Origin of the sequence: Shewanella sp. KJ2020, from assembly GCF_024197625.1 — a bacterium.
Classification (GTDB): Bacteria; Pseudomonadota; Gammaproteobacteria; order Enterobacterales; family Shewanellaceae; genus Shewanella.
In genome coordinates this window covers 57,672-103,212 of sequence record NZ_JAKUKD010000019.1, presented here as the reverse complement: position 1 = coordinate 103,212, position 45,541 = coordinate 57,672, and the positions used below count along the sequence as shown (strand labels likewise).

The 45,541-nt window shown below is 48.3% G+C and carries 43 protein-coding genes (1 of these 43 running past the window's edge); 15 read left to right on the top strand and 28 right to left on the bottom strand.

Annotated features, from left to right (window positions below):
* Nucleotides 1-115: 115 nt before the first annotated feature.
* From MJO46_RS12285 to MJO46_RS12275, 3 genes are all read left to right on the top strand, one after another.
* Nucleotides 116-1,069: a hypothetical protein gene (locus MJO46_RS12285; RefSeq protein ID WP_253989537.1), complete on the top strand. Its 954-nt coding sequence runs from the start codon at nt 116-118 to the stop codon at nt 1,067-1,069.
* A gap of 423 nt (nt 1,070-1,492) precedes the next feature.
* Entirely contained in the window at nt 1,493-1,867 is a 375-nt protein-coding gene (locus MJO46_RS12280) for a hypothetical protein (protein WP_253989536.1), read from the top strand.
* A gap of 92 nt (nt 1,868-1,959) precedes the next feature.
* Nucleotides 1,960-2,412: a hypothetical protein gene (locus tag MJO46_RS12275; protein ID WP_253989535.1), complete on the top strand. Its 453-nt coding sequence runs from the start codon at nt 1,960-1,962 to the stop codon at nt 2,410-2,412.
* A gap of 349 nt (nt 2,413-2,761) precedes the next feature.
* Here the strand turns inward: MJO46_RS12275 and cyoE (MJO46_RS12270) are convergent, their stop codons facing one another.
* The 6 genes from cyoE (MJO46_RS12270) to MJO46_RS12245 form a co-directional block, all read right to left on the bottom strand.
* The gene (gene cyoE, locus MJO46_RS12270; RefSeq protein WP_253989534.1) at nt 2,762-3,694 is read right to left on the bottom strand and encodes a heme o synthase; all 933 of its coding nucleotides are present in this window, start codon (nt 3,692-3,694) and stop codon (nt 2,762-2,764) included.
* A 13-nt stretch (nt 3,695-3,707) separates the two neighbouring features.
* Nucleotides 3,708-4,061, bottom strand: coding sequence for a cytochrome o ubiquinol oxidase subunit IV (gene cyoD / locus MJO46_RS12265; RefSeq protein ID WP_253989533.1), 354 nt, complete (start codon nt 4,059-4,061; stop codon nt 3,708-3,710).
* Nucleotides 4,061-4,681: a cytochrome o ubiquinol oxidase subunit III gene (gene cyoC, locus MJO46_RS12260; protein WP_047535571.1), complete on the bottom strand. Its 621-nt coding sequence runs from the start codon at nt 4,679-4,681 to the stop codon at nt 4,061-4,063. The genes cyoD and cyoC overlap by 1 nt, the downstream gene beginning before the upstream one ends.
* Nucleotide 4,682: 1 nt before the next feature.
* Complete coding sequence (gene cyoB, locus MJO46_RS12255) at nt 4,683-6,662, bottom strand: cytochrome o ubiquinol oxidase subunit I (protein WP_253989532.1); 1,980 nt, start codon at nt 6,660-6,662, stop codon at nt 4,683-4,685.
* Nucleotides 6,663-6,664: 2 nt separating this feature from the next.
* Nucleotides 6,665-7,693 carry a ubiquinol oxidase subunit II gene (gene cyoA, locus MJO46_RS12250; protein WP_253989531.1) on the bottom strand — a complete coding sequence of 343 codons (1,029 nt, stop codon included), beginning with the start codon at nt 7,691-7,693 and terminating at the stop codon, nt 6,665-6,667.
* Nucleotides 7,694-7,880: 187 nt separating this feature from the next.
* The gene (locus MJO46_RS12245) at nt 7,881-8,201 is read right to left on the bottom strand and encodes a hypothetical protein (RefSeq protein WP_366941637.1); all 321 of its coding nucleotides are present in this window, start codon (nt 8,199-8,201) and stop codon (nt 7,881-7,883) included.
* Between the two features lie 437 nt (nt 8,202-8,638).
* On the opposite strand from MJO46_RS12245, the gene MJO46_RS12240 reads away from it, so the two are divergent.
* Complete coding sequence (locus MJO46_RS12240) at nt 8,639-12,307, top strand: EAL domain-containing protein (RefSeq protein ID WP_253989529.1); 3,669 nt, start codon at nt 8,639-8,641, stop codon at nt 12,305-12,307.
* Nucleotides 12,308-12,446: 139 nt separating this feature from the next.
* Nucleotides 12,447-12,923, top strand: a complete 477-nt coding sequence (locus tag MJO46_RS12235) for a cytoplasmic protein (RefSeq protein ID WP_253989528.1) — start codon at nt 12,447-12,449, stop codon at nt 12,921-12,923.
* A gap of 55 nt (nt 12,924-12,978) precedes the next feature.
* Here MJO46_RS12235 and MJO46_RS12230 read toward each other — a convergent pair whose 3' ends face one another.
* From MJO46_RS12230 to MJO46_RS12215, 4 genes are all read right to left on the bottom strand, one after another.
* On the bottom strand, nt 12,979-14,496 hold the full coding sequence (locus MJO46_RS12230) for a DUF3300 domain-containing protein (RefSeq protein ID WP_253989527.1): 1,518 nt from the start codon (nt 14,494-14,496) through the stop codon (nt 12,979-12,981).
* Between the two features lie 137 nt (nt 14,497-14,633).
* Entirely contained in the window at nt 14,634-15,998 is a 1,365-nt protein-coding gene (locus MJO46_RS12225) for an ATP-binding protein (protein WP_253989526.1), read from the bottom strand.
* Nucleotides 15,991-16,686 carry a response regulator transcription factor gene (locus MJO46_RS12220; RefSeq protein WP_253989525.1) on the bottom strand — a complete coding sequence of 232 codons (696 nt, stop codon included), beginning with the start codon at nt 16,684-16,686 and terminating at the stop codon, nt 15,991-15,993. Before MJO46_RS12220 ends, MJO46_RS12225 begins: the two co-directional genes overlap by 8 nt.
* A gap of 2 nt (nt 16,687-16,688) precedes the next feature.
* The gene (locus tag MJO46_RS12215) at nt 16,689-16,991 is read right to left on the bottom strand and encodes a PepSY domain-containing protein (protein WP_253989524.1); all 303 of its coding nucleotides are present in this window, start codon (nt 16,989-16,991) and stop codon (nt 16,689-16,691) included.
* Nucleotides 16,992-17,359: 368 nt separating this feature from the next.
* Between MJO46_RS12215 and MJO46_RS12210 the strand changes: the two genes are divergently transcribed.
* Nucleotides 17,360-18,292 carry a choice-of-anchor H family protein gene (locus MJO46_RS12210; protein WP_253989523.1) on the top strand — a complete coding sequence of 311 codons (933 nt, stop codon included), beginning with the start codon at nt 17,360-17,362 and terminating at the stop codon, nt 18,290-18,292.
* A gap of 80 nt (nt 18,293-18,372) precedes the next feature.
* A complete protein-coding gene (locus tag MJO46_RS12205) occupies nt 18,373-19,182 on the top strand; it encodes a GIY-YIG nuclease family protein (RefSeq protein ID WP_253989522.1) in 810 nt (269 codons plus the stop codon).
* 87 nt (nt 19,183-19,269) lie between these two features.
* Here MJO46_RS12205 and MJO46_RS12200 read toward each other — a convergent pair whose 3' ends face one another.
* Nucleotides 19,270-19,548 carry a type II toxin-antitoxin system RelE/ParE family toxin gene (locus tag MJO46_RS12200; RefSeq protein WP_253989521.1) on the bottom strand — a complete coding sequence of 93 codons (279 nt, stop codon included), beginning with the start codon at nt 19,546-19,548 and terminating at the stop codon, nt 19,270-19,272.
* The gene (locus MJO46_RS12195) at nt 19,545-19,829 is read right to left on the bottom strand and encodes a type II toxin-antitoxin system RelB/DinJ family antitoxin (RefSeq protein WP_253989520.1); all 285 of its coding nucleotides are present in this window, start codon (nt 19,827-19,829) and stop codon (nt 19,545-19,547) included. Before MJO46_RS12195 ends, MJO46_RS12200 begins: the two co-directional genes overlap by 4 nt.
* 188 nt (nt 19,830-20,017) lie before the next feature.
* On the opposite strand from MJO46_RS12195, the gene MJO46_RS12190 reads away from it, so the two are divergent.
* Nucleotides 20,018-20,491, top strand: a complete 474-nt coding sequence (locus MJO46_RS12190; protein ID WP_253989541.1) for a peroxiredoxin — start codon at nt 20,018-20,020, stop codon at nt 20,489-20,491.
* 65 nt (nt 20,492-20,556) lie between these two features.
* Here the strand turns inward: MJO46_RS12190 and MJO46_RS12185 are convergent, their stop codons facing one another.
* The 3 genes from MJO46_RS12185 to ompR form a co-directional block, all read right to left on the bottom strand.
* A complete protein-coding gene (locus MJO46_RS12185; protein ID WP_253989519.1) occupies nt 20,557-22,536 on the bottom strand; it encodes a methyl-accepting chemotaxis protein in 1,980 nt (659 codons plus the stop codon).
* A 128-nt stretch (nt 22,537-22,664) separates the two neighbouring features.
* Nucleotides 22,665-23,981, bottom strand: coding sequence for a two-component system sensor histidine kinase EnvZ (gene envZ, locus MJO46_RS12180; protein WP_253989518.1), 1,317 nt, complete (start codon nt 23,979-23,981; stop codon nt 22,665-22,667).
* A gap of 42 nt (nt 23,982-24,023) precedes the next feature.
* Complete coding sequence (gene ompR, locus MJO46_RS12175; RefSeq protein ID WP_007652054.1) at nt 24,024-24,749, bottom strand: two-component system response regulator OmpR; 726 nt, start codon at nt 24,747-24,749, stop codon at nt 24,024-24,026.
* Nucleotides 24,750-25,125: 376 nt separating this feature from the next.
* On the opposite strand from ompR, the gene greB reads away from it, so the two are divergent.
* From greB to MJO46_RS12160, 3 genes are all read left to right on the top strand, one after another.
* Complete coding sequence (gene greB / locus MJO46_RS12170) at nt 25,126-25,629, top strand: transcription elongation factor GreB (RefSeq protein WP_253989517.1); 504 nt, start codon at nt 25,126-25,128, stop codon at nt 25,627-25,629.
* Nucleotides 25,630-25,793: 164 nt separating this feature from the next.
* Nucleotides 25,794-28,169, top strand: coding sequence for a Tex family protein (locus MJO46_RS12165; protein WP_253989516.1), 2,376 nt, complete (start codon nt 25,794-25,796; stop codon nt 28,167-28,169).
* Nucleotides 28,170-28,385: 216 nt separating this feature from the next.
* Entirely contained in the window at nt 28,386-30,350 is a 1,965-nt protein-coding gene (locus tag MJO46_RS12160; RefSeq protein WP_253989515.1) for an LTA synthase family protein, read from the top strand.
* 55 nt (nt 30,351-30,405) lie between these two features.
* On the opposite strand, the gene MJO46_RS12155 is transcribed toward MJO46_RS12160, so the two are convergent.
* Together MJO46_RS12155 and bioH are read right to left on the bottom strand one after the other, a co-directional pair.
* Complete coding sequence (locus MJO46_RS12155; RefSeq protein WP_253989514.1) at nt 30,406-30,960, bottom strand: hypothetical protein; 555 nt, start codon at nt 30,958-30,960, stop codon at nt 30,406-30,408.
* Between the two features lie 61 nt (nt 30,961-31,021).
* Entirely contained in the window at nt 31,022-31,816 is a 795-nt protein-coding gene (gene bioH, locus MJO46_RS12150) for a pimeloyl-ACP methyl ester esterase BioH (RefSeq protein WP_253989513.1), read from the bottom strand.
* Nucleotides 31,817-31,848: 32 nt separating this feature from the next.
* Between bioH and MJO46_RS12145 the strand changes: the two genes are divergently transcribed.
* The gene (locus MJO46_RS12145) at nt 31,849-32,643 is read left to right on the top strand and encodes a ComF family protein (RefSeq protein ID WP_253989512.1); all 795 of its coding nucleotides are present in this window, start codon (nt 31,849-31,851) and stop codon (nt 32,641-32,643) included.
* A gap of 238 nt (nt 32,644-32,881) precedes the next feature.
* Entirely contained in the window at nt 32,882-33,460 is a 579-nt protein-coding gene (nfuA, locus tag MJO46_RS12140) for a Fe-S biogenesis protein NfuA (protein WP_253989511.1), read from the top strand.
* Between the two features lie 99 nt (nt 33,461-33,559).
* On the opposite strand, the gene MJO46_RS12135 is transcribed toward nfuA, so the two are convergent.
* Together MJO46_RS12135 and MJO46_RS12130 are read right to left on the bottom strand one after the other, a co-directional pair.
* On the bottom strand, nt 33,560-35,497 hold the full coding sequence (locus MJO46_RS12135) for a S9 family peptidase (RefSeq protein WP_253989510.1): 1,938 nt from the start codon (nt 35,495-35,497) through the stop codon (nt 33,560-33,562).
* A gap of 80 nt (nt 35,498-35,577) precedes the next feature.
* Entirely contained in the window at nt 35,578-36,945 is a 1,368-nt protein-coding gene (locus tag MJO46_RS12130) for an MATE family efflux transporter (protein ID WP_253989509.1), read from the bottom strand.
* A 22-nt stretch (nt 36,946-36,967) separates the two neighbouring features.
* Between MJO46_RS12130 and MJO46_RS12125 the strand changes: the two genes are divergently transcribed.
* A complete protein-coding gene (locus MJO46_RS12125; protein WP_253989508.1) occupies nt 36,968-38,014 on the top strand; it encodes a polysaccharide deacetylase family protein in 1,047 nt (348 codons plus the stop codon).
* A gap of 7 nt (nt 38,015-38,021) precedes the next feature.
* Here MJO46_RS12125 and MJO46_RS12120 read toward each other — a convergent pair whose 3' ends face one another.
* From MJO46_RS12120 to MJO46_RS12100, 5 genes are all read right to left on the bottom strand, one after another.
* Nucleotides 38,022-38,645, bottom strand: a complete 624-nt coding sequence (locus MJO46_RS12120; RefSeq protein ID WP_253989507.1) for an SCO family protein — start codon at nt 38,643-38,645, stop codon at nt 38,022-38,024.
* A gap of 47 nt (nt 38,646-38,692) precedes the next feature.
* Nucleotides 38,693-39,598 (bottom strand): heme o synthase, encoded by a 906-nt coding sequence (gene cyoE, locus MJO46_RS12115; RefSeq protein WP_198781491.1) that lies wholly within the window; start codon nt 39,596-39,598, stop codon nt 38,693-38,695.
* A gap of 14 nt (nt 39,599-39,612) precedes the next feature.
* The gene (locus tag MJO46_RS12110; RefSeq protein ID WP_253989506.1) at nt 39,613-40,590 is read right to left on the bottom strand and encodes a heme A synthase; all 978 of its coding nucleotides are present in this window, start codon (nt 40,588-40,590) and stop codon (nt 39,613-39,615) included.
* Entirely contained in the window at nt 40,590-41,135 is a 546-nt protein-coding gene (locus MJO46_RS12105) for a hypothetical protein (RefSeq protein WP_253989505.1), read from the bottom strand. The genes MJO46_RS12110 and MJO46_RS12105 overlap by 1 nt, the downstream gene beginning before the upstream one ends.
* A 91-nt stretch (nt 41,136-41,226) precedes the next feature.
* Nucleotides 41,227-41,991 (bottom strand): SURF1 family protein, encoded by a 765-nt coding sequence (locus tag MJO46_RS12100; RefSeq protein WP_253989504.1) that lies wholly within the window; start codon nt 41,989-41,991, stop codon nt 41,227-41,229.
* Here MJO46_RS12100 and MJO46_RS12095 point away from each other — a divergent pair.
* The gene (locus MJO46_RS12095; RefSeq protein WP_253989503.1) at nt 41,990-42,208 is read left to right on the top strand and encodes a DUF2909 family protein; all 219 of its coding nucleotides are present in this window, start codon (nt 41,990-41,992) and stop codon (nt 42,206-42,208) included. The genes MJO46_RS12100 and MJO46_RS12095 overlap by 2 nt on opposite strands.
* Nucleotides 42,209-42,212: 4 nt before the next feature.
* Here MJO46_RS12095 and MJO46_RS12090 read toward each other — a convergent pair whose 3' ends face one another.
* The 4 genes in view from MJO46_RS12090 to coxB are tightly spaced (at most 9 nt apart) and all read right to left on the bottom strand, a layout consistent with a single transcriptional unit that may run on beyond the window.
* Nucleotides 42,213-43,088: a cytochrome c oxidase subunit 3 gene (locus MJO46_RS12090; RefSeq protein WP_253989502.1), complete on the bottom strand. Its 876-nt coding sequence runs from the start codon at nt 43,086-43,088 to the stop codon at nt 42,213-42,215.
* The gene (locus tag MJO46_RS12085) at nt 43,085-43,666 is read right to left on the bottom strand and encodes a cytochrome c oxidase assembly protein (protein WP_253989501.1); all 582 of its coding nucleotides are present in this window, start codon (nt 43,664-43,666) and stop codon (nt 43,085-43,087) included. Before MJO46_RS12085 ends, MJO46_RS12090 begins: the two co-directional genes overlap by 4 nt.
* Before the next feature lies 1 nt (nt 43,667).
* Entirely contained in the window at nt 43,668-45,260 is a 1,593-nt protein-coding gene (ctaD, locus tag MJO46_RS12080) for a cytochrome c oxidase subunit I (RefSeq protein WP_198781484.1), read from the bottom strand.
* A 9-nt stretch (nt 45,261-45,269) separates the two neighbouring features.
* A protein-coding gene (coxB, locus tag MJO46_RS12075) for a cytochrome c oxidase subunit II (RefSeq protein WP_253989500.1) crosses the window boundary here: on the bottom strand, nt 45,270-45,541 show its end. 1,267 nt of this gene lie beyond the right edge of the window; the window shows 272 of its 1,539 coding nt (coding positions 1,268-1,539); its start codon lies beyond the right edge, outside the window — the gene reads right to left on this strand; the stop codon is at nt 45,270-45,272.

Here is a 45,541-nt window from a genome sequence, read left to right as displayed (position 1 = left end):
ATTACATCATTGGTTATTACTGTGAAGTCAGGCCACATCATTACAATGCAGGATTGAGCCCAAATGAATCAGAACGACGATTTTGGGAAGATTCTAAAGTTGTGGCCAAATTTAGTTGACCACTACAATCTTCAACAATCAAAGACAGTTGTACAATTCGATTGACGATGTTCCAAATATCCACGTTAAAACGCCGTTGCAGAGGGCCATTCAGCTATTAAAGAGACACCGTGACGTAAGGTTTTCACAATCAGATATTGAAACCTTCAAACCAATCTCAATGATCATTACTGTATTAGCTGCCAATAGTTATAACAATGAAGCAACTATCTATGACACGTTGAGAAATCTAATATCATCTTTAAACCAGCACTCTCATCAATTAAGCAATAGCTTTGTTTTTAATGATTACTACGCAAGAAATACCTACACATTGATAACTCGTACATCTGATGGGAAGTGGCTTATCCCCAACCCTGCTAATCCGGGAGAAAACTTCGCTGACCGATGGCATGAGGATGATAACGCAAGAGCAAATGCTTTTTTCCGATGGGTGGATTGGCTCAGAGATGATTTCATCAATATTGAAACCTTTATCGAGGAAGATAAGTTTACTAAATCACTTGTTGATGTATACAAACCAACAAATCTACCTGCACTAAGCTTTAATGTGCCCCATAAGGAACAACTTCGATACCCTATTGTTGCAAACATATATTCAGCGAATATAAAAGCAAGTTATAAATCCAACATATATTGGAAAGAGTTTCAGTCTGGGCAGCCTTTACTCGAAGGAAAGGAGTTAAAGTTCAAACTTAAGACTAATGTTCCTGCACCGTTCGACGTTTATTGGCAGGTAGTAAACACAGGTCAAGAGGCGGCAAATGTAGGGCAGCTTAGAGGGGAAATATCTACTCAATCGAACACGTCTGCAGACGAAATTTATCGAACAGAATCCACCTCCTACACCGGTGATCATTGGGTTGAGGGATTCGTCATCAAAGATCGTGTATGTGTTGCGAGAACTGGTGAATTTGTCGTAAGCGTCAGAGATAGGTTCGCTGTATGAATAACGTGAACTTCCAAGAAGAATGAATCGCCACTACTATACTTACGCTGCTAACTAATCTAGGCGTTGTAACATTACAACAATTTGGTCAATTGACGAAATTCTGTAAGGACGGCATAAAGTTTCTCTGGCACGCTTTGGGGCAATTGTCAGTTTGCAAAGGTTTAATAGTCATTAGTAGTAAAATTACATTTTCTCACTTGAGTTATTTTGTATTTGTTCCTATTTGTCAGACTATGAGTACATTTTATGTCAATGTATGGTTACATAATTTAGCTAAGTAATTGTTTCTGGGTATACTGTTATGTCATAGTTTGGTTTCAGCGACAATTTGTGTCGTGGACGGCATTCTTAAGTAGGCTGGCAAAATAATTCTGCCGAATGTAAAGATGATTCAGGCACTAACCTTCAATCGGATTGAGTATGAAGTTGTTTAATGAAGAAATCGTTGAGTTATTGAATGAGTACTTCAAGGAACTGCAATTTGTAGAGTCTATTCATTTAGCTTCATATGGTTTTACTATCCAATTTGTTGATTTTGGCATCCAATGCTGCGAGCGTGTGTTTGCTTCAATAGATGGTAAGTCCTACGAATGGGATGATGCGCCGAATGCAGGCCCATGGGGCGCCCTTTGTCGGCAGCGTGCGAAAAGTGCCAAATTAATGAGTCCTTCGTTGTTGAGTATCATGTTCGAGAGTGGAGACTCAATTAGTATTGAAACAATCGAAAGTCAGTTCGAATCTGTCATTTTCAATTTTCCGCCACAAGGGAATTCTTTGGTTATGGAAATATTCTAATAAAACTAAAGCTTGAAAAAGCAATCAAATAGGTGTCTTCGGCACCGGATGCGCAAAAAAGCGTGTACCGATTTTTGGTGTTATACGATTCGATGAATACTCAAATTAGTAATTTATACAGCACATTTAGTGGTTACCCTCTTAAATTGCAAATTGAAGGGTGCTCTCATTGTGAATTGCAAAATTTAGATTCTTTATTGCACACAAAAGAGTTAACCCAGCTTTCTTGGGACGATCTTCAACTATTTATCCTTAAAACCATGACAACATTTGGTGACGTAGACGATTTCAAACATTTTTTGCCCCGCATTTTTGAGTTGTACGTAACGGATTATTGGAACGCACCATGTGATTTTGGATTGTTTCTCTCAAAGCTAGAGTATGGTGGATGGACTACGTGGCCTGAAAATGAGAGTGAAACCGTGTTGCGATTGTATGAGAATTGGATATTGCAGCTGAAGGGATCAAGCTTGGCTGCCGACAAAGAGCTGCTAGAGGACATAGTTGCTGATATTGAATGTTATGAAGTGAAATTAGTCGTATAACCAAGTCTGCCTGCATCGTTAATTGTGGTCATTATTGACGGTGTATTTTCTTGATACCTACAGATTACGCGAATGCTAAAAAAGTGAGCCATGGTGATTAGCGAGCCGACCGTCCGCCCCATGGACGGGGCGGTCGAGCATCCATGGATGGACTAGCTGCGTGTCGGTGAGCAAATGCCATGGCTCACCTATAAATTGTTGATTACATTTAAGCTCTTTAGTAACTGGTCACTCAGTTGTTTTTCCTCTTTCATTTTTAACGCTCTTTTGTCCCTTCGTTATTGAGGATTGAGGCAATAAAAAAGCGCTAACCTAGGTTAGCGCTTTTGTTTTTGAATAAAGGTTATGTTTATCGCACTAAGGTAAGCAGTGGGGTTTGACTGACCGCTTGAAAATCCAGCGCCATGGTTACACTGAGTGCTGTGATGGTAATAATTGAAAAACCAAACACTTGTCTGGCCCAACGTGGCATATCCACATCTTGACGATAACCTTTGAGGGCCATAGTTAGCCACCAGAGGCTGGTGGCACAGGTCACGGCCATAAAGGCGGTACCTGTGTAACCTGCGAGTGGCAGCATAGTGCTGACCAAGGCGAACACTGCGATATAGAGCACTATATGGTGCTTCGCCTTGGCCATCCCTTCGGCGACGGGCAGCACGGGGATCTTCGCGGCTGCATAGTCATTAAAGCGGAAAATCGCGATGGCGTAGGAGTGTGGCATCTGCCAGAGGCTGAACATCAGCAATAAAATCACTGCGCCCATATCCATTTTCCCCGTCACGCTGCAATAGCCCACCACGGGCGGTACTGCGCCCGAAAAGCTGCCGACTAAGGTGCCGTAAACCGAGTTTCGCTTCATATAGAGGCTATAAATCCCGACATAAACGACATAGCCAATGGCGGCAAACAGTAGGGCTAAGGCATTGGTGAACATGGCTAAGATGCCAAATCCAAGCACGCCTAAGGCGATGCCAAACAGCAAGACATGGCTTAGGGGGATTTCGCCCGTGACGGTGACGCGTTTGCAGGTGCGCTGCATTTTGGCGTCAATGTCACGGTCAATACAGTTATTAATCGCACAGCCTGAGGCGACGACTAAGGATAATCCCACTAAGCTTGCCAGCATCAAGACCAGATCCACATCGCCCTTAGCGGCCAATAGGAAGCCGCCAGCAACGGAAATCAGATTCCCGAAAATGATGCCAGGCTTAGTGACCTGAACATACCCTTTGAAGCGTGCTTTCCATTGCGTCGATGTCAATCTAGCTTGTGTGTTCATTTGCTGTGTCTCGTTACATCATCAAAGCGTTAGCTTCGAGAATGATCCATACCGACAAGCCAACCACCATCACGATGATCAGCGCGGTAAATAGAAAGGAGAAGGTGTTGACCTTGCCTTCCTTAGAGAAGTCCAAGTGCAGGAAGTACTTAAGGTGTACCAAAATCTGCACCAGTGCCGTGACAACGACGATAGCAAGCGTCGTCGATTGCTCGAAGTGATGGGTCATTACCGCCCAGAATGGGATGGCAGTTAACACCACTGACAGCATAAAACCGACTAAGTAGGACTTGATGCTGGCGGCCAGATCGTCTGTGCCATGGCCATGATCATGGCTATTATGCTGGGATTGAGTATGTGCGCCCATTACAGTGCTCCCAATAAGTACACAACGGTGAATACGCAAATCCACACTATGTCGAGGAAATGCCAGAACAAGCTTAAGCAGCTCAGGCGAGTGATGCTGCGGTTACCTAAGCCAGTTTTGGCGACTTCAATCATCATGATTGCCATCCAAATTAACCCAGCGGTCACGTGCAAGCCGTGCATGCCCACTAAGGTGAAGAAAGATGACAGGAAGGCGCTGCGTTGTGGGCCGTTGCCATGTTCGATCAGGTGATGGAACTCATAGACTTCCATGCCGATAAACACACAACCCAGTGCAAAGGTAATGGCTAACCAAGTGAGGGTTGCCGCTTTATTGTGGCGCTTAGCGAAAATCAACGCGAAGCCATAGGTAATACTACTGAGCAGCAGGGCTGCGGTTTCGATCAGCACAAAGTCCAGTTCGAAAATGTCCTTACCCGATACACCGCCGTCGGTGTTCATATAGAGCACGGCGTAGGTGGCGAATACCGATGCAAACAGGATGCAGTCGGTCATCAGGTAGAGCCAAAAACCAAACAGGGTGTTGCCACCCGTATCATGGTGCTCGTGGTGCTCCTCGGCGTGAGCAACGTCTAAATCAGCTGGGATTGCAACACTCATATCAGCCCCTTACTACATTGTTTAAGTGCGCATTTTCAATGCGAGCCACTTCATCGGGTTGGACGTAATAGTCGACATCGTTGTTATAAGCACGGAATAAGAACACGATAAACGCACCCACCATGCCCACAATCGCGAGCCACAGGATGTGCCAAATGGCAGCAAAGCCCGCGGCGGTAATCCCCAGCGCCATCAAGATACCGCTCGGGGTATTCTTCGGCATATGGATTGGCTGATAGTGCTTTTGGCGTTGATAGGCGGTGCCTTTTTCTTTGGCATCGGTAAAGGCATCGATATCAGACACTTGTGGCAACTTAGCAAAGTTGTAGAACTGTGGTGGTGATGCGGTTGACCATTCCAGCGTGTGGCCATTCCATGGGTCACCCGTGGTGTCGCGGTTTTGGTCGCGGTCACGGATACTCACGTACAGTTGAATAAATTGCAGAATGATACCGACCATGATGATGCAAGCACCCACGGCAGCGATATAGATCCACAGGTTCCATGCTGGGTTATCAATGTGGTTGATACGGCGAGTCATACCCATAAAACCGAGTACGTACAGCGGCATAAAGGCCACATAGAAACCAATTTGCCAGCACCAGAATGAAGCTTTACCTAAACGCTCATTTAAGTGGAAACCCGTCGCTTTCGGGAACCAGTAAGCAAAACCGGCTAAGTAACCGAACACTGCACCACCGATAATGGTGTTATGGAAGTGAGCGATCAGGAACAAGCTGTTGTGCAGTACGTAGTCGGCGCCAGGTACGGCTAATAACACGCCCGTCATCCCACCAATGGTGAAAGTCACCATAAAGCCTAAGGTCCACAGCACTGGCACAGTTAAGCGCAGGCGGCCGCGGTAAATGGTGAACAACCAGTTAAACAGTTTTACCCCAGTCGGAACCGCAATCACCATGGTCATCACGCCGAAGAAGGCGTTGACGTTGGCGCTAGAGCCCATGGTAAAGAAGTGGTGTAACCACACGATAAAACCGAGGATCGAAATTGCGCCACTGGCCCATACCATTGAGGAATAGCCAAACAGACGCTTAGAGGTAAAGGTTGAAATCACATCCGAGAAGATACCGAACGCAGGTAAAATCAGGATGTACACTTCAGGGTGACCCCAAGCCCAGAACAGGTTGATATACATCATGGCGTTACCACCACCATCATTGGTGAAGAAGTGGAAACCCATGTAGCGATCGAGTGTTAACAGCGCTAAAACCGCGGTCAGGATCGGGAACGATGCCACGATCAGGATGTTGGCCCAAGTACAAGTCCAAGTGAAGATGGGCATTTGCATCAGCTTCATGCCTGGAGCGCGCATCTTAAGCACAGTCGCGATAAAGTTGACCCCGGTTAAGGTTGTCCCTATCCCCGAAATCTGCAGCGCCCAGATATAGTAGTCGACCCCGACACCTGGACTGTAAGCTAGTTCCGAGAGTGGTGGATACGCCACCCAACCCGTCTTAGCAAACTCGCCTAAACCCAATGAAATATTGATTAGCACAGCGCCAGAGGCGGTTAGCCAGAAGCTGAGGTTGTTCAAGAAGGGGAAGGCAACGTCGCGGGCACCGATTTGCAGTGGCAGCACTAAGTTCATTAGACCGATCATAAATGGCATCGCCATAAAGATAATCATGATCACGCCGTGGGCAGTGAAGATTTGGTCGTAATGTTCTGGCGGCAGATAACCTGCGGCGCCATTGGTGGCCAGTGCCTGTTGGGTACGTATCATGATGGCGTCGGAGAAACCGCGGATCAGCATGATGAAGGCAAGCACTATGTACATGATACCGAGGCGTTTATGGTCAACCGAGGTTAACCAGTCGTGCCAAAGCACACCCCATTTTTTGTGTTTAGTGATCAAGGCTGCGACGTACAGGCCTATCACGGCAACAACCGCAAGGGTCACCATGATGATAGGCTCATGATACGGGATCGCATCTAAGCTTAATTTACCGAGAAAAGACATGATTACTCCGCCTCCACTGGGTGAGTGGATGAGTGTTCTGTTGATGAAGTGTCAGAATGGGTTGAGCTTTCCATGTCGGCCATCTTCTGTTCGCTCGCCATATGCGCCATATCGTGGTGCATGCCTGCCATATTGTGGTCGGCACTCATGTGTTCCATACCTTCATGGCCTGCCATCTGCTCGTTTGAGTCCATGTGCATGTATTGCATAACGATTTGATCGAACATGCCGTGACTCACTGAGCCAAAGTATTCAACAGGATTGTTTTCACTCTTCTGTGCTAAGGCTTGGTAAGTCGCAGAGTCTAAGGTCTTAGTCGCCTGTTGTTTTGCCTTGGCTACCCAAGCATCGAAGTCGGCCGCCGTTGGCGTGGCAATGGCTTTAAACTTCATGCCCGCAAAACCTGCGCCGCTATAGTTAGCGGAAATACCGTCATAGGTACCGGGTTCGTTGGCAATCAGGTGCAACTTAGTCGTCATCCCAGCCATTGAGTAGATTTGGCTACCTAACTGCGGGATAAAGAAAGAGTTCATGGCGGTATCAGAGGTGATCTTAAAGTTCACTGGTACATTGGTTGGGAAAGCCAGTTCGTTTACCGATGCAACGCCTTGTTCTGGATAGATAAATAACCATTTCCAGTCCATAGAAACCACTTCAACCGTAATCGGCTTGGCCTGGTGTTCGAGTGGTTTGTAAGGGTCGAGATCATGGGTCGAGCCCCAGGTAATCACCCCTAGAATCACGACGATCACTATCGGCACAATCCAAACCACGGTTTCAATCGCGCTCGAATGGGACCATTTGGGCGCGTAAACCTCCTGATCTCGACCATCGCGATACTTCCAAGCGAAGAACAAAGTCATAAAGATCACGGGGATAACCACAATCAGCATGAGTAGTGTAGCGATGATGATCAGGTGCTTTTCATCGGCACCGATCTGGCCCTTGGGGTCCAATACGCCGCCATCACAGCCTGCGAGCATCAAGGCAATTGCCGCGAATGCGACTTTACTTAAATTTCGAATTAACAAAGGAAGATTCCTCTAACCCTAAGGTTTACAACTCTGCCCAGAGAGATTGGCAGTAGCATTGAGCGGCGTTATCCGAAGGCAAATCCGAAGTGGCTCGAGCGCGGCACAAAAATGCCTGCCACCCCAATGCAAGATCGAGGATCGACTTTCAGCGCTTAATGCTAAATTTGAATTTTAAAACAGAGGGTTACAATGGTGGGGCGCGACAACCGTGCGCGAGGTGCTCGAGGGATTTTAGCCTTGGGGGTGCTAAAAGCGGGTTAGCGTTCGCTAAATTTAAGTTGTTGGAAAACTTAAAGCCATTGTCGAACAGATTCCACAATTGCTTAATAATCTGGGGGTTGAGTAGTAAAACGCTCAGCAGGGTGGCGCCGAAGAACTCAATTAAAAAACCATCGCTTAGGGTGATTAACTCGCCAATATCGATGCAGCCGCCGACCATCACAGATACTAAGTCCGCAGCGGGCAGCACAAACAGTAACCCAAAAAGTAGGGCTAAGTTTGGCATGCTGAAGTTGGAAAATCGAACCGCTTGGTTCAATCCTTCAGCGCTGAGTTGGCTAAGGGCAAATTTCAATTAATAGATCCGGTTGAACGAGAACATGGGTCAACTAACTGAATAAAAAATATTCAGCATGAAACTTTTTTATGCGGCCGGAGGATACCAAGAAGCGAGTATTGAATGAAAGCGGATCCCCTGCTAAAAAGGGGGTAAATATTAAAAAAACCTTAATTAAAACCGAATAAGTGGTATTTTTTTACATATTTAACTAGTTTGAAACCAATCGGCATCTCAAAAAATGCAAAAGTGTGAGTTTGTGCGTGAATTGGCCCGGCGGCAAAGTGATCCGCTTTCGTTAAGATCTATTTTGGTTAAAATTCACTTTCATTAAATCGGCTGAGTCCTATCACTGGGCTTGAGATTGATTCGGTGAATAGGGCATTATGCCTATTCGTAACACTGTCTGTATCAGCGCGAAGGGATTGTATATTAAATCATTTATTCACTACCTTAGGGTTAATTTCTTCATTGCCTTAGCCTATTTTGTCGTGGGTAAAATGGGCTTGATGATTGCGCTGCCCCCAGGTTACTCGGCGGCAATTTGGCCTGCGGCAGGGATAGCCATCGCGGCTTGCATCCTATGGAAAGAATACGCCCCTTGGATTGGGGTGGTGGTGGGGTCAGTGCTGCTTAATATCAATGTGGGCGGGCTGACACATTGGGGATGGTTGCCCATGGCCATCGCATTCGGTTCTGCTCTGCAGGCGGTAGTCTCGGCCCATGTCCTTCGCCGTATCGATCATCTGGTGACCTTAGATAGACCCAATACTGTTATAAAATCCTGCCTGAGTTTAAGCTTCACTTGCTTGATAGCCACGCTATTTGGGAACTTAGCCTTAGTCGCTAATGGCACTATTTCCCGAGACGATTTACTTGGCAGTCTGCTCAATTGGTGGATGGGGGATTTGCTCGGGGCGGTGATCTTTATTCCTTTGATTATGTTGGTGTTCGATCCTAGAGCTATCTGGCGGTCTCGACGTATTCAAACGGGGGTTCCACTGCTGGTCGGGTTTTTATTGTGTGTGGGGATTTATTACTACTCAGATATCAACCAACGCCAGCAGTTGCAGGATAAGTTTCAAATTCAATCTAACGCTATTATCAGTGATATCAAGAGCTTTCAAGGAGCTAACCTACAGCAAATCGTCGCCCTAGCGAGCCTATTCGATAATAGCGAACGGGTTTCTGAGGCTGAGTTTATCCAGTTTGGTAAGCGCAATCAGCTGCAGGCGGAGGGGTTTCGTACCTGGTCTTGGTCTCCCTTAGTTCCCGTGGAAGATAAAGAGAATTTTGAAGCGGCGGCCCGTGATGCCCTTGCTGGCCCCTATCAAATCAAGCGCCCAGCGGATTGGCATATCAATGCCGATGGTTGGTTAGTGCCAGTAATGTATATACAACCGCTGCGTGGGAATGAAGCCGCCCTCGGGCTCGATCTCAATAGCGAGCCCACCCGCGCCGCTGCGATTGCCAAAGTCCGTGCCACGCTAACTCCGGTAATGACGGGAAAAATCCAATTAACTCAGGATCCTAATGGCCCAGGCGCTTCGTTACTTATCGCTCCAGTATTTGACCGATTAGGGAATATTTCGGGATTTTGTTCGGCCGTCATAGATCTACGGGAAATTATTAATGGGGTGGAACGAGTGCAAGGCTTGCACTGGAAACTGACCGATACCAGTGCGGGCGGTACCTTGCTCTACGCCAATAGCCAGAAAGATTTCCCCGAGTTTTCCGGCAGGGTTTATAGCGACAGAATGGGTCAATATTTTCAGACCAATCTGCTGTTAGCCGATCGCAATTGGCACATAGTGATCTACCAATCCTATGCCACGCTGATGGGGGATACCTTTAGCCTATCGTTACTCATGTTGCTCCTGGCCTTTATCACCTGCGCCGTTGTGGGTGGCATGACCCTAGTTTCTTCCGGTGAACGCCATCGTATTGCCGAAAAAGTGACCGAAAAAACCATGGCGTTGTCGAAAGAAATCGCCCGTAGCCAAGCTTTTCAGACCACTTTGAGTGAAAGTGAGCAAAAATACCGCAGTTTATTCGACAAGGCGCCCGTTGGGCATGTCCTTAAACGCGTTGAGGATGGGCAATTTGTGGCGGTAAATCCTGCCTTTGTTGATATTACGGGTTATACGCTGGAGGAGTTAAATCGACTCGGACCCTGGGAGTTAACGCCAATACGCTATCAGTCGAGCGAAGCTGAGCAATTAGATCGTTTAAAAAGCACCCGCCGTTACGGCCCTTATCAAAAGCATTATCGCCATAAGAATGGCCAGTTAATCGCAGTGCGCCTCAATGGCGCTTTAGTGACGGCGGCAAATGGTGAACCTTTAATCCTGTTTATCGTCGAAGATATTACCGAACAAGAACGCACAGCGGCGCGGGTTAATCTGTTGGCGCAGGTTTTTCAACAGAGTGGTGAGGGGATCACCATTATGGACGCCAACGATATTATTGTGGATGTGAATACCGCCTTCACCCATATTACGGGCTATTCTAGGGATGAAATTATCGGTAAAAATTGCCGATTTTTAGAGGCGGAGCGCACGGATAAAAGCCTAGATGCCCAAGTGCGCGCCGCCCTCGACCAGACCGGATTTTGGCAAGGTGAAGTGTGGGATCGGCATAAGGATGGATATGATTTCCCTAAATGGCTGATGATGTCCGTGGTGCGGGATGAGACGGGCACGGTAAGCCATTATATTGGCAGTTTCACCGATATTAGCGAACGTAAAGTCAATGAGGAACGCATTCATTTCCTCGCCCACCATGATTCGCTGACACTGCTGCCTAATCGACTCAGTTTACAGTCGCGCCTCGAAATGGTGTTTCAAGAGGCATTGGCCTCCAAAAGCCAGATAGCCGTGATGTTTATCGATATGGATCACTTTAAAAATATCAACGATACCTTGGGCCACCATATTGGAGATTTGCTGCTATTGGAGGTGGCGCGGCGCCTTAAGGCTGTGGTCGGCAGTAGCGATATTGTGGCGCGTCTTGGCGGCGATGAGTTTGTGGTCGTGTTATCAGATATCAATCACGATGGGGTTGCCACGATTGCTGAGGCATTGCGCGATGGTTTGAGTCAAGTCTATATCATTGATAATAAACCATTACACTCATCACCCAGTATAGGGATCAGTTTATTCCCCAATGATGGTGACAGTGTTGAGGCTTTGATGAAAAATGCCGATATGGCCATGTATCGAGCTAAGGCGGCGGGGCGGAATAACTATCAGTTTTTCACCTCGGCCATGAACACCTCAGTGACCGAGCGGCAACATATTGAAACTGGCTTAAGGCAAGTGCTCGTTCGTGATGAATTAAGGCTGCATTATCAGCCGCAGATCGATATTCAAACAGGGCAAGTGGTGAGTGTCGAAGCCTTAGTACGCTGGCAACATCCTGAATTTGGTTTAATTGCGCCAGATCGCTTTATTTCCATCGCCGAAGAAATTGACATGATCATTCCCATAGGCCAATGGGTGCTGGAGACCGCCATGGCACAGTTAGCCGATTGGCGCCGCGCCGGTGCTGTGGGGCTGAGGATGGCGGTGAATCTGTCGGCACATCAATTACGTAAAGAGACTATCGTTACCGACATCACTAATGTGTTGGCTAAATACAATTTAGGCAAAGGGGCGTTGGAGCTTGAAATCACTGAAAGTGTGGCGATGCAATATCCGGAGCAAAATGCTCGCTTACTCGCAGAGCTACGCAGTCAGGGGATTGAACTCGCTATCGATGACTTTGGCACGGGTTATTCATCTTTGTCCTATTTAAAACTCCTGCCTTTAGACAGGTTAAAACTGGATAGATCCTTTGTGAAGGATATCGAGAGCGATCCAAACGATGCCGCCATCAGCGCCGCCACTATTTCAATGTCCCATGAGCTAGGGCTAACTGTGGTTGCCGAAGGGGTCGAAAACGAAGCACAGCTGGTATTACTCTCAAGCATGGGCTGTGACTTAGTGCAGGGATATTATTTTAGTAAACCCTTAGTTGCCGAAGAGTGTTTCCGCTTTATCGAGCGCAATTCATAGTCGTTTATCAGGCTGACAGGCTATCTTTGTCAGTTGAGCTACACTTGAGTTTGTATTTTAGGGGTTGCCAGAATTCAGATAGGCACAGTTACAGTCACAGTCACAGTCACAGACACAGACACAGGCTAGGGATGGTTATATGCAAGTTATCTTCACCAAAGGTTCGAAGCGTTATGGACAATTGCGCTGCGTGCGCATGGATGGCAGCGCAACCCAAACTCAGATGCCCGAGCAGGGGATAGCACCCCACGATATGATCCATTATGTCGTTGAAAAACGGCTGCATATTCAGGGAGGTTTTTTCGCTCAAGTCCGAGCGGGCGCCGATATCAGCTTTTCCCTTGAGCACAATGAAGCCTCCTTAGCCGTTGCGGATAAGACCTTAATTTGGCAAACCGAGTCGATTGTTGAATCCCTGCAATCTTTGCTGTGGTCTGCCGATACGCCGACTTATGCCGGATTTTTATATCTGTTAGAGCAGAGCTGCGGTAATCGTAAATTAGCTCTGCCCGAGGTGTCTCAATCGGACTTTGAACATATTATCAACGAGATAATGGAGTTGACCCTCGAGTGGCAAGGTATGGGAGAAGGCCAATCCTTGACCTTAAAGTTCTAATCACTTAAGCATAAAAAAATAGCGCGAATATTCGCGCTATTTTTATTGGCTCGGGTTATTCCCTGTGGCGGCGTTCTTGGCTCTGCGCCGATCTTCCTTGGTTATGCTCAGGGCTACGTGCCGTTTGCATATTTTGGCGTGGCTCACTCTGCCTCACTCGCACTTCTTCCCGTTGTCTTGGCGCGGTTTGCTTTTGTATCGATTGGCGAGGTTGCTCCACGCGCTGTGGTTCGGCGCGTCTCACCTCGGGACGCGTTTCTTGCCTCTGTGGCTGAGTGCGAGTCTCGAAGTTACGCGGTTGCTGCTCTCGGCTTTGATACTGCCTCTGTGGGTTGTCCTTGGCTTGCTCCCTCGATGCTTTAGCCTGCATCTGTCTTACTTGATTATCATGGCGGGCATTGCCGTCACGCTCTTTTGAGTAACCTTCCTTTTTAGCTTGGGCTGAGTTCATTGGCGCAGAACGGCGCTCTTTTAACTCGGCCTGAGTATGTTGGAAACTCGGTGCGCGTTCACGGCTATAGTTGTTGCCTCTGTCCTTATCATGGCTCTTGTCATAGCCCTTGTGATCACGCTGATAACCTGCATTTTGCTGTTCCCTCGATTTCGAGTATTGGCTAGTGAAATGCTGGCCGCTACCGCTGGAGTGGGAATCGCGCCCGCGGAACTTATTGTCGCTGTAATGCTTGTCCTTATAGTAGCGTTGCTTCACTACTGGATTGCGGTAGACGACGCCACGCCTGTGTTCGGGCTTATGTTTCCAGGGTTGTGCGCCATGGCTAACACTGTATCTTTCCCGTGGGCGATAGTGGTGTGAATGATGGTGGTCAATCACGACGACTCTGTGGTTATGCCAGTGGAATGAGCTGAAAAAATAGTTAAAGGAAATATGGATCCCGGGTGACCAGTAAAAGTAACTGTGGTTTGGGCGGTAAGGGTAGCCCACATAACCACTAAACTCCCAATACACTGGGGGATAAGCCACACCCCAGCGCCAGGTACCGTAGACGACTCGGGGATCGTAATAGGGCACATAGACAATTTCCCGTTGCACTGGCTCTATGATGATCTGGTTATTGGCGCGGGTAATCGCCATATTGTCCATATTTGCCAGACTATCCGCTTTATCCGCCTGTTGTCTAAGTGACTGAATACCATCCATCACTTGGGCTTCATCGGCTAAAAAGGCCTCCCCTAATCTTTGGGTCCAGTCCAGATCTTCACTCATTTTTTGCAGTACAGTCGGAAAGGCCAGTAGGGCTTTGATGCTAGGATCCCAGTCCTTTACCTCTGCCTGTGACATTCGCTGTTCGACCGATAATTTAGGACGACCCTCCAACCAGCGATTTGCTTGTACCACTTCGAGTGGATAGGTAGAGGCAATCAGAATATGGCTCAACAAACTGTCGGGATAGAGTGCAATCGGCGCTAACATTTGCTCGAGTTCGGCCTGGCTAATTGCGGCACTTGAACCTTGGCTGACCGATACGCCCGCGGCTTGGGTTGGCGTTGTGAAAGGCAGGGCAACTAATGCCACCGATAATACTAGCCAGTTCCATCTATGTCGTCTGTTCATGGTTTGCTCCAATAATCCTGTTTGAGGATGTTATTGGCATCATAGGCGTTTGAATATGAACATAAGCTGAAAGTGTTTTATCGGCGTAAATGTTTTATTGCGTGGAATTAATAAATCTATCTTATTGAAAATAAATATTAAGCAGAGTGGATGAAGCTAAGGTTAAATTGGGCACCACCTAAGGATTCTGAGCGCGAAACTGAAATTCTGCCGTTATAGCTGTCAACTAAATCACGGACAATGGCCAATCCAATGCCATTTCCTTGGTGATAGGAATCGGCGCGGATCCCCCGTTCAAAGATTTGAGTTTTTAATGCTTCACTGATCCCTGGACCATCGTCTTCGATACAGATCTGCAATTGGTAGGCATCACCCGTGACGGTTAATTTGACGCTGGACTTTGCCGCCTTGCAGGCATTATCGAGCAGGTTGCCTAATATTTCGGTGAGATCGGCTTCATCCCCCTTAAATACCGCGTGCTCCGCCATGTCTGCAGTGAGATTGATCTGCGGCTCTCGGTAGATTTTCGCTAAGGTGCGCAGTAGTTTGGCCGCGACCTCATCGACCCTGATCCCCAAATGCCAAGAGGCCGCTGCGGCAGTCTGGGCGCGCTTGAGTTGATGGCTAATGATGCGACTGATATTAGATACTTGCTCGCTCGAGGCTTCGCTTAAATCCGCTTGGCTTTTGATTACCGCCAGTGGTGTTTTCAGACTATGGGCCAGATCGGCTAAGGCATTGCGATAGCGCTTGCGTTGGGTTTGTTCGGTATTGAGCAGGATATTAAGCTGCCTCGCCACCGCCTGTAATTCATTGGGATATTGGCTGCTTAATTGGGTCGACTTGCCTTGCTCAACATCGTGGAGTTCTTGGGTGAAGCGTGCCAGCGGCCTGAGTGTCCACAATAACCAGCTCAGTTGGAACACGAGCATGACCAGCATAAGGATCGCTAACCAAGTCCAAAGCTGTTGATTAAATTGGTCAATTTGTTGCTGGAACTCTCGCTCATCCTTAATGATGTGTATGGTCACGGGCACATTCTCATTTTGGCTGGCAAAACTCACACTGAAGCTATAGAGAAGGTGTGGCGCGCCTGCGAGATCGATCTGCTCAAAGGCGTTTTTACCCGTGGGCGGAATAGTGAAATGGGCCGGAGGGGATATGCCCATAAAGGATTGGGAGTGCCACACTATCGCTTGCTTATCGTCTGAGCCTTCGGTAGTTGCAATAGCATAAAGCCCTGATTGAATAAGGTTAAATCGGTTTTCAAGCACTAATTCAGGGATGAAAATTTGCCTATTTTCCACCTCTGTGACCGCCAAGATGGAATAAACATAGGCACTGAGTTCATTTTTAGCCGCACTCTTTACCTGCTCGGTAAAGGCGTCGTTGAGGGCGACGCCAATCAGCGGCAGTAGCACTAAGATAAACAACAGCGCACTGAGAACGAGCCGTGTTTTAAGGGAATTTAGTAGTTGCCATGCCAAGGCGCGTTTACTCATCGGCGCCTTGCTCTGGGGTTAACACTCTTAGGCGGTAACCTTGGCCGCGCAGGGTTTCAATCAGATTGTATTGATTATCAGGGTCGAGCTTTTTGCGTAGGCGGCGGATAAAGACTTCGATAACATTGGAGTCCAAATCAAAATCCTGATCATAAATATGTTCCGTGAGCACGGTTTTCGATTTCACTTCACCTTGATGCAGCATAAAGATTTCAAAGAGTTTGTATTCGGAGCCGCTGAGATTAATAAGCTGTTCACCCTTACGTACTTCTAAGCTACTAGTATTCAAACTAAAAGGGCCATTATAAATCAATGGGCTTGCCTTACCTGCCGAGCGGCGGATCAGTGCTTTCAGGCGGGCGACTAGCTCTTGGGGATGAAACGGCTTTGTCAGGTAATCATCGGCACCCGCGTCTAGGCCTTCGACTTTATCCTGCCAACTGTCCCTTGCGGTGAGGATTAATATTGGGAAATCGCGCTCTTTTTGCCGCACGCTACGGATCAGCGCGATACCGTCGAGTTTAGGTAAACCGACATCGATAATGGCAGCGTTGTAATTATATTCAAGCGCTTGAAACAGCCCCTCCTCGCCATCACTCGCAACATCTATGCTGTACTTGGCGTCGAGCAGGTGTTGTTTTAAGTTGCTCTGCAGTTCTATATCATCTTCAACCAATAAGAGTCGCATAGTTAGTTCCTCGACACCCGGCCCGTGGCGGCATCAACCGATACCGAAAAGACCTGCCCGTCGTTATTGAGGATTTTGACGCGATAGCCAGAACCACTCGATTGCACACTCAGCACTTTGCCACGGTATTGGCGCTGCGCCATAGCCACGGCCTGAACTGGGCTGTTAACCACGAGACGACGCTGTTCATGCTTAGCCCCTTGATTGCGAGATTGGTTGCGATCATCCTGTTTATCATTTCCCGCCATGCAGCTAAAGGAGAAGCACAAGCAAGCGATCAGTGGCAGTGTCAAACCAAGTTTCATATCGGGTACCCGCGAATGTTCGGCGATCTTACGTAAATAGATAGGTGGATAACTTATCGAGTCGACTAAGAATACCTTATCACCTAAACAAACGCCTAGAGATCGACCAATGGGTTAGCACAATTCCTTCAAAATTCACTGAGATAATCACGCAGGTTAGCCCTTCTTGTGAGCTGGCTGAACTGATCCACAGTGAGCGAGTCTTATCCTTAGCCCAGGCTATGCACCTTAGTGTTATTTAAGGCAGATGAATTGAGGCTGAACGTATTGTTGGCTGAATAGCAGCGGATAAATATGTTCAGCCTCTGTTCACATTGGGTGCCCTTTAATGTCATCAATTTGAACGGATTATCCATGGGGTATTCAAGATGAACACACTTAAACAAAAAGGTATGGCAGCCACAGTGAACGCCGCCTTCGTTAAGGCGATGGTATTGGCAGGCGTATTACTGGCACCGACAACGGTGAGCGCTGAGTCCATTGACGAGCCAGGCTTGGCGCCCTTTAGTGCTGCCAGTATTGGCATGACGAAAAAGGCCGATGCCGAACAAGCCGCGGAGCAAGTGCAGCAAGCCTTGAGTCTGCTGCAACAGTCGGCTCCCGCCCAAACTGTGGGTGAAGCCGCAGCGGTTGCGGTGAAGTCTTTAGCGCCGTCTTTGTCGGCAAAGCATCCGAATACCAATCGCGTACAGTTGATGGGCGCGACGCCATTGACCCGTGAACAAGTGATCGCAAAACATGCGAGTCAGCCAATCCCCAGCTCGAGTGCGGCCACTGAAGATCCCTATCGCTCCCCCGTATACCATAGTTTTGCGATTTTTGATGCCAGTAGTCGATTGTTCGAAGATTTTGATTACGATGGTTTTTATCAAACCTTTAGCGTGACATTTGATGTGGATGTGTTCGGCGTATACCTTAATGAGCGCGCCGATCTCTTTGCCGAACTGTACCTTAGCCGTAACGGCGGCCCTTGGGTGCATTACTACACTACGGATGTATTCACCATTTACGGCGACTCGACCCAGGATGATTATGAAGTGCTGACTACCCTCTACTCGGGTTATCCAACGGATCACTACGATGTGTTAATCGATGTCTATGAAGTGGGCTATAGCGATATTGTCGCGACCATTAGCGCCGACGAAACCGATGGGCTGTATGCCTTGCCGTTGGAAAGTAGTGACCGTGACCATATTGATGAAGTGATTGTGGTGGAAGAAAGTGGCGGCGCATTTTCTGTCTTGGCCTTGCTCTGTCTTGGGCTGTTGGCGGCAGTGCGCAAGCGCGAAACATGGGTTTAATACTTTGAAATATACTCTTATATAGGCCTTTATGGTATTTGGGCGGCTCATTAGCAAAGCGTTAGGTTTTTGGAGATGCAATGGATATTTCTGCGAATAAATTACTCCCAATAGATAATCTCGATGAGTACAAAATTCATTTTGCCGTTTGGAATGGCGAAGAACAGCCACTAGACGTTTTTGTTCGCGATCCTGATGAATGGAAGGGGTGGAATAGTTGGCGCGGTAGCCGTAATGACTTCAGTCGCAAGTTTATTTTCAGCTTAATTCGCTACTACCATCAAACGGATAAATGGCTTTTTGGCGGAATTTTTGAAGTCATCGAACGCAACACTGATTCATATAACGTCAAACTCGTTGCGCTTCACCAAGAGTATATCGGGCGTCTCCTCATTCACTATCCTGGCCCTGGTGTAAGAGGACGCGCTTTTTACCTCGAAAGTCATTTCAACGAATTAAAGGTCGCACAGCTGTTTGAAAAACCATTTGAGGGTGAAGCATTTTGTGGTTACGAAAATGTTGAGCATGGTTTTTCGCAGCTCGAAGCGATTATCAAGCAGAACAAATCTGACTGGAAAGCTGCCCTTGAAAACGTAAAAGGTGTCTATCTGATAGTAGATAAAAGTAATGGCAAGATGTACGTTGGTTCGGCATATGGTGATGCTGGCATTTGGTCAAGATGGGCCTGCTACATCGGTACAGGCCACGGGTGGAATGATGAACTCACAAAACTCATAAACACCAATGGCATTGCATATGCCCGTGAAAATTTTCAGTTTTCAATACTTGAGTTTCGATCTATGAGAACGGATGACCAAGTAATTCGCAACCGAGAGCAATACTGGAAGAGAGCACTTCAAACCAATGCGTTTGGCTATAACAAAAATTAAAAACTTAACCTAGCTGTCAACACTGACGCTGCGTGATAAGTCGGGCAGCGTCAGTAACTTTTACGTTAGTTTGTCCAGCGACAACTATCAGTCGGTAGGGAATTTTTGCTTTTGGTGTAAAACTCGCATCACGCGAATAATTGAACCTTCAACCCAGTAAGAAACGATCATTGAGATTTCAGGGATAATGAGTAATCGCCCTCGAATACCATCACGTTGAACGCCCATTAGTGGTTGTTCGAGTAAATTTTCTACTTTATCTTCAATGGTTTGATCAGTTTTTTCAGCTGCATCAGGGTTGAAGTCATAAAGAAACTCAAAGATCTTTTCACGATCATGTAGCGATTCTTCTTCCCATAAAATCATTGCTGATCTCGGCTACGAATCTTAGCTTTTCGTTGATTCATTCGCACTTTTGCTGAGTTATGGTCAACAAATGAAGCTCTTCCTGAGTCAAGCTTCTCAAATGCTAGGTTGACTTGTTCAGTTAACCAAGCGTCATGGGATAATGCTTTTCGTTGTTGCTCAGCCATCTGCTCAGTAAGCTCACGGCAAGCATCGCTTAGAGTGCGTCCTTGGCTCTCAGCCATTTGCTGAGCTAAGCGTTTAACTTCGTCATCAACACGAAATTGAATTCTAGTGTCCATGAGTAGCTCCTAAGTTTAAGTGAGTACAAATGTTAGCACTGACGTTAGGCAAGAGCAAGGGGTGAACAAGTCACCCTAAGGGTAGAAACATTATGACTCTCCTATAAATGCCCTCTTTTTCTCTCGGTGTTTATCTGCGGTAAATAGGGCTAGTATGGATGAGTTATTTTAACTACATGGAGAAAGACATGATTGCTCAAGGTCAAACATTACCTGCGGCCACGTTAAGCCAACTGACTAAAGATGGCATGGTAAATCATCAAGTTACCGAGCTGTTCGCGGGTAAAAAAGTGGTGTTATTTGCGGTGCCTGGCGCCTTCACACCAACCTGCTCCGAAGCGCATTTACCAGGTTATGTGGTACTGGCCGATCAGTTTAAAGCCAAAGGTGTGGATATCATCGCCTGTGTTTCTGTGAACGATGCCTTTGTGATGAAAGCATGGGGCGAAGCACAAAATGCCTCAGAACTGATGATGTTAGCCGATGGCGATGCGAGCTTTACTAAGGCGCTAGGACTCGAGATGGATACCGCAGGTTTTGGCGGTGTGCGCTCGCAGCGTTACGCCATGATCATCGATAATGGTGTAGTGACTCTACTGAATGTAGAAGAGCCAAAGTCATTCGAGGTCAGCAAAGCCGAAGTGGTGTTAGCCGCACTCTAAGCTGTTTGCTGGTATCAAAAATAACAATGGGAGTCTAGGCGCCCATTGTTATCATTGCAAAAACCTTAAGCTGCCCGTACTTGGGAGAAAGCCTGGGTATCGCCTATGCCTAAACTCATTTCTATATCTTCAACGCTCTGCTGCACTTCTTGGGCTATGACTTCACTCTGCTGTGAACTGGTTTGCGCTTGTTCTTTTAAACTATCCATAGTGCGCACAAATTCATCGAGATAATTGACTTGCTCTTTGGCATTGAGCGAGCCCTGCTTGGCGGTATTAGCCATTTCACTCGCTTGGTTTTGCACGTTTTGTGCAACTTGCCATAAACTCTGCGCCCGCAGTTTTTGGCTGCTGGTGGCCTGGGCTATACCATCGACACTCTCACCGAGGGCATGATTTGATTGGGTAAGTTGCTGCAGGATTTGCACTATCTCATTTAACGACACTTGAGTGCGTTGGCTGAGGCTTCGCACTTCATCGGCGACCACGGCAAAGCCGCGACCCTGCTCACCAGCACGGGCCGCTTCAATGGCAGCATTAAGGGCGAGTAAGTTAGTTTGCTCGGCGATATTACCAATCACATCAATGATTTTCGATACATCCGTCACTGAGTTATTTAGGCTTTCAAGGGACGAGTGGCACAGACCGACCGCAGTTTGTGTTTGCTCGGTCGCGCTCAATACCGCCTCGGCTTGTGCTTGACTCGACTGCATTTGGCGCATGGTTTCGGCGGCGCTTTGCTCAACTAATTCCGAAGTGTGGCTGACCTCATGGGCTAAGTGACGTATATGCTCAGTTTGGGTTTGAGTATCGCTCACAATAATTTGCGTATGCTCAGTATGTTGGGATAGTTGGGTGATACGAGCCACCAGTTGACTTAAGGATTGGGAAACCTTAGTCATTTGTTGGCGCTGAGTTTCGTCTTCCTGCTCGAATCTGTGCAACAATTGATTGAAATGGCCTGCAATTTGGCCCGTTTCGCAGCGGCGATTGATGTCCAAGCGTTCACGACTGTTGGACTCGCTTAATTGCATAAAGGCTTGATTAAGGCGTTTAAGGGGTTTGACGACCCGATTCTGCTGTAGGATTAAATAACCAATCGCAAACAAGGCCATAATCGAAACCATCGCATAAAGAATGACTTGTAACTCATATTTGAGTTGTTGGTTTTTGGCGGCCTGCGCATCGCCTAAACCAATAAGCTGTTGTTCCACATTGCTAATCGCTTGGACAAGTTGAGCTTGCATCTCCTGGTTGGCTTGCAGCAATTGGTGGGTATTGGCGACTTCTTTATTGTATCGATTGGCGAGGCTCAGCAGTTCACCGCGGTCACTCTCACCGATTTCAATTTGTTCTGGTTCGCTGGCACCGAGGGCAAATTCATCGGCTTCTTGCTGTTCATATACGCCGATTAAGGGGAGGGCATTTAAGCTGTCGTGCCAGTGTGTTAATTCCTTGCTGGTGCTGTCCAAAATTCCCTTGAGCTGCTGATTTTTGCCGATCAGATAGCCGTCGGTCAGTTGGGAAAGTTGATAGACGATAGAGGGTAAATCACGGCTTAACTGCAGATATTGCTCGGCGATGGCGGCATTGGTGGTTAAGCCTTTGTCGGCATAACTGCCGAGGCGACGGTTATAGTCGAGCATTTCTGACTCGGCGTGGGCGAGCAGTTGCCGCGGGTTCGCGGCGAGCTTGCCTGCGGCGCGGTATTTAGTGTCTAAATCTTGAATAAACTGGTTGAGGCCAAGCTGCAATGCATTATCGGTGGCGCCCGTGGCGGTGAGATTGAGCTCTGTGAGCTGAGTGTTAATGGTGGTGAGTTGAGCTTTAGCCTGTTCAAGTTGGCTGGCATTACCATTGGCTAAATAACCATCGAGATCGCGGCGTACACCGACGAGAAAATCCTGCTGAATGCTTTGCAATGCCTGGGTTTGTTGCTCAATCTGTTGCCGCTGATCGCTGCTCCACAACACGACGGCGGCTAATAATCCCGCCAACAATAACAACAGGGCAGAGGCAGAGAGCGACAGCGTTGAAATTTTCATTTTGCAATCTTCATAATGGACAGAGCGAGTTAACTGCACCGAGTTTATGAATTTAGCGTGACACTAATATGACAAGGCCAAGGTTGAAACTAGCTTTGTCGGCTTATGTGTAAATCTGTGATCTTGGGTTATTCCAGTGGCAACCACACCTGGGCTTTTAAGCCGCCTTCGGCGCGGTTAGAGAGTTTGATTTGCCCTTGGTGTCTATCGATAATCCGCTTGATGATAGCTAGCCCTAGCCCAGAACCGACACTGCCACGGGCGATATCACCTTGGGTAAATGGTTGAAAAAGTATGGGAATTTGTGACTCGTCTATTCCGGGGCCATTATCTTCAACACTAAAACCGATACGTTTACCATCGAATTGCGAACTGATGCGCACCCAGCCAGAACCGTAGCGGAAGGCATTTTCGACTAAATTACTCAATACCCGTTTAATGGCGAGACTCTGGAATAAGGCTTCGGGACAGTCCATAAGCGCCAACTCGATTTCACCTGCCCGATTGGCTTCTGCTTGGGCGATATCTTGAATGAGTTTATTAATTTGCCCCGGCTCGCGGCTCGCCTCCTGATCTTGGCGAATATAGGCAATAAACTGGCTGATAATGGCGTCCATATCCTCAATATCGTTGACTATACCGTCTTTAAGATATTGATCTTCCTCGACCATCATCTCGCATGCGAGGCGAATACGGGTCAGTGGCGTGCGTAAATCATGGGAAATACCCGCCATCAACAGGGCTCTATCCTGCTCCAGTTGTTTCATGCTGTGGGCCATCTGGTTGAAGGCGTTAGTCACTTCAACAATTTCACTCGAGCCCTTAAGGGGTAATGGTTCAGGAAATTCTCCGCGGGAAACCGAGATAGCGGCCCGTTGTAGCCGTCTGAGTGGGCGGTTTTGCTGGCGGGCAAACCACCAACCGCCAGCGACGCTGAGTGCACCTATCACCAATAAATAGAGGGTAAGCGGTGAAAGATCGGAGACATTCTGGCCGATAAGCGGCACTTTTATCCACACCGAAGGTGCTTGGGGCGGGCGGATCCAAATCTGTAATACACTGCCGTGGGTGACGCGCACTTCTGCTTCACCACCGAGGTACTCCGACATTTGCGATGACCAAAAACCGTAATAGGTCGCCTGTTCTATCCCCGCCTCTCTAGCCTGTTGCTGATTGTAGATCTTCATCCCATCGTCACGAACTTTGGCATTGAGGGCATCGACTATGGTCAAATGCTCGCGGCCAATATCGATACCGTCGACAAACAGCAGTTTCACTTGGCGGGCGATTAACTGGTTGATTTGCTGGTAGCTTGGCTTAAGCACATACACAGCAACCGTGAGGTAAGACACCAGCTGATTGATCAGTAACAGACAACCAATCAGCATTACGGTTTGGCTAAATGCACTGCGGGGGATTAATCGCTGCCACCACTTGAGTTTCATCGTGGGCTCAATAACCGCAGGGAATTAAGGTGGCAACGCGGCTCATCGACGCGCCGCACCATCGGGTACAAACACATAACCTAAGCCCCAAACGGTTTGAATATACCTTGGGTTTGCCGGATCTTTTTCAATCAAACGGCGCAGACGGGATACCTGCACGTCAATCGAGCGTTCCAACGCTGAATAATCGCGGCCACGGGCAAGGTTCATCAATTTATCCCGTGATAAAGGCTCCCGTGGATGGGTGACTAGCACTTTGAGCACCGCAAATTCACCGCTGGTCAGCGCGATAGCCTCGTCGCCGTGGTACATCTCGCGGGTCGCTAAATCGAGGGAGAACTCACCGAAACTGATCTCGGCTTCCTGCTGCGCCGGCGCGCCGGGGACATCTGGGGTTTGGCGGCGCATCACGGCTTTAATTCGCGCCAGTAATTCCCTTGGATTAAAGGGCTTAGGTAGATAATCGTCGGCACCTAGCTCTAGGCCAATAATGCGATCAACCTCATCGCCCTTGGCTGTTAGCATCACGATAGGGATAGGGTTTCCCTGTTGGCGTAAACGACGACAGATGGATAAGCCATCTTCGCCGGGTAACATAAGATCGAGCACCAAAAGGTGGAAGTTTTCACGTTCCAATAGCCTGTCCATCTGCTCGGCATTGGCCGCACTGCGTACCTGATAGCCTTGCTCCATCAGGTAACGCTCGAGTAACGCTCGCAGGCGCATATCATCATCAACGACGAGGATTTTCGAGGTTTCTTGTCCCATGGGATGTCCTTTAATTGCTCGGCTTACTGCTTTATGGGTGTTGCCCTAATGCAGTTAAGATTAACTAGCTGAAATTGAAAACGAATCCGCCTAATATAGCCGCATTCAGCCTAAGCGACTAGCTGATCATCTAAGCGAGTATGCGCTTAATGCTGATTATTTCCGTTCAATGTTAATACTAAGCAAATGAAATTGCATGGGAATCATTGCATTTATTCACTATGCACATGAAATTGTAACTAAATTGGCATTTTCGCTTGGGGAGAGTTGGAATGCTGTTCGATAGCTTATTAACTTTGGCTGTGAGTCTGAGTATTATCAGTCAATATTGGCCCGTTTTAATGGCGGCAATTTTATTCAACGATTGAGTCATAACATGAAAGCGCATTTGATCACCCGCCAAGGCTGGATGACCTTAGATAAAGAATTAAAATACCTGTGGAAGGAATATCGGCCGCAGATCACCCTTAAAGTGCAAGAGGCCGCTGCGCAGGGAGATCGAAGCGAGAACGCGGATTACACTTATAATAAAAGGCTTTTGCGTCAAATAGATAGTCGTGTTCGTTACCTAGTCAAGCGCCTCGAAGAGCTGAAGATTGTCGACTACTCACCCCAACAGGAAGGTAAGATTTATTTTGGCGCTTGGTTTGAACTCGAGAATGACGCCGGTGAGCGGGTACGTTATCGGATTGTCGGTAAAGATGAACTCGATACTAAACTCGGTTATATCACTATCGATTCCCCCATGGCGCGGGCGCTTATCGGTAAGCAAGTCGATGATGAGGTGGTAGTGCAAACCCCTTCAGGCCCAAAAGAATGGTATATCAACGAGATCCGTTACACGCCATTCGAATCACCCTTAGCCGGCGAAACAGATTAACCCTGTGATAGTCGGCGTGCCAAGGCCAAAGCGTTCGAAAATCATCGTCCAGAAGTTTAAACTCTGTGATTTGACGCTGGCTTTAGCATGAAATTGATCCTGCGCCTGTGGTATCTTGGGCGCAATCATGACCCATACAACCCGTTAGGCGCGACATTTTATTTATGCAAACTAATGCCCATAACTCTGTCCATAACATCGCTCACACTATCGCCCAAGAACTGAATGTTCGTGAGCAACAAGTTAGCGCAACCATTAGCCTACTCGACGATGGCGCTACGGTTCCCTTCATTGCCCGTTACCGAAAAGAAGCCACAGGTGGTTTAGACGATACGCAGCTGCGTACCTTGTACACGCGTTTAGGTTACCTGCGGGAACTGAATGATCGCCGGCAAGTGATTTTGTCTAGCATTCAGGCGCAGGGGAAATTAACCGCACAGTTACAACAGGATATCGATAACGCCGACAGTAAAACGCGCCTCGAAGATCTCTATTTACCCTTCAAGCCTAAGCGCCGTACTAAGGGACAAATTGCCATAGAGGCGGGTCTTGAACCATTAGCCGATGCGCTGCTTGGGGATCGCAATGCCGATACTGAGGCGATGGCGACGGGTTATTTGGATGTGGAAGCGGGCTTTGGCGATATTAAAGCTGTGCTCGAAGGCGCCCGTTATATTTTGATGGAACGCTACGCTGAAGATGCCGAGCTATTGCGTAAAATACGTGAACACTTGAGCCAAAACAGTGTGTTAGAAAGCCGTGTTATCGCTGGCAAAGAGAAAGAAGGCGCGAAATTCCGCGATTATTTCGAGCACACTGAGCCTTTGGCAAAGGTGCCTTCACACCGCGCCTTGGCCATGTTACGGGGTCGAAATGAAGGCTTCTTAGCTTTATCTATGAATGCCGATCCCGGCGCTGAAGCGGGTCAAGGTAGTTACTGCGAAGTGATTATCAGTGATCATTTAGGACTGAAATTAGGTGATAGCAGCGTTGATCAATGGTTGAAAACCGTGGTGACGGCGACATGGCGTATTAAGATCGCCCTGCAAATGGAAACCGAGTTTATCTCGCAGATGCGTGAACGCGCCGAAGCCGAAGCGATTAAAGTGTTTGCCCGTAATTTAGGGGATTTACTGATGGCGCCGCCTGCGGGTGCTAAAGCGACCATGGGGCTCGACCCCGGTTTACGTACCGGTGTGAAAGTGGCCGTGGTCGATAACACCGGTAAATTGGTGGCACATACGACTATTTTCCCCCATGCGCCACAAAATTTATGGGACAAATCCATTCGAACCCTCGCTAACTTAGTGCAGATGCATAAGGTGGAGTTGATTGCGATTGGTAACGGTACGGCTTCGCGGGAAACCGACAAGCTGGCCGCCGAATTGATTGCTAGCGTTAAAGAGTCTCAGCCACAGTTGACCAAAGTGATAGTCAGTGAAGCGGGCGCTTCTGTGTATTCGGCGTCAGAGCTGGCGGCGTTGGAGTTTCCAGATCTGGACGTTTCTATTCGCGGCGCCGTGTCTATCGCCCGTCGTCTACAGGATCCGCTGGCCGAGTTAGTGAAAATCGAGCCTAAATCGATCGGCGTGGGGCAGTATCAGCACGATGTTAGCCAGAGCCAGTTATCTAGCTCACTCGAAGCCGTGGTGGAAGACTGTGTAAACGGTGTGGGTGTGGATCTCAATATGGCCTCTGTGCCCTTATTGGCGCAAGTGGCGGGTTTAAACAAGACATTAGCGAAAAATGTGGTCGATTACCGCGATGCCAATGGCCAGTTTACCAACCGTAAAGAGTTACTTAAAGTGCCGCGTTTAGGGCCTAAGGCCTATGAGCAAGCGGCGGGCTTTTTGCGTATCCGCGAAGGTAGCAATCCACTCGATGCCTCTTCAGTGCACCCCGAGGCCTATTCGCTAGTCGAAACCATAGCTAAGACTAAACAGGTGGAGCTGGCGAGTCTTATCGGCAACTCGGATCTGCTGCGAAGCATTAACGCCAAGGAGTTTATTACCCCCGAGTTTGGTTTGCCGACCGTAACGGATATTTTAGCCGAGCTGGATAAGCCTGGGCGCGACCCCCGCGGTGAGTTTAAAACCGCTAAATTTAAGGATGGGGTTGAGGAGCTTAAGGATCTAAAACCTGAGATGATCTTAGAAGGTGTGGTCACTAACGTGACTAACTTTGGCGCCTTTGTCGATATTGGCGTGCATCAGGATGGAATGGTGCATATCTCTTCACTGACCGACAAATTTATCAGCGACCCACATACCGTGGTGAAAGCCGGTGATGTAGTGAAAGTGAAAGTGATGGAGGTGGATGTCGAGCGCCGCCGTATCGGCCTGAGTATGCGTCTGGATGAAGCGATAGATCAGAGCAAGTCGCAGCCAAGACCCCATAACCCAGCAAAGACGCATAATGGTAAAGCCCCGCAATCGGCAAAACCTGCTGCGCGTCCCGCCCAAAAGCCTGCGCCTAAAGCGCCAGCTAATGCGGCCATGGGTAACGCCTTTGCCGATGCCTTCGCTAAACTGAAAAAGTAAACGACAGTGTCAGACTCGGACAGACCTGTGTCCGAGTCGACATTTTCTACCCGCAAGTCATAAAATTGTTGCGTTTTTGCTGCCATCGAGACTATAAAAGGCGGCAATTTAATGCAACCTTAAGCTAAATAGGTTGTCATAGGACGACTTCTTCCTAGGTTTTCTTCAAATAGACACTCCAAAGCTGAGTGGAAATTGATTGTTTTGGGGTAATACATGCTGTCAGGTTTATCTACTCGCGGACGTCAGGGCGCCCACGGGCCTTTTCGCGCCATTTTCATTTTTTGTCTATTGGTTCTGTTGATTGCAAGTGCAAGTCGTATCGGTTTAGGCCTATGGCAAGCAGAACGGGTAAGCGCGGTCGACGGCTGGTCACACCTGTTAATCCAAGGTTTGCGCGTCGATATAGCGACTCTGTGTTGGCTGTGGGGTATTGCAGCCCTTGGGACTGCGTTGTTTTCTGGTGATCATCTTATTGGCCGAGTTTGGCAACCGATCCTAAGGCTGTGGTTGACGCTTGGACTGTGGGTCATGCTCTTCCTCGAGGTATCGACGCCAGCCTTTATTGAAGAATACGGCATTCGTCCGAATCGTTTGTATGTGGAATACCTGATTTACCCTAAAGAAGTGATTTCCATGTTATGGGCGGGGCGCAAACTCGAACTGATTTTCTCCGTGCTATTAACGATAGGCCCACTTTGGGGTGGCTGGGTTTTAAGCGGTAAGCTTACGAAAAATATCCGTTTTCCACGTTGGTATTGGCGCCCTGTGATGGCGGTACTTGTTATTGCCGTGACGCTATTAGGGGCCCGTTCAACCTTAGGCCATAGACCGATTAACCCCGCTATGGTGGCCTTTGCCGACGACCCATTAGTGAACTCGTTAGTGATTAACTCAGCCTATTCATTAGTGTTTGCTATCAAACAGATGGGTAGTGAAGAAGATGCATCAAAAGTGTATGGCAAACTCGATAATGCCGAGATTATCGCCACTATCAGGCAGGAAAGTGGTCGCCCCGAGAGTGCCTTTACCTCAACGGATATCCCGTCGCTGAGCTTTAACCAAGCGAGTTACACCGGTAAGCCCAAAAACTTAGTGATCCTATTGCAAGAAAGTTTAGGCGCTCGCTTTGTGGGTAGCTTAGGCGGATTGCCCCTGACACCGAATATCGATGCCCTATCGAAGGAAGGCTGGTATTTCGATAATTTATACGCAACGGGCACTCGCTCCGTTCGCGGTATAGAAGCGGTAACAACGGGCTTTACCCCCACACCCGCGCGCGCCGTTGTGAAACTGGGTAAGAGTCAAACTGGCTTTTTTACCATAGCAGAACTACTTAAAAATCATGGTTATACCACCCAATTTATCTATGGTGGTGAAAGCCATTTCGATAATATGCGCAGCTTCTTCTTGGGTAACGGTTTTAGCGATATCATAGACCAAAAGGACTATAAATCTCCCGCCTTTGTCGGTTCCTGGGGGGCCTCTGACGAAGACTTAATGCGTAAGGCGAATAGCGAGTTTGAACGTCTACACAGTGAAGGTAAGCCATTCTTTAGTTTAGTGTTTAGCTCGAGTAACCACGATCCGTTTGAATTTCCAGATGAACGTATCGAGCTTTACGAACAACCTAAGCAAACCCGTAATAACGCGGCGAAATATGCCGATTATGCGATTGGGGAGTTTTTCAAACTCGCTAAAAATGCCGACTACTGGAAGGACACTATTTTTATTGTGGTTGCCGACCATGACAGCCGAGTGGGCGGGGCAGACTTAGTGCCCGTATCGCGCTTTCGTATTCCTGGGCTAATCCTCGGGGATACGATTCAACCTAAGCGCGATCACCGCATTGTCAGTCAAATTGATTTACCACCAACTTTGCTATCTTTAATTGGTATTTCAGATTCTTACCCTATGCTCGGCCGCGATCTGACCCAAGTGAGCGACGATTGGCCGGGGCGCGCGTTAATGCAATACGATAAAAACTTCGCCCTGATGGAAGGTAAAGATGTGGTTGTTTTGCAACCCGAAAAAGAGCCTCAAGGTTTCAAATATGACGAAAAAACAGAGCAGTTAACGCCCAATCCACCCTCCGCCCACGCCCTTGAGACAAAGGCCCTAAGCTGGGCATTGTGGGGCAGTTTAGCCTACCAGCAAGAGCTATATCGCCTAGCTAACTAATGGAGTAAAAAAACAATGCCGCTAAATAGCGGCATTGTTGTGTTTTTAAAACCTATTAAATCCACGCTGACATGGCGGGTTCTTGTTCTGGCTGGGTCTGTTGTTGGTAAAACTGGCCGATACGCTGTCCGAGCTGCTGATAAAACTGAGGGGATTCGCCTTGGATGGACTGGCGAGTTGGGTTATTGCTCGCTTGGGTATTGGCGCTAGCGTAATTTATCGGGCTTTGACCCACCTTTAAGCGGATATCTTTTCGCTGTAGTGCTGCTTGACCGCGAGCCGCTATTTTCAAGGTTTTAGGTTGCACTCGTTCAGCAACGGCGATAACGGCCTTTTTTTCCTGCTGTTGCTGGCCTTGTTGTTGTGAGGATTGCTGTTGCTGCTGTTTTTCTTGGATCTGTTGTTGGCTGTGCTCGAGTAAGCGTGCCTGTTGCTGGGCTTGTTCCGCTGTGCGTTCATTCTGTGGATTGAAGGCGCGTTCTTCGTGGCCCTTAGTGGCGGCTTGGGGAGGAATGACCACTGGCTTGAGTTGGTTGTCGACCCGAGCCGTGTCCGTAGCGACATTAGTGGTCGCTAACGGGACTTGGGGGTAGTTACTGACAACTAACATGGAAAACTCCTTGGAGCACTAATGGTTAAATACTAGCCATTAATTGCTCAAAGATAAAGCGCTAGAGTGTCTGCTGAGCTAACCAAGGTAAAAAAGCCTGTAAAAATTCATCTCTATGGGAAATAAAGGGAGCGTGGGAGGCTTTGGCTAATATCACATCCTCTATTTGAGTCGCCGTTGGCATCTTAGGTTGTACACGTTTAGGTACGAGTCCATCGAGCCGCCCCCAGATCCGCAGCCAAGGTTGTTCTATGGCTGGTATTTGGGGTCTTAAGTCTATTCCTGCAAGCATTTCAATACCTTGAGTTAAAGCTGTGGCATGGGGCAAGGGGCGCGCGAGGACGAGATCCCGCAGTAATTTTATGTCCTCTTTGGCGGTTTCGCTGCCCATGGCTTGGATGGCTAAGAAGCGTTCTATGGTGCGAGGCAGGTTTTGCCCGAGTTGTTCGCCAAATTGATGCAGCACTTCGGATGGGATCCCCGGCCATGCTTCGTCTTCCCTTGCCATAAAACAAGGGGATGAGGCTATAGTCACCAGAGCTTTTATATGTGAGGGATGACTGAGTGCCACCTGAGTTGCCACTAACCCTCCCAATGACCAACCCGCCCAAATTGCCTGTGGGGGCAGAGCCTGTATTAACGCCTCGATCCAATCTGATAGTCCGCCTGCAATGGGCTGACTTAGTCCAAAGCCCGGCAGATCGACGTAGTGCACCCTATAATCAGAGAGCGACTCCTGCAACGGCGTAAACACGGCACTGTTAACGCCCCAACCGTGGAGCATCACCACATCAGGCCCTTGGCCTCTGGTGTCAATATGCACATAGGGTTGACGTGTGTGGGTCACTTGGTTCACTCGATGCCTCTAAAATCAATTAGGATAAATTTATGCCGCGCGATAACAAAGGGATTTGGTCGCAGGATGGAACTCGATTACTGCGTTTAGTGTATCGCATAGTTGCAACTTGGTTGGCGGGCAGTTTACCTAACCGTTGTCTGCTGTGCCACCAATCCATACAAGCGCCCGATTCGGGGATTTGTGCTACTTGCCTGCAAACCTGTCTTTACCACGGTCCGATTTGCCTTGGCTGTGGTAAGTCAATGCAGTTACAAGTGGATTACTGCGGTGAATGCCTGAAGCGTCAACCGCGTAAAGTGGTCGCCCCCTGTAGTTATCACCAAGGGCTGGGTACTTGGATAGGTGCGATTAAGTATCAAGGGCAACTCGCAGCCTTACCCGTGTTGTGCCGCGCTTTAGTGGCGAGAATTTATCTCCTCGAACAGCAAGGTTTATTAACGCTTCCACAGGCGCTTGTACCTGTACCATTGCATCCAAAACGTTTGAGACAGCGGGGATTTAACCAAGCTTGGTTGATTGCCCATGAATTATCGCAACTCCTGCGGTTGCCCTTAGTGGATGGGGGATTAACACGCCGGCAAGACACGCGCCCGCAGGCGGGGCTTTCGGGGGCGCAGCGACGACGCAACTTACATGATGCCTTTATGTTAGCGGATGATTTTGCGTTCCAGCGTATTGCCTTGGTGGATGACGTAGTGACAACTGGGACTACGGTCGCTGAAATTGCCCGACTATTCGAGGCCCGCTATGTGCATGTTCAGGTGTGGTGTCTGGCAAGGGCGGAAGCGCCAGGTTTGTTGGATGATCTCGATAATGGAGAATGAGAATGTGTGTAACGGCGATGAATACCGGCTCAAGTGACTGTCTTAGTAGCATTATTCGATTTTAATAGGTTGCGCCTTTATCCTTTAGTTCGTCCAAATCACTCAGTCAAATCGTGATCACTATGGCAAAAATCCACAAACTTGCTATCCAAGGGACTACAAAGCAAAGGTGAGTCGGAGTATCATACGGCTAATTCTTACTAAAACACTCAGGTATCCCCTGACGGAGCAGGTTTTCATGATTACTATTTCCGATGCGGCCCAAGCCCATTTTGTTAAGTTGTTAGCCGATCAACCTGAAGGCACTCATATTCGTGTGTTTGTGATAAGCCCTGGCACCGCTCAAGCTGAGTGTGGTGTGTCCTATTGTCCACCGGATGCGGTTGAAAGTGATGATATTGAACTCGAGTTCAATGGCTTTAACGCTATGGTCGATGAGAAGAGTGCGCCTTTCCTTGAAGAAGCGACCATTGACTTTGTAACTGACCAACTCGGCTCACAGCTCACGCTTAAAGCGCCTAATGCGAAAATGCGTAAAGTGTCAGGTGATGCGCCCCTTGTTGAGCGTATCGAGTATGTGATTCAATCTGAAATCAATCCTCAGCTTGCTAGCCACGGCGGTAATATCATGCTGGTGGAGATCACCAAAGAAGGCGTAGCCGTACTGCAGTTTGGTGGTGGTTGTAACGGTTGTTCACAAGTAGATATCACCTTAAAGGATGGTATCGAAAAACAACTGTTAGACATGTTCCCCGGTGAATTGACGGGTGTGCGTGACGTGACAGATCACCAGCATGGTGAGCATTCTTACGCTTAATCTAGCTGATTAATTTTCAATAAAAAACGCGACTTAAGAGTCGCGTTTTTTTATGCCTAGCTTTTCACTTTAGTGACTTTGAAGCGTTTAAGCGTTAAGTTATCGCTGGGTTTTGAGGTTATCGGCGAGGAACTTATCTAGTGCCTTAAAGGTGGCAAGGCGGTGATCATTATTGCTCAGATAATGATCGCCATTATCTAACTCAATATACTCTACTGGTTTTTTCAGCGATTTGAGTTCGTCATACATTTCGCGGCTATGTTCAACCTTGACTATCCTGTCCTTATCGCCATGTAGCAACAATACTGGGATATTGATATTGGCCGCTTTGCTAATCGGTGAGCGTTCATAGAGTGCATCGAGATCGCTGCCTATTTGCTCTTTAACCACTTCATAGTTGGTATGTCTGCGGCTGGATTTGACTAGGTAGGCCACATCGGTAACGCCCGCAACGCTCACGGCGCAGCGGTAGAGATCGGGGGTCATGGCTGCACCCATTAAGGCCGCGTAACCACCGTAACTGGCTCCAACAATGCAGATACGTTTAGGATCGCTAATACCTTGATCGATAAGGTATCGAGTCCCATCTTCGACGTCGTTTTGCATCTCCAGTCCCCAGCTTTTCAATCCGGCTTTCATAAATTCATAGCCGTACCCCGCCGAGCCCCTAAAATTCATCCGAAAGACAGCGTAACCGCGATTGGCGAAAAACTGTGCCCAATAGTCGAAGTCATTGCTGTCGTAACTGATGGGACCGCCGTGGGGGAAAATAATCGTCGGCAGTTGTTTGGCTTCGAGTCCCTTTGGCACTGTGAGGTAGGCATTAATTTTGAGCTTATCCCTTGCCTCATAGGTTAGATATTGGGTCTCTGCGAGCAATTCACTGTTGAGCTGGTTGTATCTGTTCGCTATGGGATAGAGCGATTTTGCATCCCTATCGCCGAAATAATAAGTGCCGGGCTCGGTCGAGCTAGTGGAATACACTAAGTAGCGGCGCTCATCGGCACTGAATTGGGTAATATAGTTGCGGGCGTTAGGCAACACGGCTTTGAGGCCATTCTGCAGGCCAGCATATTCCTTGTCCCAAAAGGTATACTCTTCGCCGTCACCCTCGCTTATTCCAATCACTTTTTGTTTCAGAGTGGAATAAAGCAATTCGCCTTCGACGTCGGTTTCTTCATTGGCGTAGACCAACTCTTTGGTGAGCTTAGGGTCGGTCAGGTTCACTTTAAAAATGGCTTCGAAACCATTGTGATAGGCGCGAACGTAGAGAATATTAGGATCGGCATCGAAACCTAAGGGCCAGACACTGTCTTCAGCGAAGGCTTTAAAGGTCCAGAGCAAGCGTGAATCACTCTTCTGCTCTGGCTGTTCATAAATACGGTACTCAGTCTCATCGTTATAGATAGAAATGCGGACCTTATGCTGCCTGTCGGTAATCCAACCTATGACATGATTTTTCGCATTTTGAATATATGTGGATTTTCCCTGCGCTAGATTGATTTTCAGCACACTTTCTTGGCCCACACTTTCACCCATACCATCTAAAGAGAGTAAAAAATTATCGGGGTCATCGGGCATAAGATCGATAATTTGCCCCTGATGCTGTGGGATCCAACTGAGGCGCTCTAAGATACTGTTAGCGAGCACATTTGCGGTCTTTTTCGTCGTCAAATCATACTTTACGAGGCGGGTTTCTATCGTGGGCGTGCCGTAACGGTTGGCCGGAAACTTAGCTTTGATCAGTAAGGTATTATCATTTGCCCACAGGAGTGACTGGATGACAAATTTTTGGTTATCCGTATGAATGGCATAGTTTTTCTCTCCCGTATTTAAATCGAGAATACTCACCACAGTTCCCTTGAGTTTAGGGAGTTCGACACGAACAACCGAGGCGACTTTTTGGCCATTAGGGGAGAGTTGTACTGAGCTAACATCTGGGATGCTGGCAAAGGCTTCGACGGGTAATAGGGGAGCAGAGTCGGCAAAAGTAGGGTTGCAGAGCAACAGGCAGAGCAGGGAAAAAATCCTTTTCATGATTGAGCTACATTTTAGTTACAGTTGTAAGAGTCGCATCATAATGATTTTAGAATGAGTAAACCACTGTCTTTACAGATTTATTTAGTCAAAAAGGCGTTGCTGAAATAATAGTGTCCACCCAGTGTGAGGCTTCTTGTTAGCATAAAGGCGCTCATCGCGGCCCAGAGGGCATGGTTACCTTGTTCTGGTAATAATAGTTGCTGCAGTACATACCATGTTGGGAAAAACGCGCCGAAGGTGGCGAGTATCATGCTATTACGCATCACTTTGCCTTTAGCGGCGCCTATGTAAACTCCATCGAATAAATAGGAACTAAATGACCATAAAGGTAAAAATATCAGCCAGATAAGATAGGTCTGCGCCGTGGCTCTGACCTCATTAATGCTGGTCAATAAGGCGATAATTTGATTGCCAAAAAGACTGAATACGGCGCAGAACCCTAGCGCCGTTATGGCAGACCAACTCCAGGCTAAGATCACTGCCTCCCTCAATTGTTCCGCCTGTTTTTGCCCATAGGCTCGGCCCACTTCTGCCTCGGCATAGTAGGCTATACCATCCAGCGCGTAGGAGATTAACAGCAGTAAATTGAGTAATACCGCATTGGCGGCAACGGTATTATCACCTAGACCTGCGCCATGAAAAGTCATAAAGGCAAAGGCCGCCTGCAAGCAGAGACTACGGACAAAAATATCGGTATTGAGCCTCAGTAATTTGCCATAACCCGTCAGGGTAACATGGGGTAATAGCTGGGATAGTTGAAAGCCTGAGACGCGCTTGAGTTGTTGCAACACCATAGTGAGTGCGACTGAGAAAGCGGTGATATCGGCAAAGACCGAGGCGAGGGCTGCGCCTTTAACTCCCCAGCCTAAGCCGAGGACAAACACCACATCGAGCACAATATTGGCAAGGTTGGCTAAAATCAGCTGCCACATGGCGGCTTTAGGTTGTTGTCGCCCTAAGAGCCAACCTAACATCACTAAATTGAGTAGGGCGAAGGGCGTTGACCAAATCCGTACCTGAAAATATTCGCGGCAATAGCGCTCGACCTCGCTACTCGCTTCGGATAATCCCAGCGCTAAATGCAATATCGGGGCCTGCAACGCGATAACGCTAAGCCCCAATAACATCGCTAGCATAGCGCCTTGGACTAAGAGTTTGTGCTGGGCGTGAAGATCGTCAGCACCAAAGGCCTGGGCGACTAAACCCGTGGTCGCCATACGCAAAAATCCCAATAACCAAATGATTAATGTGATAATCGTTGACCCGACGGCGACTCCCCCTAAATAATAAGCGTCACTCAGATGGCCTATGACCGCCGTATCGACTAAGCCCAACAGTGGGATAGTGATATTGGAGAGTATCATCGGCAGAGCGAGGGCGAGTAACTGGCGATTTTTAGCGCCGTTACGCATAAGGTCGAGCCAAGTTGATTTAGCAGTATTCATTAATTTCAGAGGTGTTCACATTATGGTTAAACGTGTGCTGTTGGCACTCATAGGGCTAATGACGTTTTCTGCCCATGCCGTGGTCATTCTGCAATATCACCATGTGTCAGAAACCACTCCGGCGGCAACCAGTGTGACGCCCGCGCAATTTCGTGAGCAAATGCAGTTTCTCGTCGATGACGGTTTTAAGGTAATCCCGCTTTCAAAAGTGGTTGAAGCGATCAAGCAAAAACAAGATTTACCCGCTAAAACCATCGCAATTACCTTCGATGATGGTTATCGCAGTATAGCGACTACGGCGCATCCTATCCTAAAGGAATTTGGCTTTCCCTACACCTTGTTTGTGGCAATTGAGCCGATTAAACAAAAGTTTACCGAGATGATGACCTGGGATGAGCTGATAAAATTATCCAAGGAAGGCGCCGATATTGCTAACCACAGTTGGGCGCACGAACATTTGATCCGCGCACGAGAAAATGAATCACAGGCGCAGTGGTTAGCGCGGATAAAGGCCAATATTTTAGACACAGAAAAAGCCATAGCGGATGCTACTGGGCACAATTTCAAAATGCTGGCGTATCCCTACGGTGAGTACAATCAAGCGTTGCAGGATATGTTAACCGAGAACGGCTTTGTCGCTTTTGGGCAACAGTCCGGCGCCGCGGGGCCCTATTCGCCATTAACGGCCCTGCCGCGTTTCCCCGTTGCAGGACAATATGCCGATCTAAAAAGCCTCAAGGCCAAGCTATACAGCTTAAATATGCCTGTGATTGCCCAAACCCCAAGCGATCCTGAGTTAAAGGGCGGTCATTGGCGCCCTGAGCTTAAAGTCACCCTAGATATGAGCGATATCTCTGCTAAGCAAGTGATGTGTTATATCCAAGGCCAAGGCTCAAAACAGCCGACTTGGCTGAGTGAAAACGAGTTTAGTGTACAAGCGGATTTAGCCTTACCCGCTGGGCGCTCCCGTTATAACTGCACCGCGCCGAGTAAGGCTCGTAATGGTTACTATTGGTTTTCCCAGCCTTGGGTTAGGCCAAAGGACGATGGCTCTTGGGTGAAAGAGTGATCAACGGTTAGTGGTATTGCGCCACTATTTTTCCAAAATCGCTAATTAATTGCTCATTTAATACCTGCGGCGGTTTTCCGAGTGTAGCCGTAGGTTTAAACACTGCGACTCGGGTGCCCTGGGGCGATACCAGCACATAACCCGCGCTATGGTCGACTAGGTAGTTTTCCCCTTCACCCACCATGGCGTAGGTGAGGCCTAGGCTACGGGTGAGGGGAAATATCTGCGTTTGTTCACCCGTCACGGCTTTAAATTCAGGATTGAAAAAATTCACATAGGTTAGGAGCTTATCCGGAGTATCCCGTTTGGGATCGACGGATAAAAACACCACCTGCAATGGCGCGATTTTGTTGAGCTCGGGGTAGGCTGCGGCGAGTTTGTTTAAGGTCGTCGGGCAAACGTCGGGACAAAAAGTAAAGCCGATAAAAAATAAGCTCCATTTTCCCTGCAAACTGGCGTTAGTAAACGCCTGCTTGTGCTGATCGACCAATTCAAAGGGTGCTATTTCATAGGCCTGCGGGAACAGAAATCCGTTTTCTAGCTCGACGGGTTTTTGGGGACTAAATTTCACCGCAAATAGACCGCCAAGACCGACTAATAAAATGGCGGCGACTAAGATTCTTTTCTTCATTATTCGCTCCATCAATAAAGGTTAGCGGGACAAACGAGTTCCATACACTAGCTCCATAAATAGTGGTCGAGCAGTAACGCCATAAATAACAACATTAAATGGTAGATAGAGAAGCGGAACACTTGCATCGCTAAGCCATCACGATCCCGATATTTAAGTTGCCATGCCTTGTAGATAAATCCCGTACTGAGCAGGCTAGAGCAGACAAAATACACAGGCCCACACATACCAACCAGCACAGGCAATAGGCAGGCAATCGCCAGCAAGACTGTGTAGAGCAAGATACAGGTTTTAGTAAATTCGACTCCGTGGGTAACGGGCAACATAGGAATATCCACTTTGGCATATTCGGCGCGCCTGTGAATCGCGAGGGCCCAAAAATGTGGTGGCGTCCAGGTAAAAATGATGATCACTAACAACAACGCATGGCCGTGAAATTCGTTAGTCACTGCCGTCCAACCCAGTAGCGGTGGCATAGCGCCCGCGAGGCCACCGATCACAATATTTTGCGAGGTCGCACGCTTCAAATAGGCGGTGTAAACCAAGGCATAGCCAATCAGGCTGGCAAAGGTGAGCCAAGCCGTGAGTGGATTAACCAAAAAATACAAGACGATAAATCCAAGGCTACCTAAGCTGGCGGCGAAAATTAACGCGCGGGTGGCCGAAATGCGTCCCTTAGGCAATGGGCGATTGTAGGTGCGCGCCATTAAACCATCGATACGGCGATCGATCAGATGATTGAGCGCCGCCGCCGAACCCGCCATCATGGCAATACCCAGCATACCCGCGAGCAAAGGTTGAACGGGCACCGCATGGGGCACAGCCAGACACATGCCGACTAAGACAGTGAGCAGCATGAGTGCGACCACTTTAGGCTTGGTCATTTCAAAATAGGCGCGCCATGTCACGCTAAAGGTGGGCAGGCTACTGGTGATTGAGAGTGGTTTTGCCATCTTGGTTCCCTCGCTTATGCTTTGCGCCATAAAAAATAGTTAATTGCGACTAAGGTCAGTAGCAGCAGTGCCGCCCCGCCATTATGTGAAACGGCAATACCCAGTGGTAAATGCATCACGACGTTAGAAATACCTAAACCCACTTGCAGTATCACTAGGCCCACTAATAACAGACTTAGTGCCCTCATCCCCGCGTTGCTCACAAATAATCGATAGGCGAGCACGAGTAGCAAACTGGCGGTGACGATAGCGCCTATTCTGTGGGCGATATGGATAGTCATCCGCGCTGGGTAATCTAATACACCAAACTCGAAGCTAGGGTGCTGGCCCTGAAAAGGTGAAAAGGCTTCGGCTATTGCCAAATTATTCATCCAATTACCTTCGCAAATAGGTAAAGAGGTGCAGGCGAGCGCCGCATAGTTTGACGAAGTCCAGCCCCCCAACATGATCTGGCCGATGAGAACAAACAGACTGACTAATGCCAAGGGGGCGAGGTTTCGAACATAGGTGCCGCTATTAAAAATCCGCCGTGGCCGAGTGCGAAGATAGAGGAGTAACAGCAGTGAAATCAGGCTGAAGCCACCAATGAGATGCGACATCACTACTATGGGCATAAGTTTCATGGTCACAGTCCACATGCCTAGCGCCCCTTGAAAGAGGATCAGCAGTACTATGATAAGCGGTAACTTTTTCGGTGCCTCGGGGGTTTTTAAACATAAAACGAAAATGAACAACACCAACAAGCCCAGCCCACCGGCGATATACCTGTGGATCATCTCCAGCCAAGCTTTTTCTGGGTGTATATCGTGATCGGGGAATATGGTTTGCGCGCGGGCGATTTCATGGTCTTGGGTTGGCACTTTGATATGGCCGTAGCATCCCGGCCAGTCTGGGCAACCTAGACCCGCATCCGAGAGGCGAGTGTAAGCGCCCATTAAGATCACTAATAGGGTAAAGACTAAGGTTAAGCGTAGGGTCCAGGTGAGTGACATTAATCTACCCTCGACAGTTTTAGCAATTTACGCAGATCCGCAACCAAGGCCTTACCTTGAGCTAAATGGGCTTCTCTGCCCTGCACTTGGGGGTAGCGCAGCACTAAACTGCCTAAGGGATCGACTATGATCAGCTGCTGTTCATCTAGCCAATGGCTTAGGCCCCCATTGACGGGACGAGTATTAAAATTAAAGCCGCTTAAGGCATTAAGATCGCTGTCGGGATGGGTGAGGATCAGCGGCTCGACTCGCGCCTGATCTGGCCCTAGCGCAGTATGGCTTTGGCGTAAAATATACAGGCGTTCGCGGCAGGCATCGTCACATTGGGCGGGCAGTAAATACAGCAGTTGCCATTCTTTGGGGACGGGATTGTCAACCCCAAGGCTGGCATAGCTAGTCTCTGGGGTGATGAGCTCACCATGATTGGTGGCGCCGCCGTGGTATAAATTTAGGCTCAGCACAAGTTTGGCTATCACTACGGGCGCGATAAACGCCAGCAGCAACAAGCCCAAAGCCTTATGTTTAGATTTATTCTGGGAGTTCATACTTGCTCCTCTCATTCAAATTATCCCTAATTTATTGTTTTATATTTATTTAGTTTTTATTTGTGTTTTACTAAGTATGGGTCGAATTTGCCTATTCGCTCCTTGAGAGTGAGATTGCTTCGGCACTATGGCGTTTTACATACTTAATCCCTTGCCACAACATGAGCCCCGCAAACACGGCCGCCATAGAGAACCACTGCAACGCATAACCCCAATGTTTTTGTGCTGGCAGAGGGAAGGGTTGCCAAGGATGCGGTAAGGCAAGTGTGGGTAACTCATCCGGTTGCAGCACCGCAGGGAGTAAAGGGTGGCCTAGCATCTGCGACATCTCGGGAATATTGAGATTTTGAAAGCGAATATTTGCCCCCGACTCAGCCATCAAGGATTGACTCAAGGGATTGATTTGCTTTTGATAAAGCCGACCTTCGATAGCTAATTCACCGCTAAGCGGGGTGATTTGAGGCAATTCACCACGGTGGGAGCCTGCGGCGACAAAACCGAGTTCGACCAGCAACCAAGGTTTTCCAGCTTCCACTTGTAGGGGCTGAAAGGCTAAATAGCCCACTTGACCCTGATAGATTTGATTATCCAGTAGCCAGATTTGTGAGCTCGCGGGCGTCGCCTGTATTTGTAGACGATAACCTGTGACGCTTTCCTTATTTACCTTTAGCTGGAGCTGCTCAAAACTGAGTGGCAATAAGGATTGCCTCGCTTCCATTTGCGCTTGTAGGACGGTTTTTTCTTCACCTCGGGCTAATTGCCATAGGCCCAGCTTGACCAAAATCCCGAATACAGCCACAGTCAGTATCAGCAAAAAAACCGTTAATTTATTCAGCAGGACATAAGGATATTGCATGAATACCCTGTTTATTTTTAAGTTGGCCTTAGTTCTGCTGTTGCTGTTTATCATTTTTAATTTAGGTAGAGCCTTGTTTATTATGGTGAAAGGCGACAACAAAATGCCTATGAGTCGCTATCTTGGTCGCCGGGTGCTCTTCTCTGTGCTCGTTATCCTGCTATTGCTGGTGGCATTAGGGACTGGATTAATCAGCCCCAATCCCACGCCTTACTAAAGCCTTAGAGTACGTAGACGAAAATAAACAAACACAGCCAGACCACGTCCACAAAGTGCCAATACCAACTGCCCGCTTGGAAGGCGAAATGCTTATCTGCGCTAAAGTGCCCCTTCAACACTCTGAAAAACAACACTAATAAGAATACCGTTCCTAGGGTCACGTGCATGCCGTGAAAACCCGTTAGCAGGAAGAAGGTATTGCCATAAATCCCAGAGGTTAAGGTGAGTCCCATTTCCTGATAGGCGTGGATATACTCTTCGGCCTGTAAGGCAAGGAAACCCATCCCTAAGAGTATGGTGATCCCGAGCCAGAGGGTAATGGCGGAACGTTTGCCTTTTTCTAAGCTGACATGGGCAAAATGTAAGGTGACAGAAGAGGTTAGCAGCACAATAGTGTTGATTAATGGCAGACCAGTCCATGGCATAGCCTCGGTTTTTGTCCCATCAGGTGTGGTGATCAATGGCCAAACGGCTTCGAACTGTGGCCAGAGCACTTCGTGGGTCATGGCATTATTCGAGGCGCCGCCAAGCCAAGGCACCGCGACCATGCGGGCGTAGAATAATGCACCGAAAAATGCCGCGAAAAACATCACTTCGGAGAAAATAAACCAGCTCATGCCTTGGCGAAAGGATCTATCCATTTGATGGGAATAGAGTCCTGTCATGGATTCGTTGATCACGGTTCTAAACCAACCCACTAGCATAAAGAGGATTACGGCGATGCCTGCGAGCAGTATATAGCCGCCACCTGAGGCACCCGATTTGAGTTGTTGTACAAAGCTTCCTGCACCAAAGGCGATTAAAAACAGCCCTATAGCACCAATGATGGGCCAAGCGCTTTGGGCGGGGACATAGTAAGGTTCATGTTTTGTAGTCATTTTGCAGCTCCTTGCTCTAGGGCAGACGCTAACTGCTTGTCGGTAATGTCGTAGAGGGTGTAAGAGAGGGTCAGAGTGTGGATGGACTCAGGTAACTGAGGATCCACAAAGAAAATGAGTGGCAACTCTGCGCTGGTCGAAGCCGCTAAGTGCTGTTGATTAAAGCAAAAACATTCAGTCTTATTAAAGTAGGCAGCACCTTGGCCTGGGGATACCGAAGGTATCGCCTGACCGATTATGGCTCTGTCCGAGAGATTGCGTGCCAAAAAAGCCGTGTGGATAAGTTCGCCGGGGTGGACTTCGAGCCGCTTGGTTTGCGGCTCAAATTTCCACGGCATACCCGTTTGCACTTGGGAGATAAATTCCACAGTAACAACCCGGCTAGTATCAACAGTAATAGCTTGATAATTGCTGGCGGTGCTGGAGGTTTTACCGTTGATCCCAAGCTGCTCACATAGCACATCGTATAGCGGCACCAGCGCAAACCCAAAGCCAAACATACCGATACAACCCATGACTAACAGGCTGATGAGTTTGCGATTTGACTTAGATTTGTCGGGCTGGTGATTGTTTGTCATTTCATTTCACCTCGGGTGGTGTCGTGAAGGAGTGGTAGGGTGCTGGGCTTGGCAATGTCCACTCTAAACCCTCACTGCCTTCCCAAGGTTTAGCGGGGGCTTTCTCGCCGCCACGGATGCATTTGATCACTAGCACTAAGAAAATCAATTGCGATAAACCGAAGGCAAACCCACCAATAGAGACAATTTGATTGATATCGGCAAATTGAATCGAGTAGTCGGGAATACGCCTTGGCATACCCGCCAGCCCAAGGAAATGCATTGGGAAAAACAGTACGTTGACCGAAATCACCGAACACCAGAAATGCCACTGTCCCAGCCGTTCGTTGTACATGTGCCCCGTCCACTTAGGTAACCAGTAATAGGCCGCCGCCATGATGGAGAAAATCGCCCCAGTCACTAGCACATAATGGAAATGCGCCACCACAAAATAGGTGTCGTGGTATTGGAAGTCGGCGGGCGTAATGGCGAGCATTAACCCTGAAAAACCGCCAATGGTGAAGAGTATGATAAAGGCCACGGCGAACAACATAGGGGTTTCGAAGCTGAGTGAACCGCGCCACATAGTCGCCACCCAGTTAAATACTTTCACCCCAGTTGGCACCGCAATCAACATAGTGCAATACATGAAAAACAGCTCGGCAAACACTGGCATACCTGTAGTGAACATATGATGTGCCCACACAAGGAACGACAGAATTGCAATACTCGCAGTTGCATAAACCATTGATGCATAGCCAAATAATGGTTTGCGACTGAAGGCGGGCACTATGGCTGAGATGATACCAAAGGACGGCAAGATCATGATGTAAACTTCGGGGTGGCCGAAGAACCAGAAGATATGCTGGAACATCACAGGATCGCCACCCCCCGCGGCGTCGAAAAAGCTAGTGCCGAAAAACTTATCGGTCAGCACCATAGTTACAGCGCCCGCGAGGACGGGCATCACAGCGATCAGTAGGAATGCTGTGATAAGCCAAGTCCACACAAACAGCGGTAGCTTCATCCATGTCATGCCGGGCGCACGTAAGTTCACTATGGTCACAATCACGTTGATTGCGCCCATAATTGAACTTATCCCCATGATATGAATAGAGAACACGAAGAGTGCCGTGCTATCGGGGCTATAAGTGGTTGATAGTGGCGCGTAGAAGGTCCAACCAAAGTTAGGCCCGCCGCCTTCCATAAACAGTGAGCTGAGTAAAATGGTAAAGGCGAAGGGTAAGATCCAAAAACTCCAGTTATTCATCCGTGGCAGCGCCATATCGGGCGCCCCAATCATCATAGGGATCAGCCAGTTTGCGAGCCCAGTAAAGGCTGGCATCACGGCGCCGAACACCATGATCAGCCCATGGACTGTGGTCATTTGGTTGAAAAAATTGGGCTCGACCAATTGTAATCCGGGCTGAAACAGTTCAGCGCGGATCACCATGGCCATAGCGCCACCGGTTAAAAACATAATGAAGCTGAACCATAAATACAAAGTGCCTATGTCTTTATGGTTGGTGGTTAGCACCCAGCGCATGATGCCCTTTGGCGCACCATGATGATGGTCATCATGGGCTGCGGTTTGATCTTGAGTCATTGTGCTCATCATAATCCCCTACTGTCCATGGCTTGCGATATCAGCAGGTTGCACTGTATCGCCGGTATTATTGCCCCAAGCATTACGTTCATAGGTAATGACGGCCGCGAGTTGCTGTGGACTTAATTGTTTGCCAAATGCCTGCATCGCCGTGCCCGTTTTGCCATGTATTACTATGTCGATATGATTAGCAATGGGCCCAGTGGCGATAGCGCTGCCCACCAGTGACGGGAAGGCGGGGGGTATTCCTGCACCCGTTAATTGATGGCAGGCTGCGCAAGTGGTGGCGT

Coding starts and splice junctions, on each gene's coding strand:
- MJO46_RS12280 (WP_253989536.1), top strand. CDS start 1,493: ATGAAGTTGTTTAATGAAGAAATCGTTGAGTTATTGAATGAGTACTTC.
- MJO46_RS12275 (WP_253989535.1), top strand. CDS start 1,960: ATGAATACTCAAATTAGTAATTTATACAGCACATTTAGTGGTTACCCT.
- cyoE (WP_253989534.1), bottom strand. CDS start 3,694: ATGAACACACAAGCTAGATTGACATCGACGCAATGGAAAGCACGCTTC.
- cyoD (WP_253989533.1), bottom strand. CDS start 4,061: ATGGGCGCACATACTCAATCCCAGCATAATAGCCATGATCATGGCCAT.
- cyoC (WP_047535571.1), bottom strand. CDS start 4,681: ATGAGTGTTGCAATCCCAGCTGATTTAGACGTTGCTCACGCCGAGGAG.
- cyoB (WP_253989532.1), bottom strand. CDS start 6,662: ATGTCTTTTCTCGGTAAATTAAGCTTAGATGCGATCCCGTATCATGAG.
- MJO46_RS12245 (WP_366941637.1), bottom strand. CDS start 8,201: ATGCCAAACTTAGCCCTACTTTTTGGGTTACTGTTTGTGCTGCCCGCT.
- MJO46_RS12240 (WP_253989529.1), top strand. CDS start 8,639: ATGCCTATTCGTAACACTGTCTGTATCAGCGCGAAGGGATTGTATATT.
- MJO46_RS12235 (WP_253989528.1), top strand. CDS start 12,447: ATGCAAGTTATCTTCACCAAAGGTTCGAAGCGTTATGGACAATTGCGC.
- MJO46_RS12230 (WP_253989527.1), bottom strand. CDS start 14,496: ATGAACAGACGACATAGATGGAACTGGCTAGTATTATCGGTGGCATTA.
- MJO46_RS12225 (WP_253989526.1), bottom strand. CDS start 15,998: ATGAGTAAACGCGCCTTGGCATGGCAACTACTAAATTCCCTTAAAACA.
- MJO46_RS12220 (WP_253989525.1), bottom strand. CDS start 16,686: ATGCGACTCTTATTGGTTGAAGATGATATAGAACTGCAGAGCAACTTA.
- MJO46_RS12215 (WP_253989524.1), bottom strand. CDS start 16,991: ATGAAACTTGGTTTGACACTGCCACTGATCGCTTGCTTGTGCTTCTCC.
- MJO46_RS12210 (WP_253989523.1), top strand. CDS start 17,360: ATGAACACACTTAAACAAAAAGGTATGGCAGCCACAGTGAACGCCGCC.
- MJO46_RS12205 (WP_253989522.1), top strand. CDS start 18,373: ATGGATATTTCTGCGAATAAATTACTCCCAATAGATAATCTCGATGAG.
- MJO46_RS12200 (WP_253989521.1), bottom strand. CDS start 19,548: ATGATTTTATGGGAAGAAGAATCGCTACATGATCGTGAAAAGATCTTT.
- MJO46_RS12195 (WP_253989520.1), bottom strand. CDS start 19,829: ATGGACACTAGAATTCAATTTCGTGTTGATGACGAAGTTAAACGCTTA.
- MJO46_RS12190 (WP_253989541.1), top strand. CDS start 20,018: ATGATTGCTCAAGGTCAAACATTACCTGCGGCCACGTTAAGCCAACTG.
- MJO46_RS12185 (WP_253989519.1), bottom strand. CDS start 22,536: ATGAAAATTTCAACGCTGTCGCTCTCTGCCTCTGCCCTGTTGTTATTG.
- envZ (WP_253989518.1), bottom strand. CDS start 23,981: ATGAAACTCAAGTGGTGGCAGCGATTAATCCCCCGCAGTGCATTTAGC.
- ompR (WP_007652054.1), bottom strand. CDS start 24,749: ATGGGACAAGAAACCTCGAAAATCCTCGTCGTTGATGATGATATGCGC.
- greB (WP_253989517.1), top strand. CDS start 25,126: ATGAAAGCGCATTTGATCACCCGCCAAGGCTGGATGACCTTAGATAAA.
- MJO46_RS12165 (WP_253989516.1), top strand. CDS start 25,794: ATGCAAACTAATGCCCATAACTCTGTCCATAACATCGCTCACACTATC.
- MJO46_RS12160 (WP_253989515.1), top strand. CDS start 28,386: ATGCTGTCAGGTTTATCTACTCGCGGACGTCAGGGCGCCCACGGGCCT.
- MJO46_RS12155 (WP_253989514.1), bottom strand. CDS start 30,960: ATGTTAGTTGTCAGTAACTACCCCCAAGTCCCGTTAGCGACCACTAAT.
- MJO46_RS12145 (WP_253989512.1), top strand. CDS start 31,849: ATGCCGCGCGATAACAAAGGGATTTGGTCGCAGGATGGAACTCGATTA.
- nfuA (WP_253989511.1), top strand. CDS start 32,882: ATGATTACTATTTCCGATGCGGCCCAAGCCCATTTTGTTAAGTTGTTA.
- MJO46_RS12135 (WP_253989510.1), bottom strand. CDS start 35,497: ATGAAAAGGATTTTTTCCCTGCTCTGCCTGTTGCTCTGCAACCCTACT.
- MJO46_RS12130 (WP_253989509.1), bottom strand. CDS start 36,945: ATGAATACTGCTAAATCAACTTGGCTCGACCTTATGCGTAACGGCGCT.
- MJO46_RS12125 (WP_253989508.1), top strand. CDS start 36,968: ATGGTTAAACGTGTGCTGTTGGCACTCATAGGGCTAATGACGTTTTCT.
- MJO46_RS12120 (WP_253989507.1), bottom strand. CDS start 38,645: ATGAAGAAAAGAATCTTAGTCGCCGCCATTTTATTAGTCGGTCTTGGC.
- cyoE (WP_198781491.1), bottom strand. CDS start 39,598: ATGGCAAAACCACTCTCAATCACCAGTAGCCTGCCCACCTTTAGCGTG.
- MJO46_RS12110 (WP_253989506.1), bottom strand. CDS start 40,590: ATGTCACTCACCTGGACCCTACGCTTAACCTTAGTCTTTACCCTATTA.
- MJO46_RS12105 (WP_253989505.1), bottom strand. CDS start 41,135: ATGAACTCCCAGAATAAATCTAAACATAAGGCTTTGGGCTTGTTGCTG.
- MJO46_RS12095 (WP_253989503.1), top strand. CDS start 41,990: ATGAATACCCTGTTTATTTTTAAGTTGGCCTTAGTTCTGCTGTTGCTG.
- MJO46_RS12100 (WP_253989504.1), bottom strand. CDS start 41,991: ATGCAATATCCTTATGTCCTGCTGAATAAATTAACGGTTTTTTTGCTG.
- MJO46_RS12090 (WP_253989502.1), bottom strand. CDS start 43,088: ATGACTACAAAACATGAACCTTACTATGTCCCCGCCCAAAGCGCTTGG.
- MJO46_RS12085 (WP_253989501.1), bottom strand. CDS start 43,666: ATGACAAACAATCACCAGCCCGACAAATCTAAGTCAAATCGCAAACTC.
- ctaD (WP_198781484.1), bottom strand. CDS start 45,260: ATGAGCACAATGACTCAAGATCAAACCGCAGCCCATGATGACCATCAT.